This window comes from Sporosarcina sp. SAFN-015 (assembly GCF_059415085.1).
The window spans coordinates 255,805-313,475 of the sequence record NZ_JBPFDR010000003.1 but is presented as its reverse complement, the minus strand read 5'-3'; the positions used below and the strand labels follow the sequence as shown (position 1 = coordinate 313,475).

53 protein-coding genes (1 of these 53 running past the window's edge) are annotated in these 57,671 nt (G+C 43.3%); all 53 read left to right on the top strand.

The genetic code is table 11. The annotated features are described in order from the left end of the window. Window positions 1-885: the end of a flagellar biosynthesis protein FlhA gene (gene flhA / locus ACR65H_RS07350; RefSeq protein ID WP_440499508.1), read on the top strand. The gene continues 1,146 nt to the left of window position 1, outside the view; 885 of the gene's 2,031 nt are visible here — the last part of the coding sequence; the start codon falls outside the window, past its left edge; the stop codon is at window positions 883-885. Between the two features lie 76 nt (window positions 886-961). Continuing rightward, entirely contained in the window at window positions 962-1,993 is a 1,032-nt protein-coding gene (locus ACR65H_RS07345; RefSeq protein ID WP_440499655.1) for a flagellar biosynthesis protein FlhF, read from the top strand. After that, complete coding sequence (locus ACR65H_RS07340; protein WP_440499507.1) at window positions 1,986-2,849, top strand: MinD/ParA family protein; 864 nt, start codon at window positions 1,986-1,988, stop codon at window positions 2,847-2,849. The genes ACR65H_RS07345 and ACR65H_RS07340 overlap by 8 nt, the downstream gene beginning before the upstream one ends. A 52-nt stretch (window positions 2,850-2,901) precedes the next feature. Continuing rightward, entirely contained in the window at window positions 2,902-3,972 is a 1,071-nt protein-coding gene (locus ACR65H_RS07335) for a protein-glutamate methylesterase/protein-glutamine glutaminase (RefSeq protein WP_440499654.1), read from the top strand. 12 nt (window positions 3,973-3,984) lie between these two features. Further along, window positions 3,985-6,033 (top strand): chemotaxis protein CheW, encoded by a 2,049-nt coding sequence (locus ACR65H_RS07330; protein ID WP_440499506.1) that lies wholly within the window; start codon window positions 3,985-3,987, stop codon window positions 6,031-6,033. A gap of 16 nt (window positions 6,034-6,049) precedes the next feature. Beyond that, complete coding sequence (locus ACR65H_RS07325; RefSeq protein WP_440499505.1) at window positions 6,050-6,520, top strand: chemotaxis protein CheW; 471 nt, start codon at window positions 6,050-6,052, stop codon at window positions 6,518-6,520. After that, a complete protein-coding gene (locus tag ACR65H_RS07320; protein ID WP_440499504.1) occupies window positions 6,510-7,142 on the top strand; it encodes a chemotaxis protein CheC in 633 nt (210 codons plus the stop codon). Before ACR65H_RS07325 ends, ACR65H_RS07320 begins: the two co-directional genes overlap by 11 nt. Window positions 7,143-7,144: 2 nt before the next feature. Further along, window positions 7,145-7,633 carry a chemotaxis protein CheD gene (locus tag ACR65H_RS07315; RefSeq protein WP_440499503.1) on the top strand — a complete coding sequence of 163 codons (489 nt, stop codon included), beginning with the start codon at window positions 7,145-7,147 and terminating at the stop codon, window positions 7,631-7,633. A 132-nt stretch (window positions 7,634-7,765) separates the two neighbouring features. Beyond that, window positions 7,766-8,548, top strand: a complete 783-nt coding sequence (locus tag ACR65H_RS07310) for a FliA/WhiG family RNA polymerase sigma factor (RefSeq protein WP_440499502.1) — start codon at window positions 7,766-7,768, stop codon at window positions 8,546-8,548. Beyond that, window positions 8,545-8,847, top strand: a complete 303-nt coding sequence (locus ACR65H_RS07305) for an RNA polymerase subunit sigma (RefSeq protein ID WP_440499501.1) — start codon at window positions 8,545-8,547, stop codon at window positions 8,845-8,847. The genes ACR65H_RS07310 and ACR65H_RS07305 overlap by 4 nt, the downstream gene beginning before the upstream one ends. Window positions 8,848-8,852: 5 nt before the next feature. Then, on the top strand, window positions 8,853-9,365 hold the full coding sequence (locus tag ACR65H_RS07300) for a hypothetical protein (protein WP_440499500.1): 513 nt from the start codon (window positions 8,853-8,855) through the stop codon (window positions 9,363-9,365). 144 nt (window positions 9,366-9,509) lie between these two features. Next, a complete protein-coding gene (rpsB, locus tag ACR65H_RS07295) occupies window positions 9,510-10,241 on the top strand; it encodes a 30S ribosomal protein S2 (protein ID WP_440499499.1) in 732 nt (243 codons plus the stop codon). A gap of 93 nt (window positions 10,242-10,334) precedes the next feature. Further along, window positions 10,335-11,219, top strand: a complete 885-nt coding sequence (tsf, locus tag ACR65H_RS07290) for a translation elongation factor Ts (RefSeq protein ID WP_440499498.1) — start codon at window positions 10,335-10,337, stop codon at window positions 11,217-11,219. Between the two features lie 78 nt (window positions 11,220-11,297). Next, complete coding sequence (pyrH, locus tag ACR65H_RS07285) at window positions 11,298-12,023, top strand: UMP kinase (protein WP_440499497.1); 726 nt, start codon at window positions 11,298-11,300, stop codon at window positions 12,021-12,023. Then, window positions 12,024-12,581, top strand: coding sequence for a ribosome recycling factor (frr, locus tag ACR65H_RS07280; RefSeq protein ID WP_440499496.1), 558 nt, complete (start codon window positions 12,024-12,026; stop codon window positions 12,579-12,581). Between the two features lie 233 nt (window positions 12,582-12,814). Further along, on the top strand, window positions 12,815-13,609 hold the full coding sequence (uppS, locus tag ACR65H_RS07275; protein WP_440499495.1) for an undecaprenyl pyrophosphate synthase: 795 nt from the start codon (window positions 12,815-12,817) through the stop codon (window positions 13,607-13,609). Next, complete coding sequence (locus ACR65H_RS07270) at window positions 13,606-14,400, top strand: phosphatidate cytidylyltransferase (RefSeq protein ID WP_440499494.1); 795 nt, start codon at window positions 13,606-13,608, stop codon at window positions 14,398-14,400. The genes uppS and ACR65H_RS07270 overlap by 4 nt, the downstream gene beginning before the upstream one ends. A 22-nt stretch (window positions 14,401-14,422) precedes the next feature. Then, entirely contained in the window at window positions 14,423-15,571 is a 1,149-nt protein-coding gene (gene dxr, locus ACR65H_RS07265; protein WP_440499493.1) for a 1-deoxy-D-xylulose-5-phosphate reductoisomerase, read from the top strand. Between the two features lie 44 nt (window positions 15,572-15,615). Then, window positions 15,616-16,875 carry an RIP metalloprotease RseP gene (rseP, locus tag ACR65H_RS07260; RefSeq protein ID WP_440499492.1) on the top strand — a complete coding sequence of 420 codons (1,260 nt, stop codon included), beginning with the start codon at window positions 15,616-15,618 and terminating at the stop codon, window positions 16,873-16,875. Window positions 16,876-16,961: 86 nt separating this feature from the next. Then, window positions 16,962-18,662 (top strand): proline--tRNA ligase, encoded by a 1,701-nt coding sequence (locus tag ACR65H_RS07255; protein WP_440499491.1) that lies wholly within the window; start codon window positions 16,962-16,964, stop codon window positions 18,660-18,662. A gap of 75 nt (window positions 18,663-18,737) precedes the next feature. Then, window positions 18,738-23,057, top strand: coding sequence for a PolC-type DNA polymerase III (locus ACR65H_RS07250; protein WP_440499490.1), 4,320 nt, complete (start codon window positions 18,738-18,740; stop codon window positions 23,055-23,057). Between the two features lie 181 nt (window positions 23,058-23,238). Continuing rightward, on the top strand, window positions 23,239-23,715 hold the full coding sequence (rimP, locus tag ACR65H_RS07245) for a ribosome maturation factor RimP (RefSeq protein WP_440499489.1): 477 nt from the start codon (window positions 23,239-23,241) through the stop codon (window positions 23,713-23,715). A gap of 22 nt (window positions 23,716-23,737) precedes the next feature. Continuing rightward, window positions 23,738-24,958, top strand: coding sequence for a transcription termination factor NusA (gene nusA / locus ACR65H_RS07240; RefSeq protein ID WP_440499488.1), 1,221 nt, complete (start codon window positions 23,738-23,740; stop codon window positions 24,956-24,958). A 19-nt stretch (window positions 24,959-24,977) separates the two neighbouring features. Beyond that, window positions 24,978-25,256 carry an RNase P modulator RnpM gene (gene rnpM / locus ACR65H_RS07235; protein ID WP_440499487.1) on the top strand — a complete coding sequence of 93 codons (279 nt, stop codon included), beginning with the start codon at window positions 24,978-24,980 and terminating at the stop codon, window positions 25,254-25,256. Continuing rightward, window positions 25,253-25,630, top strand: a complete 378-nt coding sequence (locus ACR65H_RS07230; RefSeq protein WP_440499486.1) for a YlxQ family RNA-binding protein — start codon at window positions 25,253-25,255, stop codon at window positions 25,628-25,630. The genes rnpM and ACR65H_RS07230 overlap by 4 nt, the downstream gene beginning before the upstream one ends. Then, the gene (gene infB / locus ACR65H_RS07225) at window positions 25,578-28,103 is read left to right on the top strand and encodes a translation initiation factor IF-2 (RefSeq protein WP_440499485.1); all 2,526 of its coding nucleotides are present in this window, start codon (window positions 25,578-25,580) and stop codon (window positions 28,101-28,103) included. Before ACR65H_RS07230 ends, infB begins: the two co-directional genes overlap by 53 nt. Further along, window positions 28,100-28,378 (top strand): DUF503 domain-containing protein, encoded by a 279-nt coding sequence (locus ACR65H_RS07220; protein WP_440499484.1) that lies wholly within the window; start codon window positions 28,100-28,102, stop codon window positions 28,376-28,378. The genes infB and ACR65H_RS07220 overlap by 4 nt, the downstream gene beginning before the upstream one ends. A 22-nt stretch (window positions 28,379-28,400) precedes the next feature. Beyond that, window positions 28,401-28,748, top strand: coding sequence for a 30S ribosome-binding factor RbfA (rbfA, locus tag ACR65H_RS07215; RefSeq protein ID WP_440499483.1), 348 nt, complete (start codon window positions 28,401-28,403; stop codon window positions 28,746-28,748). Between the two features lie 82 nt (window positions 28,749-28,830). Next, a complete protein-coding gene (truB, locus tag ACR65H_RS07210) occupies window positions 28,831-29,742 on the top strand; it encodes a tRNA pseudouridine(55) synthase TruB (protein WP_440499482.1) in 912 nt (303 codons plus the stop codon). Window positions 29,743-29,753: 11 nt separating this feature from the next. After that, window positions 29,754-30,710, top strand: a complete 957-nt coding sequence (locus ACR65H_RS07205) for a bifunctional riboflavin kinase/FAD synthetase (RefSeq protein WP_440499481.1) — start codon at window positions 29,754-29,756, stop codon at window positions 30,708-30,710. 287 nt (window positions 30,711-30,997) lie between these two features. Beyond that, the gene (gene rpsO, locus ACR65H_RS07200) at window positions 30,998-31,267 is read left to right on the top strand and encodes a 30S ribosomal protein S15 (RefSeq protein WP_440499480.1); all 270 of its coding nucleotides are present in this window, start codon (window positions 30,998-31,000) and stop codon (window positions 31,265-31,267) included. 155 nt (window positions 31,268-31,422) lie between these two features. Next, window positions 31,423-33,546 (top strand): polyribonucleotide nucleotidyltransferase, encoded by a 2,124-nt coding sequence (pnp, locus tag ACR65H_RS07195; protein ID WP_440499479.1) that lies wholly within the window; start codon window positions 31,423-31,425, stop codon window positions 33,544-33,546. Between the two features lie 89 nt (window positions 33,547-33,635). Continuing rightward, complete coding sequence (locus ACR65H_RS07190; protein WP_440499478.1) at window positions 33,636-34,880, top strand: M16 family metallopeptidase; 1,245 nt, start codon at window positions 33,636-33,638, stop codon at window positions 34,878-34,880. Between the two features lie 65 nt (window positions 34,881-34,945). Then, window positions 34,946-35,221: a YlmC/YmxH family sporulation protein gene (locus ACR65H_RS07185; RefSeq protein ID WP_440499477.1), complete on the top strand. Its 276-nt coding sequence runs from the start codon at window positions 34,946-34,948 to the stop codon at window positions 35,219-35,221. Further along, window positions 35,208-35,987 carry a hypothetical protein gene (locus ACR65H_RS07180; RefSeq protein WP_440499476.1) on the top strand — a complete coding sequence of 260 codons (780 nt, stop codon included), beginning with the start codon at window positions 35,208-35,210 and terminating at the stop codon, window positions 35,985-35,987. The genes ACR65H_RS07185 and ACR65H_RS07180 overlap by 14 nt, the downstream gene beginning before the upstream one ends. A 12-nt stretch (window positions 35,988-35,999) precedes the next feature. Beyond that, entirely contained in the window at window positions 36,000-36,584 is a 585-nt protein-coding gene (locus ACR65H_RS07175) for a dipicolinate synthase subunit B (protein WP_440499475.1), read from the top strand. A 174-nt stretch (window positions 36,585-36,758) separates the two neighbouring features. After that, a complete protein-coding gene (locus ACR65H_RS07170) occupies window positions 36,759-37,790 on the top strand; it encodes an aspartate-semialdehyde dehydrogenase (RefSeq protein WP_440499474.1) in 1,032 nt (343 codons plus the stop codon). A gap of 93 nt (window positions 37,791-37,883) precedes the next feature. Continuing rightward, the gene (gene dapA, locus ACR65H_RS07165) at window positions 37,884-38,777 is read left to right on the top strand and encodes a 4-hydroxy-tetrahydrodipicolinate synthase (protein WP_440499473.1); all 894 of its coding nucleotides are present in this window, start codon (window positions 37,884-37,886) and stop codon (window positions 38,775-38,777) included. A 244-nt stretch (window positions 38,778-39,021) separates the two neighbouring features. Next, complete coding sequence (locus ACR65H_RS07160; protein WP_440499472.1) at window positions 39,022-40,689, top strand: ribonuclease J; 1,668 nt, start codon at window positions 39,022-39,024, stop codon at window positions 40,687-40,689. A gap of 107 nt (window positions 40,690-40,796) precedes the next feature. Further along, window positions 40,797-43,130 carry a DNA translocase FtsK gene (locus ACR65H_RS07155; RefSeq protein WP_440499471.1) on the top strand — a complete coding sequence of 778 codons (2,334 nt, stop codon included), beginning with the start codon at window positions 40,797-40,799 and terminating at the stop codon, window positions 43,128-43,130. 170 nt (window positions 43,131-43,300) lie between these two features. After that, entirely contained in the window at window positions 43,301-44,029 is a 729-nt protein-coding gene (locus tag ACR65H_RS07150; protein ID WP_440499470.1) for a GntR family transcriptional regulator, read from the top strand. Between the two features lie 168 nt (window positions 44,030-44,197). Continuing rightward, window positions 44,198-45,262, top strand: coding sequence for a BMP family lipoprotein (locus tag ACR65H_RS07145; RefSeq protein WP_440499469.1), 1,065 nt, complete (start codon window positions 44,198-44,200; stop codon window positions 45,260-45,262). 158 nt (window positions 45,263-45,420) lie between these two features. Beyond that, the gene (locus ACR65H_RS07140; protein WP_440499468.1) at window positions 45,421-46,977 is read left to right on the top strand and encodes an ABC transporter ATP-binding protein; all 1,557 of its coding nucleotides are present in this window, start codon (window positions 45,421-45,423) and stop codon (window positions 46,975-46,977) included. Next, window positions 46,970-48,016, top strand: coding sequence for an ABC transporter permease (locus ACR65H_RS07135; RefSeq protein ID WP_440499467.1), 1,047 nt, complete (start codon window positions 46,970-46,972; stop codon window positions 48,014-48,016). The genes ACR65H_RS07140 and ACR65H_RS07135 overlap by 8 nt, the downstream gene beginning before the upstream one ends. Before the next feature lies 1 nt (window position 48,017). Continuing rightward, entirely contained in the window at window positions 48,018-48,977 is a 960-nt protein-coding gene (locus ACR65H_RS07130) for an ABC transporter permease (RefSeq protein ID WP_440499466.1), read from the top strand. 164 nt (window positions 48,978-49,141) lie between these two features. Beyond that, window positions 49,142-50,407, top strand: coding sequence for an EF-P 5-aminopentanol modification-associated protein YfmF (gene yfmF / locus ACR65H_RS07125; RefSeq protein WP_440499465.1), 1,266 nt, complete (start codon window positions 49,142-49,144; stop codon window positions 50,405-50,407). Between the two features lie 2 nt (window positions 50,408-50,409). Continuing rightward, on the top strand, window positions 50,410-51,708 hold the full coding sequence (gene yfmH, locus ACR65H_RS07120; protein WP_440499464.1) for an EF-P 5-aminopentanol modification-associated protein YfmH: 1,299 nt from the start codon (window positions 50,410-50,412) through the stop codon (window positions 51,706-51,708). A 2-nt stretch (window positions 51,709-51,710) separates the two neighbouring features. Beyond that, entirely contained in the window at window positions 51,711-52,439 is a 729-nt protein-coding gene (ymfI, locus tag ACR65H_RS07115; RefSeq protein ID WP_440499463.1) for an elongation factor P 5-aminopentanone reductase, read from the top strand. Between the two features lie 193 nt (window positions 52,440-52,632). Beyond that, window positions 52,633-53,430: a YmfK family protein gene (locus ACR65H_RS07110; protein WP_440499462.1), complete on the top strand. Its 798-nt coding sequence runs from the start codon at window positions 52,633-52,635 to the stop codon at window positions 53,428-53,430. Window positions 53,431-53,447: 17 nt separating this feature from the next. After that, window positions 53,448-54,314: a helix-turn-helix domain-containing protein gene (locus ACR65H_RS07105; protein WP_440499461.1), complete on the top strand. Its 867-nt coding sequence runs from the start codon at window positions 53,448-53,450 to the stop codon at window positions 54,312-54,314. Between the two features lie 54 nt (window positions 54,315-54,368). Beyond that, a complete protein-coding gene (gene pgsA / locus ACR65H_RS07100) occupies window positions 54,369-54,947 on the top strand; it encodes a CDP-diacylglycerol--glycerol-3-phosphate 3-phosphatidyltransferase (protein ID WP_440499460.1) in 579 nt (192 codons plus the stop codon). 12 nt (window positions 54,948-54,959) lie between these two features. Beyond that, the gene (locus ACR65H_RS07095) at window positions 54,960-56,213 is read left to right on the top strand and encodes a competence/damage-inducible protein A (RefSeq protein WP_440499459.1); all 1,254 of its coding nucleotides are present in this window, start codon (window positions 54,960-54,962) and stop codon (window positions 56,211-56,213) included. Window positions 56,214-56,387: 174 nt separating this feature from the next. After that, window positions 56,388-57,449: a recombinase RecA gene (recA, locus tag ACR65H_RS07090; protein ID WP_440499458.1), complete on the top strand. Its 1,062-nt coding sequence runs from the start codon at window positions 56,388-56,390 to the stop codon at window positions 57,447-57,449. Window positions 57,450-57,671: the final 222 nt, after the last annotated feature.

Sequence of the window (57,671 nt, the reverse complement as noted above, 5' to 3'; positions counted from 1 at the left end):
ATACCAGTTGTACGGATCCGGGACAATATTCAATTGCAACCAAATGAGTATCGTATCAAGATTAAGGGAAATGAGATGGCAAGAGGCGAACTTCTACTGGATCATTATCTTGCCATGAGTCCGGGCGGCGATGATTCGATTGTCGGAATCGATACAATCGAGCCTTCGTTCGGTCTTCCTGCAAAATGGATTACGGAAGATGTGAAGGAAGATGCGGAAATTATGGGATATACTGTCGTTGATCCACCAAGCGTTGTTTCGACCCATCTTACGGAAGTCATTAGGGCGAATGCTGCAGATTTGATTGGACGTCAAGAAACGAAACAGCTAGTCGATCATGTCCGAGAGACATACCCTATATTAGTGGATGAACTTACACCGACACCTCTTTCTATCGGTGAAATCCAAAAAGTGTTAGCAAAATTACTGAATGAAAGTGTCTCTATCCGGAACTTGCCAATCATTTTTGAAACGTTGGCCGACTATTCGAAGTACACGTCGGATATTGATTTGCTGACGGAGTATGTACGCCAATCGCTTGCGAGACAAATTACGGCGCAATATTCGTCCGGAGTCGATGCATTAAAAGTATTGACCGTCTCAGGAAAGGTCGAGAAATTGATAGCGGATCATATTCAACAGACCGAGCAAGGGAATTATTTGTCGATTGACCCTTCACATTCACAAGAAATATTAGAGTCAATCGCTAGAGAAGTAGAAAGAGTTGCTTTGATGGACCAATCGCCTGTCATTCTTTGCTCGCCAGCTATCCGAATGTATTTAAGGCAAATAACAGAGCGTTACTTCCCGCAGATTCCTGTTTTATCTTACAATGAGCTCGAAGCTTCAATTGAAGTCCAAAGTGTCGGGGTGGTGGATATCTGATGAAAATGAAAAAATATACAGCCGACACGATGGTGGAGGCAATGAAGAAAGTGAGAGCTGATTTTGGGGTGATGCAATCATTCTAAGCTCGAATGTTATCACTTCCAAAGGATTTCTCGGTTTTTTTCAAAAAAAATCGGTTGAAGTCGTCGCCGGTTTCGATGAGCCGGCCATTATACCAGAACCTGCTTTCATTTCGAAACAAGCATCCTTATCTGTGGAGTCAAAGAATGATGAGGAAATTAAGAACGAAATGAATGAAATGAAAAGACTGCTTCAAGAAATGAGGCAGTCCGTTTCATTCTCCAATTTCCCAGACGAATTGAAGCCGTTGCTTACCTATTTAGAGAATCAGGGCTTGTCAAAAGAACTCATTCTCCAGGTCGGCAATGAAATCTTTGGACAAATGAAAGAGAATAAAAAGGATTTCTCAAAAGAAGAGCAGTTGCAAATTGCAATGACCGTATTGTCGAAAGAATTCTCGGAATTGCCTTTCGGCGGAATTACATTTTCTAGAAAATTCATTAACGTGCTTGGTCCGACCGGGGTCGGGAAGACGACAACAATCGCTAAAATCGCAGCGCGAGCACTTTTGGAACATAAAAAGAAAATCGGCTTCATTACGACTGATACATATCGGATAGCTGCAATTGAACAATTGCGTACATATGCAAACCTTTTGCAAGCTCCCGTTGAAATTGCTTATAACAGTAATGATTTTGAAGATGCCATCATGAAAATGAAAGATTTAGATTTGATTTTCATTGATACGGCCGGCCGAAATTATAAAGAAATGAAGTTTGTAGACGATTTAAAGCGACTGATCGACTTCTCACTTGATATGGAATCTTTCCTAGTTTTATCTGTCACTTCGAAAGAAGAAGATATGAAGACAATCATTAACAGATTTACTTCTTTCCCGGTCGAAAAATTCATTTTTACTAAAGTAGATGAAACGGGATCAATCGGTCCTATGTTCAATTTGATGAGACAATACAAGATTGGAACCGCCTATTACACAGATGGACAGGAAGTTCCAGAAGATATTGTTGAAGCAGATGTTGACAAAATGCTCAAATTGTTATTGGCAGGTGCTAAACATGCGTGACCAAGCGGAAGCACTTCGGATGAAAATGCTGCAGGCTCAAGGCAACTTGGCCAAATCCATTGCAATTGTCAGTGGGAAAGGGGGAGTGGGCAAGTCGAATTTTACGACGAATTTCGCCCACTCTTTACGTTTAAAAGGAAAAAAAGTTATCGTTGTCGATATGGACATCGGAATGGGAAACATCCATATTTTATTAGGGGTCGCACCGAAATATAGTTTGAAAGATTACTTGACCGGTCAACAAACTCTTGAAAATATTATTAATACAGACGAGCTTGGTCTTACATTCATTTCAGGAGGTTCAGGGTTGGACTCTGTACTCGATTGGTCGGAGAGTATGTTCGAAAGACTGCTTGCTGCATTCGAGCAATTGCAGAAGGAGTACGACTTCATCCTTTTTGATATGGGGGCAGGTGCCACGCAACGTTCCATTGAACTGATCATTGCAGTAGATGAAGTTATCGTCATTTCAACGACTGAGCCTACATCTATTACTGATGCTTATTCCATGATGAAGTTCATCTGTCTAAAGGATCCTGAAAAGAAATTCAACATCGTCAGCAATCGGGTGACTAAACACGATGACGGCAATGACGCAGTAACCCGTTTACAATATGCAATGCGAAAATTCCTTGATAAAGAAACGTCGATATTAGGATTTTTACCGGAAGACGCAGCTGTCCATAAAGCGGTAGTCGCACAAAAACCGTTTTTACTACTATTTCCAAACGCTCCTATTTCCAAAAGAATGACTGCAATCGCAGATGAATTCGTTATTGTAGATCGGAACAAGGAAAAGGACGAGACGGGATTCCTTAAAAAGTTGAAAGGAATTTTCTTGAAAGGGCGTGAATGATTTGGGATTAAGCACTGTGAAAAAAGTGCTTGTAGTTGATGATTCCGCGTTTATGCGAAAACTAGTTTCAGAAATGCTCTCGAAACATCCGCTGCTTGAAGTCGTTGGTATAGCGCGCAATGGGAAAGACGCTGTTGAGAAAGTTGTTGAGCTTCGGCCAGACGCCGTTACGATGGATATCGAGATGCCGCTCATGAATGGGCTTGAAGCTTTGAAACAAATCATGGAACAACAACCGACGCCGGTCGTCATGCTTTCAAGCACAACCGAAATTGGAGCGGAAAACACAATGAATGCAATGGAGTATGGAGCAGTCGATTTTGTAGCTAAACCAGGAGGAGCCATTTCACTCAATTTACATGAGGTTGAACAGGAAATTGTTGCGAAAGTTGTAGCAGCGACGAAAGTCAAAATCTCAACTCTTGTCAAACAACCGATAGTAGAGCGAGTACAAGCGATACAAAGAGATTTTCCTGACAAAGAGACAACCATTCGATCCATGTCTTCATTAACTACCTCGCAAGATAAAAAGATTTCCAAAGTGCTAGAGACTTTTGTTATAATAGGTACATCGACAGGGGGACCTCGGGCATTGCAAGAAGTGCTTACACGGTTGCCATCTGATCTAAATGCACCAATTCTGATCGTCCAACATATGCCGCCAGGGTTTACGAAGTCATTAGCCCAAAGATTGGATGGCCTAAGTGATATACAGGTGAAGGAAGCCGAGGATGGAGAACCACTCTTGAAAGGCGTCGCCTATATCGCTCCTGGCGGAAAGCATTTGAAATTCGAAAAATGCAAGACAGGCTATTGTGTCCGTCTTGATATTATGGAACCGCCGAGAATGGGCCATCGCCCGTCCGTCGACGTCCTGCTTGAGTCAGCTGCTGCCATCCAAGAATTGCAGTATGTTACTGCTATAATGACGGGAATGGGGCATGACGGCAGGGAAGGCATGTTGCAACTAAAAACCGCTTGTAAAACGATTACGATAGCGGAATCTGAAAAGACGTCCGTTGTATATGGCATGCCTAAAGCGATCAAAGAAGCCGGGTTGGCCGACCAGGTCGTTGATGTACAATATATTGCTGAAGCAATTACGGAAATCTTACATTCTTGAGGGGGCGTCATTATGGATACGAATCAATACCTTGAAATGTTTCTCGAGGAAAGCAAAGAGCATCTTCAAGCGTGCAATGAGCATTTATTAGAATTGGAAAAAAACCCGGAGGATTTGGCGATTGTCAATGAAGTATTCCGATCTGCCCATACATTGAAAGGGATGTCTGCCACTATGGGTTATGAGGATATTGCCGACTTGACACATAAGATGGAAAATGTGTTAGACGCCATCCGAAACTCAAAAATTAGTGTTACGACAGAAATACTAGATATCGTCTTCCAAGCTGTTGATTACTTGGAAGAAATGGTGATGGATATCGAAGCTGGCGGGACAGGTAAAAAGGATGTACAGGAACTCGTTTCCGCGTTAAATAAAATCGAAGCAGGACAACCGGCCATCGTTTCTCCAGAAATGGAGACAGCTGCTACTGTAGCGACGGTGGAACCGCAAACGGTACAAGAAACACCGATGCTTCAATATGATGATTATGAATTGACGGTAATTGGTCAATCGCAAGAACAAGGCTTTCATGCGTTTGAAATTTCTGTCACACTTCGGGAAGATTGTTTGCTAAAAGCTGCGAGAGTTTTCATGGTTTTCGGGATTCTTGAGAAATCAGGAGAAATCGTTAAAACTAAACCATCTGTTGAACAGTTGGAAAATGAGGATTTCGATGAAACGTTTACAGTTGTCCTCATTACAAATGAAGATGCGAGCTCACTGGAAGCAAAAGTATTGAAAGTGTCTGAAGTGGATAATGTTGAAATCCGTCCTATTACTAACACATCTTATCCAAAGAGCGATTTGCCTGCAGTGATTGAATCCGCACCTGAAGTGGCAGTCACGAAAGACAGCGGGAAGAGTGATGCATCTCCTAAAAAAAGTCGCCGTACAACGAATGCACATAGTGCGAATAAGACCATCCGCGTCAATATCGACCGGTTGGACATACTTATGAACCTTTTTGAAGAATTGGTGATCGATAGGGGCCGATTGCAATCAATCGCAAGTGAATTACATAATCCCGATTTGAATGAAACCGTCGAGCGGATGACACGGGTATCTGGCGATCTTCAAAACATCATCCTGAACATGCGTATGATTCCTGTAGAAACAGTATTCAACCGCTTCCCGAAAATGGTTCGTCAACTAGCACGTGATCTCAATAAAAAGATAAACCTTGAAATTATCGGTGCTGAAACTGAATTGGATCGGACGGTTATTGATGAAATAGGAGATCCTCTTGTACATTTGATAAGAAATGCATTGGATCATGGTATCGAGAGTCCGGAAGAGCGTCTAGCAAAAGGAAAGCCGGAAGAAGGCACAGTCACTTTAAGAGCATATCATTCCGGCAATCACGTATTCATTGAGCTTGAAGACGATGGTGCAGGCATCAATAAGGAAAGGGTTTTGCAGAAGGCGCTTGAAAGAGGCGTCGTTACGGAAGAGACTGCCGCCACTTTGACTGAACGACAGCTTGCAGAGCTCATTTTAGCATCCGGTTTTTCTACAGCTGAAAAAATTACGGATGTATCCGGTCGCGGAGTTGGTTTGGATGTCGTGAAAAGCACGATAGAATCACTCGGCGGCTACATTACAATCGATTCGAAGGAAGGGCAAGGCTCTCTATTCCAAGTTCAATTGCCGTTGACGTTATCGATTATTTCGGTAATGCTCGTTAATTTGGACAAAGATATTTATGCAATCCCGCTATCATCGATCATTGAAACAGCAATCATTCAAACTTCCGATATTTTGAATGCTCATAACCAAAAAGTGATTGATTTCAGAGGAAGCATCGTTCCACTCGTCAATTTGAAAGATATTTTCGAGATGAGGGAAGGGTCAGAACTGGAAGAATTCCAATCAGTAGTCATCGTACGTAAAGGCGATAAAATGGCTGGTCTCGTTGTAGACTCCTTCATAGGACAACAAGAAATCGTTTTGAAATCGCTCGGCAATTATCTTCAAAGCGTCTTCGCCATATCTGGCGCTACAATTTTAGGAAACGGCCAAGTTGCGCTTATCGTGGATTGCAACGCATTGATCAAATAGGCGGGAGGGGAAAAGCATGGCTGAAACAATTAAGAGCAGTAATGAAATGAAAGTGATCGTGTTCCAGTTGATGGATAAAGAATATGCCGTTGTTGTGGATGTTGTCGAGTCCATTGAAAAACTCATCTCCATTACGAAAGTTCCGAAAACACCATCATATATAAAGGGCGTTATCAACTTAAGAGGAGTTGTCACTCCGATTGTCGATTTGCGAGAACGTTTCGGCATGGAAGTGAAAACTCTAGACGACAGCAGCAGAATCATCATCGTTTCATTGGAGGAATTTGAGGTGGGACTCATCGTAGATTCGGCGAATGATGTAATCGATATTTCGGTTGATTCCATCGAACCGCAGCCCGAAGTCGTTGGTTCCATCGAATCCGAATTCATTTCGGGAGTTGCCAAAGTAGGGAAACGACTATTAGTCATGCTAAATTTAGAAAAAGTGCTACAGCCTGTGAAACGGGTGACGACAGATGAAATCTGATCACCAAATTACCGATATGCACCTTGACGTGCTAAAGGAAATTGGGAATATCGGGGCAGCTCATGCGGCAACTTCATTATCACAATTGCTTGGTAGGAAAATTGATATGCTCGTTCCGAAAGTTTCACTCGTTTCCTTCGACGAAATGTTTGATCTGGCAGGGGGCCCTGAGCGGATTGTGGCAGGCATTTATTTAAGAATTCAAGGCGACTTATCAGGAAGCATGTTCTTTGTCTTGCCGATCGATTCTGCAAACGAGTTCATCCGCAGATTAATCGGTGATGAGACGTTCGATTTCCATGCAGTGCCGATTCCCGAAATGGGTATTTCGGCTATGCAGGAGCTCGGCAATATTTTATCTGGATCCTATTTGTCTGCCTTATCGGATTTTACAGGATTAAAAGTCCATCCAACAGTTCCATCATTGAGTGTTGATATGGTCGGGGCTATTGTCAGTTTTGGACTTATAGAAGTATCACATTTTAGCGATGAGGTCATCGTTATCGATACGCGCATCGAAGAGGAAGGCGATAACGGACATTCGAGTGTGGACGGGCATTTCTTTTTGCTTCCTGATCCGGAATCTTATATAACGATTTTCCGTTCGTTAGGTGTACTCTAATCATGTTAAAAACAGTAGTTAGAGTCGGAATCGCCGATATGAATATCGTTCATGCACCGGACACAATCCGGACATCCGGATTAGGGTCATGCGTCGGTGTTGTACTTTATGACGAATCTAAGAAGATTGCCGGGCTCCTGCATGTTATGCTTCCCGAATCGAGTCTTGGAAGATCGGATAGTATAAATGTAGCTAAATTTGCTGATACCGGTATTTATTCATTAATGGAAATGCTGAAGTCGGAAGGGGTTCGCCCTTTATCCCTAAAAGCAAAAATCGCTGGAGGCGCCCAAATGTTTCAATTTGGCTCCAGTGATTCCATCCGCATCGGTCCGCGTAATGTTGAAGCTGTCAAAAAAGAGCTCGCCCGACTATCTATTCCAATAATAGCGGAAGACACCGGTGGTTCGAGCGGACGGACAATCGAATTCGATCCGTTAACGAGCGCATTAAGCATCCGGACAGTCAATTTCGGAACGAAGGAAATTTGAAGCAGTATCAATAGGCATAAACGTAGCAGAGCGACTGAACGGTTCAGTCGCTATTTTTTGTCGAAATTTGCTATAATAGAAATTATATAATTTCTCGTTTTGACGGAAACATCATGGAAGGTGAGGGATTCGATGTCCAAAGAGGATCTGACGGGAGAAGATGCATGTTGGAAACTATGGTTAAATGATCGGGATCCCGATGCCGGCGATAGACTAGTCCGGAAGTATACTCCTCTCGTCAATTACCATGTGCAACGAATCAGCTCGGGCTTGCCTCGGAATGTATCGAGGGATGAGATTATGAGCTTGGGCCTGCAAGGTCTATTCGACGCACTAACAAAATTCGATCCAAGCAGGGATTTGAAATTTGATACGTACGCTTCCTTCAGGATCCGAGGATCAATCATAGATGGTTTGCGTAAGGAAGACTGGCTTCCCCGATCCTCCCGAGAAAGGTCAAAAAAGCTTGAGGAAGAAATCGGCAAGTTGGAGCAGAAACTACTGCGTCACGCAACGCCCGAAGAGATTGCTGAACATCTTGGCGTTACCGTAGAAGAAGTATATCAGACAGTTCATGAACATTATTTTTCCAATGTGCTTTCCATGGACGAGCGTATGAATGATGACGAAGAGGAAGGGCAAAAATCATTTGTCCTGAAGGATGATCACGAGCGCACTCCTGAACAGCAAATCGTCATGGGGGAACTCGTCGGTGATTTAGCATCGAAAATTCAAGAATTGAACCATAATGAACAATTGGTATTAAACTTGTTTTACACAGATGAGATGACGTTGACTGAGATAGGGGAAATCTTGAATTTATCGACTTCTAGAATTTCTCAAATCCATTCGAAAGCGCTCTTCAAATTGCGAAAACTACTGTTGCCGGAAATTGTTGATGGAGGGATTTTATGAGCCTGAAAGGAATCGAACTCCAAATCGCCATACCAAAAACGTTTGAAGCAGGAAGAATGCAGGAACAGAAACAACAGCAAACGCAGTTGAACCAAGATCAGGCACAGCTCCAAAACGAAAAAGAGACATTGAAAAACCGGGAAAGTGTCCGGCGCTCCGAGAAATACGCCAAAACAGATAAAGATTCAAAAGGCAAAAATGGAGACAGGAATCAGAAAGAAAAAGAACATCAACATAAGGAAGAGGAAAAGAAGACAGTACACCCTTACAAAGGGTCGTTTGTCGACTTTACAGGATGATGGACATGCAAACAGTATTTTTAGTATTTTTATTCATAGTACAAGTGATCGGTTTTTATTTCATTGCATTGCTATATATGAAAGTTTCGAAATTCAACAACTTGGAGAAGAAGCAGCAGAAGCTTATGGCAGAGATGGATGATGCGATCGGCGCCTACTTATCTGAATTGAAAGAGGAAAACGAACGGCTTATCGCTATCATTGAAAAACGGCAGGAAAATGGCAAACGAGTTGAAAATGCACTTGATAGCCGCCATCAAGAGCCTGAAAGACAAGTGGAAAGAAAGGAATTCACCATCGTCACGCCAAGTTATCCTGTGAAAGCTGCAATGAAATCGTACCAGACTGCACCGACAGTAAAAGATAGCAAATCTTCCAAACCAGTACCTAAAGTGCATGAAATGGATAGTCGAACGCTCGCCATCCAGATGTATGATGAGGGGAAGCCAATTGAAGAGATTGCAAAAAAGCTCGGGAAAGGGAAAACCGAAGTGGAATTGCTGCTGAAATTCAGATGAAGTGAGTTGCAATCAGATTATCGGTATGGTATATTATCAAATGGTGTTACTACACACGTATGTGGATGATCGGAAAAGGTGCCGAAAGGTCATTCCGTCGCATGAAACATACGGAGGAATATAACCAAATTGGAGGAAAAACAAATGTCAGTAATCTCAATGAAACAACTGCTTGAAGCAGGTGTACATTTCGGACACCAAACTCGTCGTTGGAACCCGAAAATGAAAAAGTATATTTTCGTTGAACGTAACGGAATCTACATCATCGATCTTCAAAAGACGGTGAAAAAACTAGAAGAAGCTTATGACTTCATGCGTCAAGTTGGTGCAGAAGGCGGAAAAGTACTATTTGTTGGTACTAAGAAGCAAGCACAAGATGCAATCAAAGAAGAAGCAGAGCGTGCAGGAATGTACTACATCAACCAACGTTGGCTTGGTGGTACACTTACAAACTTCGGTACGATCCAAAAACGTGTTGCACGTATGAAAAAGATCGAAACGATGGAAGAGGACGGTACATTTGCTGTACTTCCTAAAAAAGAAGTTTCTGAACTAAGAAAAGAGCACGAACGTCTTGTGAAATTCCTTGGCGGTATTCGTGATATGAAATCATTGCCTGACGTCATCTTCGTTGTTGACCCTCGTAAAGAGCGCATCGCTGTGGCAGAAGCAATTAAATTGAACATTCCACTCGTCGGTATTGTTGACACGAACTGTGATCCGGACGAAATCGACTATGTCATTCCTGCGAATGACGATGCAATCCGTGCGGTTCGTCTACTTACTAGCAAAATGGCAGATGCATTGATCGAATCAAGACAAGGCGCTGATGAAGAAGTGTCTGAAGAAGCGACTGAAACGGCAGCTGCAGAGTAATATTAGTAATAAAACAGACGATAAGCGGCCAACCCCCTTATCGTCTTTTTTACAGATTGTCGTCTCAAATCACTCATACAGGAGGAACTAACAATGGCAATTACAGCACAAATGGTAAAAGAATTGCGTGAAAAAACGGGCGCAGGTATGATGGACTGCAAAAAAGCACTTACTGAAGTAAATGGTGACATGGATGCAGCAGTAGACTTCCTTCGTGAAAAAGGTCTATCAAGCGCAGCTAAAAAAGCTGACCGCATCGCTGCAGAAGGTACAACTGACATTATCGTCAACGGTAACGACGCTGTCATCTTCGAAGTAAACGCTGAAACAGACTTCGTTGCGAAAAACGAAGCGTTCCAAGCTCTTGTAAAAGAACTTGGCGAACACCTTCTAGCAACTAAACCAGCAACAATCGAAGAAGCAACTGAATCGAAAATGGAAAACGGCCTTACAGTCGCTGACCACATCTCTAATGCAGTTTCTAAAATCGGTGAGAAAATCACTCTTCGCCGCTTTGAAATCAAAACAAAAACGGACAACGATGCATTCGGTCCTTACCTTCACATGGGCGGCCGCATTGCGGTGTTGACAATCCTAGAAGGTTCTACTGACTCCGATGCTGCTAAAGACGTAGCAATGCACATCGCTGCTATGAACCCGCAATACATTTCTCGTGATGAAGTGTCCGAGGAAGAAGTAGAGCGTGAGCGCAAAGTTCTTACAGAGCAAGCGTTGAACGAAGGCAAGCCTGAAAATATCGTTGCAAAAATGGTTGAAGGCCGTCTTGGAAAATACTTCGAAGAAATTTGTGTTCTTGACCAAGCGTTCGTTAAAAACTCCGATCAAAAAGTACGCGATTTCGTTAAATCTACTGGCGGAACTTTGAAAGAGTTCGTTCGTTTCGCAGTAGGCGAAGGTATCGAAAAACGCGAAGACAACTTTGCCGATGAAGTAATGAGTCAAGTAAAAGGTAACTGATTAGATATAAAGATCAATTAGGGGACACAACTTTGTGTTCCCTATTTTTCGAGAAAACACTGTAGACGGAGGGTACATATGGGCGTCCCAAAATATAAAAGAATTGTCTTGAAGCTTAGCGGCGAGGCGCTTGCGGGTGATAAAGGCTACGGTCTTTCACCGGCAATCATCAAAACTGTTGCTGAACAAGTGAAAGAAGTTGTCGACCTTGGAGTTGAAGTTGCGGTCGTAGTTGGTGGAGGAAACATTTGGCGAGGGAAAGTCGGAAGTGAGATGGGCATGGACAGAACAACTGCCGATTATATGGGTATGCTCGCCACAGTCATGAATTCATTAGCTCTTCAGGACGCTCTTGAAAAATTAGACGTTGAAACACGTGTATCGTCATCAATCGATATGCGGCAAGTAGCGGAGCCGTATATTCGCAGAAAAGCGATTCGTCATTTGGAGAAAAAGCGAGTCGTCATATTTGCTGCTGGAACAGGAAATCCTTATTTCTCAACTGATACGACAGCTGCGCTTAGAGCTGCGGAAATCGAAGCAGACGTCATTTTAATGGCGAAAAATAATGTGGATGGTGTCTATTCGGCAGATCCGTTAAAAGATGAGAATGCAGTGAAATATACGGAATTGACTTACTTGGAAGTGATCAGCCAAGGACTAGAAGTCATGGATTCCACTGCTTCAACCCTATGTATGGACAATGATATCCCTCTCGTAGTATTCTCAATTATGGATAATGGAAATATTAAAAAGGCCGTGCTCGGTGAACCAATCGGTACGGTTGTGAGGAGGAATGGGTAAATGCCGAAAGCGATAATGGACCAAACGAAAGACAGAATGGATAAAGCGATCGGGTCTTTCACAAGACAACTCGCTTCCATTCGTGCAGGACGAGCGAACGCTTCATTGCTTGATCGGATTACAGTACTTTATTACGGAGCTCCAACGCCGCTAAACCAAATGGCAGGTATCTCTGTACCTGAAGCGAGACTTATGGTCATCCAACCGTATGATAAAACGACTTTAGGTGATATTGAAAAAGCGATATTGAAATCGGATATCGGTATCACTCCATCCAATGATGGATCGGTCATCCGTTTGGCAGTCCCCGCATTAACGGAAGAGCGCCGTAAAGAATTGGTGAAAGAAGTTAAAAAAGAAGCAGAAGACTCCAAAGTGGCAATTCGCAACATTCGCCGTGATGCAAACGATGAGTTGAAAAAGCTTGAAAAGAATGGGGACATCACTGAGGATGAATTACGCCGTGAAAGTGATGACATCCAAAAGTTGACTGATTCCTATATCGTTAAAATCGATGAGATTGCCAAAGATAAAGAAAACGAAATTTTGGAAATCTGATTGAAGAACTTTCTATACATTGGGGCGTCCTACTTTCAGGACGTCTTTTTTTCTGACCGTATATCATCCGTTTTACCGAATGATAAATATTTCACCATACGGCATGCATAATCTAAAAGGGCTGAACTCTTAATTTCAAAGAAACAATCAGCTGTATTAAATGAAATTTATCGGCTGATTTGATACGATAGACTAGGTACTTGCTCAAAAAGCAGGCGAGTGGAGGAAACGGAATGCTAGATAAACTGTTACGGAAAAAAACTGGAGAGAATGGACCGTCAATTTCCGACAGGCTAACGAAAGTCAAAAGTAGAACAATCCCTTCACACGTCGCCATCATCATGGATGGGAACGGCAGATGGGCAAGACGACGCAGTTTACCTCGGATTGCCGGACATCATGAAGGAATGAAAACTGTACGGAAAATCACCAGGATTGCAAATGACATAGGCATCAAAGTCTTGACATTGTACGCTTTTTCAACGGAAAACTGGAAACGGCCAAAAATGGAAATTGACTTTCTCATGAAACTGCCGGGAGAGTTCCTGACAACATACTTACCTGAATTGATCGAGCAAAATGTCAGGGTAGAAATGATCGGCAACTTCGATGCGCTGCCACCGCATACGAAAGAAGCAATCGTGAAAGCGATAGAGGCCACTTCAAAAAATGATGGACTCATTCTAAACTTCGCAATGAACTACGGCAGTCGCCTCGAAATGGCAATGGCAGTAAAAGAAATTGCACAATTGGCCGTAAACAACGAAATAGCAATCGAAGAGATTGACGAATCATTAATCGAGTCACATCTTATGACATCTCACTTGCCCGAACCGGATTTACTCATCCGGACGAGCGGCGAAGTGCGATTGTCGAATTTCATGCTTTGGCAACTAGCTTATTCGGAATTTTCCTTCACAGAGGTTCTCTGGCCGGACTTCGATGAATCATGCATGTTAAGTGCAATCGAAGAATTCCAAATGCGCAACCGAAGATTTGGAAGTGTGGAAGGGGATAAAGGAAATTGAAACAGAGAATTATAACAGCGCTCGTCGCACTGGCCGTTTTTTTTCCACTAGTGATAATTGGCGGACTCCCATTTACAATCGCGATTTATGTCATCGCTTCAATCGGCTTATATGAATTGCTGCGCATGAAGGATATTCGTATTTTTTCTATCGAGGGCATTCTCGTCTGGATTGCACTTGCGATTTTACTAATACCTTCAAAGTGGACTGTAGAATTTCAACAGTGGATTGGCTATACGAAAATCGAAATAATGTTTGCACTTATTCTTATTTTATTGATCTATACAGTCATCTCAAAAAACAAGTTCACTTTTGATCATGCGGCGTTCACGGCATTCAGTGCATTATACGTCGGCATCGGATTTTATTATTTGATAGAAACCCGATTTTATGGCTTCGAGTATGTATTCTATGCACTTTTAGTAATTTGGACAACAGATTCGGGGGCATATTTTGTTGGGAGAAAGATTGGTAAACGGAAGTTATGGCCGGAAATTTCTCCGAATAAAACAGTTGAAGGATTTCTAGGCGGAATCGTTTTTGCCGTATTGTTTGCATGTGTAATTCAAATCTTTTACCCAATAGCACCTTCATATGGAATGTTGATCATAGTAACGATCATTGCCTCAATTGTTGGGCAGTTGGGGGATTTAGTTGAATCGGCACTGAAGAGGCATTTTGGAGTGAAGGATTCCGGAAATCTTTTGCCGGGACATGGAGGAATTCTAGATCGTTTCGATAGTCTCCTTTTCGTGTTGCCGCTCATTCATTTTTTACACCTAGTCGGTTAATGGAAAGGAAGTTAATCATATTATGACGAAAAAAATAAGTCTGCTCGGTGCAACAGGATCGATCGGGATACAGACTCTCGATATTATTCAATCAAACAAAGAGCAATTTAAACTCGTATCTTTTTCTGCGGGGATGAATATTGGTAAAGTGCGGGAAATTACAGCGAAATTTCGTCCGGAACTCGTATCTGTCATGCATAAAGAGGACGCAGAATTGTTGCAATCGGAATTTCCAGAAACACGCTTTGTGCATGGAAAAGAAGGTCTCATTGAAGTTGCGGCACAGACGCGAGCGGACATGCTCGTCAATGCTGTAATCGGAAGCGTTGGACTAGAGCCTACTTTGAGAGCTATCCAAGAAGGCATAACAATTGCTATTGCGAATAAAGAGACACTTGTAGCAGCCGGTGATATCGTCATGGAAGAAGCGAAAAAACGGAATGTAACACTTCTACCTGTCGATAGTGAACACTCTGCACTTTTTCAGTCATTGAATGGTGAAAATCCGAAACGTGTTTCTCGTCTGATTTTAACGGCATCAGGTGGTAGTTTCAGGAACTTGACGAGAGAACAATTACAAAGCGTGACTGTAGAGCAGGCATTGGCTCATCCGAATTGGTCAATGGGAAATAAACTAACGATCGATTCTGCAACTATGATGAATAAAGGCCTTGAAGTGATTGAGGCGCATCATTTATTCAACATGCCATACGACAAGATCGATTGCTTGTTGCACAAGGAAAGCATCATCCACTCCATGGTTGAATTTGAAGACACGAGTGTCATGGCGCAACTTGGTTCGCCTGACATGCGGGTACCAATCCAATATGCAATGACATACCCGGATCGTATCACGATGCAAAACGCAAAACCGCTCCGCCTAGAGGAAATAAGCACACTTCATTTTGAAAAGATGGATTTCGAAAGGTTCAAAGCACTTGCTCTCGCTTATGAAGCAGGTAAGGAAGGCGGCACAATGCCGACAGTAATGAACGCTGCAAATGAAGTGGCGGTCCAATTGTTCATGCAAGGAAAGATTCCTTTCCTTCAAATCGAGGAGATTGTAGAACGGATGATGGACAATCATCAATCGATTTCCTCTCCGAATTTGGAAGCGATATTAGAAACCGATTCAATTACCCGTAAAATGGTGTATGATATGGTGAAATGAGTAATTCATAATCCGGCCGGATGGGCCAGTTAAGGTGGTTTTTTATGGAAACCGTTATAGCGTTTATTATAATATTTGGCTCTCTTGTCTTTTTTCATGAATTAGGACATTTCCTCTTCGCGAAAAAGGCTGGAATTATGGTGCGCGAATTCGCAATTGGATTCGGTCCGAAAATACTTGCTATCCGGAAAAAGGAGACCCTTTATACAATCCGTATTTTACCACTAGGCGGATATGTGAGAATGGCAGGCGAGGATTTCGACACGGTCGAGTTGCAACCTGGATATCGCGTTGGAGTCATTTTGAACGAAGACGATAAAATTGAAAAAATCTATTTGAATCGTGAAGTATCAAACCCGAACGTACTGTTTTTAGAAACGGAAACTGCAGATTTAAGCAAAGAGCTTTTTATCGAAGGTTATGACGAAGATGGAAACCTAATGAAATACGAGGTTTCCCGCAATGCAGTCATTTATGAAAAAGGGCAAGAAACGCTAATTGCTCCGTATGATCGCCAATTTGATTCAAAACCATTGAGAAGTCGGGCAATGGCTATTTTTGCAGGACCCCTTTTCAATTTCATTCTTGCATTCTTCATTTTTTTGGCGATCGGTCTTTTGAATGGAATACCTACAAACGAGCCTATCATTAAGGAAGTCATCAATGATAGTCCTGCTTTTGCTGCAGGAATGCAAGCCGGCGACTATGTTAAGGAAGTGGACGGCAAACCAATCGGAAGCTGGCAAGAATTCACTGAGACAATTCAGAAAAGTCCTGGTGAAAATCTTCAATTGAAGGTCGAGAGGGCAGGAGAATTGGTGACGTTAGCAGTCGTTCCAGAAACTTTGGTTGACGCTGGACAGAAATATGGACAAATCGGTGTAATGTACGAAAGTCCTTTAGAAAAAAATGCATTAAAAGCATTTGCCTTCGGTGCGGAGCAGACGTTTAGCTGGATGAAAAGAATCTTCGAACTGCTAGGTATGCTCGTTACCGGTAAGTTTACAATTGACGCATTAAGCGGACCTGTCGGCATTTATAAAGCGACGGAGACAGTTGCACAATGGGGTGTGTTCTCTCTAATGAACTGGGCTGCCGTGTTGAGCATCAACTTGGGGATTATGAACCTTTTACCTTTACCAGCATTAGATGGTGGAAGACTGCTCTTCTTCCTTTTTGAGGGAGTACGCGGCAAACCTATCGACAAGCAAAAAGAAGGTATGGTCCACTTCGTAGGCATCATGTTATTAATGGTCCTAATGCTCGTCGTCACCTGGAATGACATCCAAAGATTCTTCTTCTAATAAACATCACTATTATCATATAAGGAGAACATTTTATTTTTTCCAAGCAACAAATTATTTAAAAGAAATTCGAGGTGAAAGCTTTCATGAAACAATCACGGACATTCATCCCGACAATGCGTGAAATACCGACGGATGCCGATATCATTTCTCACCAACTTCTGCTAAGAGCAGGATATATCCGTCAACATATGAGCGGCGTCTATTCCTTCCTTCCCTTAGCGAAAAAAGTGATTCGAAAAATCGAGAACATCATCAGAGAAGAAATGGATGCAATAGAAGCTGTTGAAATGTTCATGCCGACATTGCAGTCATCTGATCTTTGGGAAGAAACAGGAAGATGGAATTCATACGGTTCCGAACTCTTCAGGATAAAGGATCGCCACGACCGCCAAATGGCTCTAGGGCCTACTCATGAAGAAGTCGTTACATCGCTCGTCAGAGATGAAGTAAAATCCTATAAGAAACTGCCACTGACGGTCTATCAAATCCAAACGAAGTTCAGAGATGAGAAACGACCAAGATTCGGACTGCTCCGCGGCAGGGAATTTATCATGAAAGACGCTTATTCATTTCATTCATCGAACGATAGTCTGGAAGAAAAATACAATGAAATGATGTCAGCATACTCGAATATCTTCTCGAGGCTCGGCTTGGATTACCGTGCTGTCATTGCTGATGGCGGAACAATCGGGGGCAAGGGTACTCACGAATTCATGGCTTTATCCGAAATAGGGGAAGATACGATTGCTTATAGTGATTCGTCTCCCTATGCAGCCAATATTGAAATGGCTGAAGTCAATGTAGAATATGAAATGCCAAAAGAAACTTTGAAAGAGATTATGAAAGTCGATACGCCAGGACAGAAAACGATAGCGGAAGTTGCTAATTTCTTAAACGTTGAACCTTCAAAAGTGATCAAGACGCTTATTTTCAAAGCGGATGATAAACTAATTGTCGTTTTATCACGAGGCGATCATGATATTAACGAGATTAAATTGAAAAATGCTATACAGGCAAATGATATTAGTCTTGCCACAGAAAAAGAGATTGAAGAAATGCTTGCATGTAAAGCAGGTTCAATTGGTCCTGTCAAATTGCCTCTTGATCTGAAAGTCTACGCAGACTATGCTGTTGAAAAGGTCGTAAACGGAGTTTGCGGAGCAAATGAAGACGGATGTCATTTAGTAAACGTGAATCCGGAACGTGATTTTGCAATCGACCGTTATTTGGACTTGCGATTCATCAAAGAAGGCGATCCGTCGCCTGACGGAAATGGAACGATCCGATTTGCCAAAGGGATTGAACTTGGCCATATCTTTAAATTGGGAACCGTTTATAGCGAGCCTATGAAAGCGACATACCTCGATGAAAACGGCAAGGCTCAACCATATATTATGGGTTGCTATGGTATCGGGGTTTCTCGGATTTTGTCTGCTCTTGCAGAGCAATATAATGATACGAACGGGTTGAAATTGCCGAAGCAGCTGTCTCCGTATGACATACATCTTGTGACAATCAACATGAAGGATGAAGCGCAAGTAAAATTGTCGGAGGAGCTCTATCATTTATTGAAATCGTACCGGTATGACATTTTACATGATGACCGTGACGAAAGAGCAGGTGTGAAATTCACGGATGCCGATCTTATTGGATTGCCAGTTCGACTTACAATTGGTAAGAAAGCGCAGGAAGGTATCGTTGAAGTGAAATTTAGAGAGACTGGCGAAACGGTTGAATGGCAAAAAGAAGAAGTGACCGAAAAGCTGCAAGCCTTTTTTAGTTAAAAAATAGATGGTTAGGAGGGGAAGGCCGAAAACGGCACTTCCCTTCTTTTCACTGTACGAAACGGGGGTATACATATGGATGCGAAAGTTAATTTGCTCACGTTGTTGCAACAGATTGGATTGACGGATGATCAAACGGTCTCCTATTTTGAGCAAGGAACATTGGAACGAGTAGATATTCATCGCAAATCGAGAATATGGCAATTCAATGTGGAGCTTGAAAAGACGTTGCCAGTTGCTGTCTATCAGTTATTTCAACAAAGAATGCGGGAAGCCTTTACTTCCATAGCGACGGTACGCCTTCAAATTAAAGTACGGACGACAGAAGGTAATCCCGAGTTGATCGTTGGCTATTGGCCACATGTAATTGAAGAAATGAGGGATATGTCACCTCCAATCCGCGAAAGGCTCATTAGTCAACAGCCTGTACTCGTTGGCGAGAAGATGACATTGACTTGTGCGAATGACTTTGAACGGCAGACGATGAAAAATAAGTATGGACCTCTCATCGCCGGAGTGTATGAAACTTTCGGCTTTCCTTCGATAGCTGTGGAATTCACGATTAAAGAAGGTGCTGAAGACAATAATGAGGCGGAAAGAATTGCATTTATGGCGCAGAAAAAAGCTGAAGAAGAAGAGTATGCGAAAAACGCCTTAGCCAACCTTCAAAAAATGGAAGCAATGAAGAAGGAGAATGGAGATGTCGGCAACAGACCATTTGTCTTAGGTGTTCCAATTAAACCTGATGAACCGATTGTCGGTATCCAAACGATTCAAGATGAGGAAAGACGCATTACGATTGAAGGCTATGTATTCGATACAGAAGTAAGAGAATTAAGAAGCGGTCGTTCATTACTGACAATGAAAGTTACCGATTATACTGATTCCATTTTAGTGAAAATGTTCTCTCGGGATAACGAAGATTCGGAGCTTATGAAAACATTGAAAAAAGGCGCATGGGTCCGTGCTAGAGGCAGCATACAGAATGATACATTCGTGCGTGATTTAATTATGATGGCTCAAGACGTTATGGAAATCACTCCAGTTATCAGAAAAGATAATGCTCCAGAAGATCGCAAACGGATTGAATTGCATGCCCATACAATGATGAGCCAAATGGATGCAGTGACTTCAGCATCGGCATTAGTTGCACAGGCGGCAAAATGGGGGCATCCAGCGATTGCGATTACCGATCATGCAAACGTTCAATCATTTCCTGAAGCATATTCGGCAGGCAAAAAGAATGGCATAAAAGTATTATTCGGCTTAGAGGCGAACTTGGTGGACGATGGTGTACCCATTGTCTATGACGAGCAGCATCGACAGCTCGAAAACGATACATTTGTTGTATTTGACGTGGAGACGACCGGCTTGTCTGCTGTCTACGACACCATTATAGAGTTGGCGGCGGTCAAAGTAGTGAATGGTGAGATTAAAGAGAGGTTTGAAAGGTTTGCGAACCCACATCACCCTCTATCTTCGACAACGACCGAACTGACTGGGATCACTGACGATATGGTGAAAGATGCACCTGAAGTATCGGAAGTCATAAAAGATTTCAAGGAATTTATTGGCGATGCGATCCTTGTCGCGCATAACGCATCATTTGATATGGGCTTCTTTTACGAAGCGAGCAAGAAGGCAGGATTGCACGATAAAAGCTATCCGGTCATCGATACGCTCGAGTTGGCTCGTTTCTTATATCCGGAGATGCGGAATCACCGCTTAAATACGTTGGCCAAAAAGTTCGATATTGAACTGACACAGCATCACCGCGCGATTTACGATACAGAAGCAACGGCATATTTATTCATTCGTCTTATGAAAGATGCGGCAACGGAAAAAGGAATTGAATACTTGGACGATTTCAATAAAAATATCGGTGAAGGGGATGCTTATAAACGATCAAGGCCATCCCACTGCACATTGCTTGCAACCGATGATGAAGGTTTGAAAAACCTTTTCAAACTCGTTTCCATTTCCCATATGGATTACTTTTACAGAGTGCCGCGTATTCCGCGCTCTTTATTGATGAAATACCGAAAAGGTCTTCTCGTCGGTTCGGGCTGCGACAAAGGGGAAGTCTTTGAAGGTTTAATGCAGAAGTCGATGGAAGAAGTCGAGGAAATTGCAGGATTTTACGATTACCTTGAACTTCATCCGAAACCTGCCTACTCTCATCTAATTGAACTGGAATTGGTCAGGGATGAATGGAATTTGGAAGATATTATGCGGAAGATGATTAAGCTCGGGAAAAAAGTCGGTCTGCCCGTCTGTGCAACGGGGAATGTCCACTATATCGACGAGACAGACGCTATGTATCGTCAAGTGCTTGTCCGTTCTCAAGGCGGCGCTAACCCGATGAATCGTCATTCCTTGCCTGAAGTCCATTTCCGGACGACTGACGAAATGCTCGAGCACTTCTCGTTTTTAGGCGAGGAAGTTGCCGAACAAATTGTCATCGATAATCCGCAGGCGATTGCTGACCGTGTCGGAGATGTGAAAGTAATTAAAGATGATCTGTATACGCCTACGATTGTCGGGGCGGATGATGAAGTTAGGGATCTCACTTATTCAATGGCTCGCAGCATTTATGGTGAACAGCTTCCTGAAATAATTGAAGCACGAATCGAGAAGGAGTTAAAATCGATCATCGACAATGGCTTTGCCGTCATTTATCTCATTTCGCACAAGCTCGTGAAGAAATCATTGGATGACGGATATCTTGTCGGTTCCCGTGGATCCGTCGGCTCTTCCCTCGTCGCGACGATGATGGAAATTACGGAAGTAAACCCGATGCCTCCACATTATGTTTGTCCATCATGCAAGACGTCCGAGTTCTTTGACGACGGGTCAGTCGGCTCCGGTTTTGACTTGCCGGACAAGGCGTGTCCGTCTTGCGGGACGATGTTTAAAAAAGATGGACAGGATATACCATTTGAAACCTTCCTCGGATTCAATGGAGATAAAGTTCCGGATATCGATTTGAACTTCAGTGGAGAGTACCAAGCACATGCACATAACTACACGAAAGAGCTTTTCGGAGAGGACTTTGTGTATCGTGCGGGAACGATTGGCACAGTTGCCGAAAAGACTGCGTACGGCTATGTCCGCGGATATATGAATGATAATAACCTTCATTTGCGCGGTGCGGAAATTGACAGACTCGTCCAAGGTTGTACGGGCGTCAAAAGGAATACCGGGCAGCATCCGGGTGGAATCATCGTTGTCCCAGACAATATGGAGATATTTGATTTTACACCGATTCAATTCCCGGCAGATGATACGGCTTCAAGCTGGCGGACGACGCATTTTGACTTCCATTCAATTGATAATAACCTTTTGAAGCTGGACATACTGGGGCACGATGATCCGACGATGATCAAAATGCTTGAAGACCTTTCAGGGATCGACCCGAAAACGATTCCGCCCGATGACGATGGAGTTATGGCGCTGTTTAGCGGGACTTCGTCATTAGGTGTCACGGAAGAGCAGATAGATTGCAAGACGGGAACTTTAGGTGTGCCTGAATTCGGTACTCGTTTCGTACGGCAAATGCTTGAGGAAACGAAGCCATCGACATTTTCAGAGCTCATCCAAATTTCCGGCCTTTCCCATGGGACGGACGTGTGGCTTGGAAATGCTCAAGAGCTAATCCAAAATAAAATCTGTCAATTGTCCGATGTAATCGGATGCCGTGATGATATTATGGTTTACTTAATATACCAAGGGCTTGAGCCGTCTGTAGCATTTAAGATAATGGAATCGGTCCGGAAAGGGAAAGGTCTGACGCCTGAATTCGAAGAAGAGATGAAGGCGAATGATGTGCCAGGCTGGTATATTGATTCATGCAAAAAGATCAAATATATGTTCCCGAAGGCACATGCCGCCGCTTATGTTCTAATGGCACTCCGAATCGCTTATTTTAAGGTACATCATCCAATTATGTATTATGCAGCCTATTTCACTGTCCGTGCGACTGATTATGATCTTGCGACAATGACGAAAGGCAATGCTTCCATCCGTGCGAAAATCAAAGAGATTAACGATAAAGGTTTAGAAGCATCACCTAAAGAGAAAAACTTGCTTACAGTACTTGAGATATCATTGGAAATGGTTGAGCGGGGCTTTTCATTCGCGAAGCCAGATTTATATAAATCCTCGGCATCCGAATTCATTATTGATGGCAACCAATTGATACCACCGTTTGATGCCATTCCTTCCTTAGGGACAAACGTCGCTAAAGCGATCGTAGAAGCCCGTAAAGATGGTATCTTCTTATCGAAAGAGGATTTGCAACAACGGGGAAGAGTCTCGAAAACGGTTATTGAGTATATGGATTCGTTAGGCTGCTTGGAAGGCATGCCAGATTCAAACCAACTTTCTCTTTTCTAATCCATTGGTCAATTGGCATCGTCTAGACTCCGGGTGGCACATTGTTTGCAATGATGCCCAGTAGATGGTATAATTGGAGCAACTTTTGCTATATGTCTTGCGAAAAGAGTGGGATTTCCCGCTCTTTTCTGTTGTTCAATTCGTATAAGACAAGTTTGAATCAAATTTCGGGAGGGTTATGATGAGTAAAATTACGGAAGAAGTTGAAAAGCTCGTCAATCCGATAGTGAATGACCTTGAGTTGGAATTGGTTGATATTGAGTTTGTGAAAGAAGGAAGAGACTGGTTTTTACGGGTTTATGTCGATACACCGGAAGGGAATATCGATATCGAACAGTGTGCACTCGTGAGTGAGAGGCTTAGCGAAGAACTGGATCGTACAGATCCAATTTCTCAGAACTATTTCCTAGAAGTATCCTCGCCCGGTGCAGAACGTCCACTGAAGAAAGAAGAGGATTTCCAAAAAGCGATCGGTCAATATGTTTTCATTAAAACGTATGAACCGATCAATGGCATGAAAGAGTTCGAAGGATACTTGCTATCTTACGGTCCGGATGCAGCAGAAGTTGAAATTCGCATAAAGACTCGGAAATTGCAAGTCGTCATCGACAAGGAAAAAATTGCATTTGCACGATTGGCGATCAATTTTTCCGCATAATTGAATATAGGAGTGATTAATTATGAGTAGTGATCTACTCGATGCATTAACAGCCCTTGAAAAGCAGAAAGGAATTTCTAGGGATGTAATTGTGGAAGCGATTGAAGCGGCACTTGTTACCGCATATAAAAGAAACTTTAACCAAGCACAAAACGTGCGTGTCGATTTGAATTTGGAAAAAGGGACGATGAAAGTATATTCCCGTAAAGATGTCGTTGAAGAAGTGGAAGATGAAAGACTTCAAATCGCTCTTGAAGATGCGGAAGCTATCAACCCCGCTTATGAGATCGGAGATATCGTCGAAGAAGAAGTGACTCCACGTGATTTCGGCAGGATCGCAGCGCAAACTGCGAAGCAAGTCGTTACGCAACGTGTGCGTGAAGCTGAACGCGGTCTTATTTATGACGAATATGTTGATAGGGAAGATGACATCGTCAATGGGATTGTAGAGCGCTTGGACGCAAGAAATCTTTATGTCGGTCTTGGAAAAGTGGAGGCAGTGCTGCCTGCAAGCGAACAGATCACTACAGAGTCGTACCAGCCTCATGACCGCATCAAAGTGTATATTACTAAAGTAGAGCGTACTTCAAGAGGTCCTCAAGTGTTTGTCTCCCGTACGCATCCTGGCCTTTTACGCCGTTTGTTTGAAATGGAAGTGCCGGAAATATACGACGGCACAGTTGAAATCAAATCAATCGCCCGTGAGGCAGGAGATCGTTCGAAAATTTCAGTCCATACGAATAATGAAGAAGTGGATCCTGTCGGTTCCTGTGTAGGGTCCCGCGGAGCGCGTGTTCAATCGATTTCAAATGAATTGAACGGTGAAAAAGTTGATATCGTGGAATGGTCCGAAGATCCAGTCATCTTTGTGGCGAATGCATTGAGCCCTTCCAAAGTATTGGACGTTAAAGTGAACGAAGAGGACAGATCTACAACTGTCGTAGTGCCGGATTACCAATTATCATTGGCAATCGGGAAACGGGGACAGAACGCTCGGTTAGCAGCTAAATTGACAGGGTGGAAAATTGATATCAAAAGTGAAACAGATGCGCGTGAGTTAGGCATCTATCCTCCAACTGCCGATCATTCGGTTGAAGAACGACTATTTGATAATGATGTATATGCCGTTACCGAAAATGGAAACGATGAATATAATGAAGATCCATATTTCGATGACGAACCAGAAGAAGAATCCGATTTGAAAACGATCGATCTATATTCTGAAACAAACGAAGACAATTGAGTTGAAAGGATGACTGCCCATGACAAGCAAAAAGAAAATCCCTTTGCGTAAATGTGCGGCGACGGGCGAGATGTTACCAAAGAAAGAAATGATTCGCATTGTCCGCACAAAGGAAGGTGAAGTTTCAGTCGATTTGACAGGCAAAAAATCAGGGCGTGGTACATATGTATCGAAAACTGAGGAAGCTGTTGAAGCAGCAAAGCGCAATCGATCGATTGAAAGCCAGCTTGGAACATCGGTGCCTGCAGAAGTCTATGAGGATCTACTGCATGCAATCCGTCGTGAGGCATTGAAATGAATCATCCTACGGAAATCTTCCAATTGTTAGGGATGGCTGCAAGAGCCCGGAAGCTTATCACTGGCGAGGAACTAGTCGTCAAAGAAGTACGTTCGGGTAATGCACGCTTAGTCATCGTTTCTGAAGATGCTTCAAAGAACACGCAAAAAAAAGTGAGTGACAAATGTAATTTTTACAACGTTGAGAAGCATGTATTCGGGAGCCGGGAAGCTCTCGGCCATGCAATCGGAAAAGAGTCGCGGGTCGTACTCGCGTTAACGGATGCCGGCTTTGCCAAAAAAGCGTCCGGGCTCCTCAACGAATATAACCGGGGGTGGGCTAATGACGAAGATACGTGTACACGAATACGCGAAACGAGTGAATCGGACGAGTAAAGAAGTCATCGAAGAGCTTGGAAAAATGAATGTGAATGTAACGAACCATATGTCAATGCTTGATAATGATGCAACAACAAAATTGGATCAACGTTTTGGAAAAGGTGGTTCAAACCAATCCGACAAGTCCAGAAACGGACACAGTGATCGGAAGCCAGCTTCAAATTCTGCACGTCCTTCAGGCAATGCACAAGACAATAAACAACAGGGCAATCGTCCAGCACAAGGCGGCCAACGTCAAGGACAAGGAGCGCAAGGCGGCAATCGTCCAGCACAAGGCGGCCAACGTCAAGGACAAGGAACACAGGGCGGTAACCGTCCAGCACAAGGCGGCAATCGTCCAGCGCAAGGCGGACAACGCCAAGGGCAAGGAAGCGCACAAGGCGGCAATCGTCCAGCGCAAGGCGGACAACGCCAAGGGCAAGGAAGCGCACAAGGCGGCAACCGTCCGGCACAAGGCGGACAACGTCAAGGGCAAGGAAGCGCACAAGGCGGCAACCGTCCGGCACAAGGCGGACAACGCCAAGGGCAAGGAAGCGCACAAGGCGGCAACCGTCCAGCTCAAGGTGGTCAACGCCAAGGGCAAGGACAAGGACAAGGAGCTCAAGGCGGTAATCGTCCAGCTGGACGTGGTGGAAGGCCACCTGCACGTGGTATTAACCAAGGACGTAGAAGACATCGTCCGGCACCGATGCCGAAGGTGGAAAAGCCATTGCCGGAAAAAATCACTTTCTATGAATCGTTGACTGTCGGTGAACTTGCGAACAAGTTAGGCAGAGAACCGTCTGAAATCATTAAAAAACTATTCATGCTTGGCGTTATGGCAACAATCAACCAAGAGCTCGATAAAGATGCGATTGAGTTGATCTGTGCGGAATATGAAGTCGAAGTGGAAGAGGAAATCCGCATCGATGTAACGGATCTAGAAATTTATTTCGAAGAATCTGAAGAAGCGGAAGGCGAACTTACTGAACGTCCGCCTGTCGTAACAATCATGGGGCACGTTGACCACGGTAAAACAACTTTGCTCGATTCGATCCGAGATACGAAAGTGACGCAAGGAGAAGCGGGTGGAATCACGCAGCATATTGGGGCTTATCAGATTGAAGCGGAAGGCAAGAAAATCACATTCCTGGACACTCCTGGACACGCAGCATTTACAACAATGCGGGCGCGAGGAGCGAAAGTTACTGATATTACAATTCTAGTTGTCGCAGCGGATGATGGTGTCATGCCACAAACGATTGAAGCGATCAACCATGCGAAAGCCGCTGAAGTTCCGATCATCGTTGCTGTGAATAAAATGGATAAACCTACCGCAAATCCAGATCGTGTCATGCAGGAATTAACAGAGCATGGTCTTTTATCAGAAGCTTGGGGCGGAGATACGATTTTCGTACCGATTTCTGCATTAAAAGGCGAAGGAATCGATCAGTTGTTGGAAATGGTACTGCTCGTAGCGGAAGTTGCTGAGTTGAAAGCTAGCAAAAATATCCGCGCTAGAGGTACTGTCATTGAAGCGCAATTGGACCGTGGCCGCGGTTCGGTTGCAACTCTTCTTGTACAGGATGGAACTTTACGTGTAGGTGACCCGATCGTCGTCGGAAACACATTCGGTAAAGTGCGCGCGATGATCAACGACCTTGGACGCCGAGTGAAGGATGCAGGTCCATCCACACCAGTTGAAATTACAGGTTTGAGCGATGTCCCGCAGGCTGGAGACCGCTTTGTCGTCTTCGAAGATGAGAAGACAGCCCGTCAAATCGGTGAATCGAGAGCAGGCGATGCATTACAGGAACAACGTGGTGAGAAAACACGTGTGACGCTAGACAACTTATTCGATCAAATGAAACAAGGGGAAATGAAGGAATTGAACCTTATCGTTAAAGCTGACGTTCAAGGTACAGTTGAAGCGATGGCAGCTTCCCTTATGAAAATCGAAGTGGAAGGCGTTAACGTTCGAATCATCCATACAGGAGCAGGTGCGATTAACGAATCGGATATCTCCTTAGCTGCAGCATCAAATGCAATTGTCATCGGATTTAATGTGCGTCCAGATGTCAATGCTAAACGTGCGGCCGAAGAAGAAGGCGTTGATATTCGATTGCACCGTGTCATCTATAAGGTGATCGAGGAAATCGAATCGGCGATGAAAGGATTGCTGGATCCTGAATACGAGGAAAAAGTGATTGGTCAAGCCGAAGTCCGTGAAACGTTCAAAGTATCGAAAATCGGTACTATTGCGGGAAGCTATGTAACGGAAGGCAAGATTACCCGTGATGCAGGTGTACGTGTACTGCGTGATAATATCGTCATCTTTGAAGGTGAACTTGATACATTGAAGAGGTTCAAGGACGACGTTAAGGAAGTTGCAAGAGGATATGAATGTGGAATTACAGTTAAAAACTTCAATGATATTAAAGAAGGCGACATTTTTGAAGCCTTCGTCATGGAGGAAGTTAAACGGACATGATTGTCTATGCTGAATGTACATTCTTCATACCTGACGTCCATTCGTTAAAAGGTAAACGATCCGTTCTGAAAAGAATGATGGATCGTGTGAAAAATGAATTCAACGTTTCCATTTCTGAAATCGATCATCAAGACTTATGGCAAAGAACTACAATTGCTATCGTTTCGGTTGCATCGTCAAAAGATGCTGCCGAAGGGGAGACAAGAAGGGCCATCCGTTTCTTGGAATCGAATCCGGAATGGGAAATGACAGAAATGATACTTGACTACTATTGAAACGGAATCGGGGTGACCATCCATGTCTATGCGTGCGAATCGTGTCGCTGAACAGATGAAAAAGGAACTTGGCGGAATCATTGGCCAAAAATTGAAAGACCCTCGCATCGGCTTTGTCACAGTGACGGACGTCGAAGTAACGGGCGATCTTCAACAGGCAACAATATTCATTTCAGTGTTAGGAAAAGATTCGGAAAAAGAGGCAACTCTTGCCGGCTTGACAAAGGCGAAAGGGTTTATCCGCACGGAAATCGGTCAGCGGATCAGACTTAGGAAGACACCGGAAATTGAATTTGCGTTTGATGATTCTGTCGAATACGGAAATCGTATTGAATCGCTGCTTCGTGAAGTGAAGAGCGAAGAAGAATGAACTATTGGAGGAAGTCGGCGTCCGAATGGACTTTCCGACTTCCTCCGTTTTGTATAAGTACGTTAAAATAAGGAGGATATACATGGATGGGATTCTTCCTTTGTGGAAACAAAAAGGGATGACTTCGCATGACTGCGTATTCAAGCTTCGGAAAATATTGGGGATGAAAAAAGTGGGGCATACAGGGACGCTCGACCCGAATGTGGAAGGCGTTCTCCCAATTTGCCTTGGACAAGCGACTAAGGTCGCCGAATACGTAACGGATGCCGGCAAAGAGTATATAGCAACAGTTTCGATTGGTGCATCAACGGAAACGGAAGATGCCGAAGGGGCTATCGTAGCAGCGGATGGGTCATATAAATCAATTAAACGAGAAAAGCTTCTAGAGGCGCTTGAGCAGCTCACCGGTGAGATTGTTCAAATTCCACCGATGTATTCGGCCGTAAAAGTGAATGGTAAAAGGCTGTATGAATACGCTAGAAAAGGGATAGAGGTTGAAAGGCCGAAAAGGGTCGTACATATATATAAAATCGAATTGCTTGATGACAGAGAGTTGTTCGAAGGGGAAGAAATTCGATTCATGATACGAATTGCGTGCGGAAAAGGTACATATATCCGAACGTTATCCGTGCAAATCGGAGAAAAACTTGGATTCCCTGCCCATATGGCAACCTTGGTCCGTACGGCTTCCGGAAATTTCCGTCAAAATGATTGCTTGACGCTTGATGAAGTGGAAGAACAGAAAAAGCAAAATACTATTCAACAATATATTCGACCTCTGGAAGATGCGCTTGCCGAGTTTGAATTTGTAGAAATTGATGATAATTTGTATGGTAAGATAATGAACGGGCAAGTGCTGCCTCAACACCCTTCACTCGTAGGAAGGGAGAAAATCGTTTTTACGAGAGCAGAAAAAGCGATTGCAATTTATTGCAACCATCCGACAAAAGAAGGATTGATGAAACCTGAAAAGATGTTTCCATTCAATCAGTAGGGGAGAATTATATGGAAATTTACCATTTGCAATATCCATCTCATACAACGATCGATGATAAAGGTCCTTTTTCACTTGCTATCGGTTTTTTCGACGGACTTCATAAAGGTCATCAAACAGTTATCAACGAAGCAAAAGCAAAAGCTGCTGAACTCGGAATCCGTTCCGCTGTCATGACATTCGACCCGCATCCATCGCACTTGTTTGGAAAAGGGAAGGATAAGGTCGGCTATATTACAAAATATCCGGAAAAATCACGTCTACTAGAAGAATTGGGAATCGATGCCCTTTTCATTGTTGAGTTCGATTGGGACCTTGCCTCTCTTTCGCCTGAGAAATTTATTAATATCTTTATTAAACAATTAGGAATCAGGCATGTGACCGCCGGATTCGATTTCACGTTCGGTTCAAAAGGTGCTGGCACGATGGAGCAGATGGCTGCGCTATCCAATGGAGAATACGGTACGACTGTCATCGAAAAAGTAATAGATTCTGACGAGAAAATATCATCGACCCGAATCCGGAAGCTTCTTTCCGACGGTGATGTTGAGAAGACGGCTACATTGCTCGGCCGACCGTTCAGAACGATCGGCACTGTCGTAGACGGCGAGAAAAGAGGCAGGCTGCTCGGATTTCCAACTGCTAATATCTCAATCGACGAAGAAACAATCTTACCTGCAAATGGTGTTTACGCTGTCAATTTTTCCTTCGACGGACAATCGTATAAAGGCGTCTGCAATGTCGGCGTGAAGCCAACCTTCCACGATCCTAATACAATGAAGCCAAGCGTAGAAGTCCATGTACTCGATTTCAATTCTGATCTATACGGAAAAAAAGCCGCTGTCGACTGGATCGCACGCATCCGGTCTGAGCAGAAATTCAATTCGGTTGACGAATTGGTTGAGCAAATTAGCAAGGACAAGGAGACGGCACGGCAGTTGTTAAATAAGGGAATTAATATGTCGTAGGTGATTCTAGCTATTTGGAGTGCAAGGCGGCGACTCCTGGGGGATAAAGCGGGACAGGTGAGACCCCGCAACGAAGCGAAGTGAAGTGAGGAGGCTCACCGCCCGCCCCCCGGAAAGCGCCCGCCTGAAACGTAAAGTAGCCATGCGGATTGTGACTTCTTAGTTGCATCCACAATCCGCACATGTTATGATAAATCAGTGCTAGCGCACAAACCTTTCCTTGGCAGAACGAATCACCAACGTTTGCTCGGGATTTGGGGATATTCAATTATTAGGAGGTGAAAAGGATGGCTATTACACAAGAGCGTAAACATGAATTGATCAACGAATACAAAACTCATGAAAACGATACTGGATCTGCTGAAGTACAGATCGCTATCCTTACTGAAGAGATCAACAACTTGAACAACCATTTACGTACACACAAGAAAGATCACCATTCTCGTCGTGGTCTTTATAAAATGGTCGGTACTCGCCGTAGACTTCTTAAATATCTACGTGAAACTGATGTTCAACGTTACCGTGATCTTATTGCCAAACTCGGCCTTCGCCGTTAATAAGATGTATACGAAAAAGCGGGCCATGCCCGCTTTTTTTTATTGAATGATTAATCTTATGTTATTTTTCGCATATGTCCTTCTTTTTTGATACACTACTATTTAATACATACTACGTATGATGTCCATGCTTGATATTAGAGAGGGGTACCGTAATGACAGAACAAAAAAAAGTTTATTCATTTGAGTGGGCTGGGAGACCGTTAACGATTGAAACGGGTCAGCTCGCGAAACAAGCGAATGGTGCTGTGCTCGTACGCTACGGAGATACAAGCGTGCTATCTACAGCGACAGCTTCGAAAAATCCGAAAGCGCTTGATTTCTTCCCATTGACCGTCAATTATGAAGAAAGATTATACGCAGTAGGAAAGATTCCCGGCGGATTCATTAAACGTGAAGGACGTCCATCGGAAAAGGCCGTTCTAACAAGCCGTCTCATCGACCGTCCGATCCGTCCATTGTTCGCGGATGGATTCCGAAATGATGTGCAAGTCATTTCACTCGTCATGTCAGTCGATCAGAACTGCTCATCTGAAATGGCAGCAATGCTCGGTTCTTCCCTAGCATTGTCGATTTCTGATATCCCATTTGAAGGTCCGATCGCAGGCGTGCAAATCGGACGCATCAATGGTGAGTTCATCGTCAATCCGACACCTGAACAATTAGAAAATAGTGAACTTGACCTAGTCGTCGCTGGAACAAAAGATGCCATTAATATGGTTGAAGCCGGCGCGAAGGAAGTTGCAGAGGATGTCATCCTTGAAGCGATCATGTTCGGTCATGAGCAGATCATCCAACTGATTGAATTCCAAGAGAAAATCATTGCTGAAGTCGGTAAAGAGAAAATGGAAATTACATTATTCGAACTTGACGAAGCATTGCTTGCAGAAGTGAAAGCAAAATGTGAATCCGATTTAATCAATGCAATTCAAACAGAAGAGAAGCATGCACGCGAAGAAGCGATCACAGCTGTGAAAAATGAAGTTATGGAACAATATGCAGCCGATGAAGCGGATGAAGAAACAATGAAGCAAGTGAAAAGCATTTTGGACCAACTTGTGAAAGAGGAAGTCCGCCGTCTAATCACTGACGAAAAAGTCCGTCCGGATGGCCGTGGTTTGGATGAAATCCGTCCACTTTCTTCTGAAGTCGGCATTTTGCAGCGCACGCATGGTTCTGGCTTGTTCACACGTGGACAAACTCAGGCGTTAAGCGTTTGTACGCTGGGAGCTCTCGGTGAAGTGCAAATTATTGACGGACTTGGACTGGAAGAGTCGAAGCGATTCATGCATCATTATAACTTCCCGAACTTCAGTGTAGGGGAAACAGGTCCAATACGTGGACCAGGCCGTCGTGAAATCGGTCACGGTGCTCTCGGTGAGCGTGCACTTGAAGCAATCATTCCAGATGAAAAAGAGTTTCCATACACAATCCGTCTCGTAGCGGAAGTATTGGAGTCGAATGGATCGTCTTCCCAAGCGTCAATCTGTGCCTCTACAATGGCTATGATGGATGCAGGTATTCCGATCAAAGCGCCAGTTGCGGGAATCGCTATGGGTCTTGTGAAGAAAGGGGACAACTATTCCGTTCTATCCGATATCCAAGGGATGGAAGACCATCTTGGTGATATGGACTTCAAAGTGGCTGGAACTGAAAAAGGGATTACAGCTCTTCAAATGGACATTAAGATTGAAGGACTATCCCGTCAAATTTTAGAAGAATCTTTAGCCCAAGCGAAAATCGGTCGGATGCATATTCTTGGTCATATGATGGCGACTATTTCCGCGCCTCGTGAAGAGCTTTCACAATATGCGCCTAAGATCATTATGATCCGTATTAATCCAGACAAGATTCGCGACGTCATCGGACCTGGCGGAAAAGTAATCAATAAAATCATCGAAGAAACAAATGTTAAAATCGATACAGAACAAGATGGCACAATCTACATTTCTTCACCAAATTCGGAAATGAACGAAAAAGCGAAAATGATGATTGAAAACATCGTTCGTGAAGCGAAAGTCGGAGAATATTATTTAGGTAAAGTGAAACGAATTGAAAAATTCGGCGCATTCCTTGAAATCTTCCCTGGCAAAGACGGACTTCTTCATATTTCCGAAATTCAAGAAGAACGTACGAAAGCGGTTGAGGATGTATTGAAAATGGGCGATGAACTTCTTGTGAAAGTTATCGAAATTGACAATCAAGGCCGTGTAAATCTATCCCGTAAAGTTGTTTTGAAAGAAGAAAAAGAAGCAGCAGAAAAAGGGAAAAACGAATAATCAATTAGCATATAATAATGGAAAGCCCCTCTTTACGATGGTGTGAAGACGGAGGCTTTTTGTTATTTTTATTAGCGGGGGGAAAAGAATTGCTACAAAAACAGAGATATCAAAACGGCGTTAGAATCATTCACGAAAAGATGCCATTTGTACGGTCTCTGGCAATCGGCCTATTTGTAAAGGCTGGTTCCAACGATGAGACAGAAGAGGAGTGGGGACTCGCTCATTTTATTGAACATATGCTTTTTAAAGGGACAACGACGCGCAGCGCAAGAATGATTGCAGAGCAATTTGACCGGATGGGTGGAGATATTAACGCATATACATCCAAAGAAATGACTTGCTTCTACACAACCGTGCTTGACCATCATGCGGAAGAAGCATTGACGATCATGGCCGACATGTTGTTCAATTCCCTCTTTGATGAAAACGACATTCAAAAAGAAAAGTCCGTTATATTGGATGAAATTGCGTCAGTCGAAGATACGCCGGATGATGATGTAGATGAACGACTTTGGTCTGTCATGTATCCTGGGCATCCGATCGGAAGATCTATAGGCGGTGTGAAAGATACAATTCATTCATTCAATAAGGAAATGATCGAACGGTATATGTCAAGACATTATTCAGCTGAAAACATCGTCATATCGATAGCAGGAAATTTTGATGATCAATTGATTTCATTTATTGAGACTCTTTTCAATTCGTTCATCAAGAATAGGTCAACAAAAACGAATGATGGCTTACTTCCAGTATTCCATAACGGCAGGACAACGAAATACAAAGATATTGAACAGGCGCATATTTGTTTAGGTTATCCGGGTCTTTCCATAACTGACGACCGGCTTCATGATTTAATTCTGTTAGACAGTATTATCGGCGGGACGATGTCTTCCCGAATGTTCCAAAAGATACGGGAGGAGAAGGGGCTTGCGTACTCAGTGTTTTCGTATTATTCATCATATATGACGACAGGTTCATTCGTTATTTACGGTGGGACCGGCCCCGAACATTTGGAAGAGATGGTCTCGACGATGGATCAGCTAATCGCTGAAATTGTAGCGGACGGCGTTACGGAGAAGGAGCTGCTCAATGCGAAGCAGCAATTGAAAGGCAGTTTCTTGCTAGGTCTTGAAAGTTCGGAATCCAGAATGCATCGTAACGGTAAGAATGAACTGATCCTTTCCGAGCATAAGACGATAGACGAAGTAGTCGGACTGATTGACAAAGTTCAACTTGAAAATGTGAATAACATTGCACGTGAGACGTTTACGAAAGAACGAGCAATTTCCATTATTGCTCCAAAGAAAGCGATGAAAAGGATCCGAATATAGAAATGTGCAGCTTTGCCCTCTTTGAATCATATGATAGACGAGGACATTTAAAAGGGGGCAATACTATGCTGCTATCCGAAATGGCTCAAAAAGAGCTAATCCAAGTGGAAGAAGGAATTCGTTATGGATTTCTTGCAGATACCGATTTGATTTTCAACCGAAAAACCGGAGCAATCATCGGCTTTGAAGTGAAAAAGAAATTTGGAAGGTTTCCATTCCGTAACAAAGAACAGGAAACGACAGAATTCATACCTTGGAGTGAAATCGTGTTAATTGGTGAGCATCGAATCCTATTTGGGAAAACGCATAGCTTGGGGGAATTTGACCTTGACGACAATTGACGAAAATTGGCTGTTCATCGGAACTGATCGTAGATTATCGGAATGTAGTCGAATTATGAAGCAACAAGGCTTCGACGTTTTCCATTATGATAGAAATGTTTATTCAAAACAGCTATCCGACATTCTTGACGAATTCTCTCCAAAACATATCGTCTTTCCGATATTGCAAATGGAAGGCACTATCCCAGTGGATAAGATTAATAAAGATACGATACTTTACCCAGGCGTCGCCTCTCAGGATTGGTTGGCGTCTTTCCATGATGCTAGCATTACAATCCGACCATATTTGAAAGAAGTGCAATTCGTCTGGGAGAATGCCGTGTTAACCGCGGAAGGATTTCTGATCGAATACTATTCTTCGGCAAAACGACGAATTTCAGGGGAGCATTTTTATATTGCAGGCTTTGGCAAAGTCGGCAAAGCGACAGCTGCTGTTTTATCGTCACTGGGAGCCTCTGTAACCATTTTAGCACGTTCTAAGGAACAGTTAGGGGAAGCAGCCGCAAACGGTTATAAAACAATGCTGCTGCCCGCTGATACGGTAAATGTAACAGGAATCCTCGTGAACACAATACCTGCGAAATGGCTTCAAGTTGGAACCGATTCCACATTGCGCATTTATGATTTGGCATCCGCGCCTGGTTGCCTAAGGGACAATGCCCCTGATGAATACTATACAATACACCTCGGATTGCCGGGAAAACACTTTCCGGCAGATGCGGCAATGGCTTTGTCAGAAGCGTTGCTGAGGATGAATAGTAAATGAAAGGGGAAAAAGATGCTACAAGGAAAAAGAATTGGCCTTGGTATTACGGCATCCCATTGTACGTATGACCAAATATTACCGGTCATTAGCGATTTACAGGACAACGGGGCGACCGTTGTTCCTATCATTACACATTCCGTGCTGACTGCTGCCACACGATTCGGCACAGGCGAGGAATGGATAGCAAGAATCGAAGAAGCGACAGGAGAAAAGGTCGTTTCGACAATTGTAGGGGCCGAGCCGTTCGGACCAAGCAATCCGCTAGATTGCATGATCATCGCACCGATGACAGGCAATTCCATAAGCAAATTTGCCAACGCGGCCACTGACTCTCCAGTTTTAATGGCTGCTAAGGCAACTTTGCGGAACGGCAGCCCAGTTTTGCTCGGTATTTCGACAAATGACGCTTTAGGCTTGAATGGTCCAAACATCATGAAGCTGCTAAACATGAAAAATGTGTTTTTCATCCCGTTCGGCCAAGATGATCCTTTTAAGAAACCGAACTCTTTAATCTCCGATTTCACTTTGATGGTTCCTGCAGCTGCAGCTGCTCTTGAACACCGACAACTTCAACCACTTTTAATTATTCATAAATAATATTAAAAATACAAAGCAGAAGATTTCTAGATATGTTATAATTTCTCCAATGAACTCTTATAGGACATAGGGTGAGGTTTTTATTCTTGCATAAATGAGCTAATGTTCTTTTGCATTAATAAACGAATAAATGTATATATATCCGAAGGTCCGTAAAACGAAAGGGAGATTGAAATGAAAAATGATAATTTGAATGTTGCAATTGTAGGTGCTACTGGAGCAGTAGGAACGAAAATTCTTGAAAAGCTTTTGGAACGAAAATTCCCCGCAACATCGATAAAATTGCTAGCTTCAAAACGTTCTGCAGGTATTGAAATTTCTGCAGGCGGTGAAACGTTTATCGTGGAAGAAACGGTGCCTGAGTCTTTTGAAGGTGTCGACATTGCATTTTTCAGTGCAGGAGGTTCTATTTCCCAAAAGTTTGCACACGAAGCGGTAGAACGAGGTGCAGTCGTAATTGATAATACGAGTGCGTTCAGAATGGATGAAGGGACGCCGCTAGTCGTTCCTGAAGTGAATCCGCAAACTTTGCAAAATCACTCGGGAATTATCGCGAATCCGAACTGTTCTACAATCCAAATGGTTGCTGCACTACAACCAATCAAAGAAAAATTCGGCATCAACCGTATTATCGTTTCAACGTACCAAGCGGTATCGGGAGCGGGTGCTGAAGCGATAGATGAACTTGCTCAGCAAAGTACGCAATTCGCAGAACGTGCAACTATTAAAGCGGAATTGCTGCCGAGCGCTTCTGCTGAACGCCATTATCCGATTGCTTTCAATGCTATTCCGCAAATCGATGTTTTCGATGAATCGGGGTACACTTTAGAGGAATTGAAAATGATGAATGAAACGAAAAAAATATTCGGCGATCAGCAAATGGCGGTCACTGCCACTTGTGTACGCCTCCCTGTAGTAACAGGGCACTCTGAATCGGTATATATCGAGTTAAACGATGAAAACGTTACTGTTGCCGATATCCGTTCTACTATGGAAGGTGCACCGGGCGTTGTCGTCCAAGATGACCCGTCTACACAATTGTATCCAATGCCGTTATTTGCGGAAGGGAAAGATGAAGTGTTTGTCGGACGTATTAGGAAGGATCCAAAACATCCTGCTGGATTCCATATGTGGATTGTTTCAGATAACTTATTGAAAGGTGCAGCATTGAATTCGGTTCAAATTGCTGAGGAATTAATTAAATAAATTTTTTTGAAGCGATTGTTCCGTCCTGTTACGTAGTAAATGAAACACGGAGCAATCGTTTCAACATCATAGCGATGAAAAGGAATGGTCAGAATGGAACTTGGGCAAATTGGCACAGCGATGGTCACTCCTTTTTCACATACTGGAGACATCGATTTTGACTTGACGGAAAAGTTGATCGAGCATTTGATCGCAACTGGGACGGATTCCTTAATTGTTTGTGGGACTACGGGGGAATCCCCCACGTTAAATCATCAAGAAAAATCGGATATTTTCAGATACGCAATTGAAATCGTCAATAAGAGGATTCCTGTCATTGCAGGGACAGGAACCTTCAATACAGCAGAAACAGTCAAATTGACAAAGCAAGCGGATGAGCTAGGTGCCGACGGAATCATGTTAGTGACTCCTTATTACAACAAACCCGACCAAAAAGGGATTGTTGCACACTTTACCCATATTGCAAGCATTACGGACCTGCCAATACTACTCTATAATATCCCCGGCAGATCCGCGGTCAATATGGAAGCTGAAACCGTAATCGAATTATCGAAAATAAAAAATATCCGGGCAGTCAAAGAAGCGAGCGGAAGTCTCGATCAAATGTCCGATATTATTTCAGGAACTGATAATGGATTTAAAGTATATAGCGGAGATGACTCGTTGACATTGCCGTTATTATCTATCGGCGGAGATGGTGTCATTTCAGTAGCATCCCATATCGTCGGGGCTGAAATGCAGCAAATGATCAATGCATTCAAATTAGGCGATACGACAAAGTCGGCAAAAATGCACAGGATATTACTACCGTTATTCCAAGCGGTCTTTTCCGCCCCGAACCCTGTCCCGGTCAAGTATGCACTTGCCAAGATGGGAATCGATACCGGAGGAGTGAGACTTCCGTTAATAGCAGGCTTCAAAGAAGGTGCTGCTGCATTCGACGAAGTATGGAATAATTTCAAAAAAAACGAGCATGTATTTCAATAAAAGAAAGCCGGGAGCATTCGCCGGCTTTTTTTGTTTGTGTAGTAAGGGCATTCTCACGTATAATGAAACTTAGTCGTTGTGGACGGGTATTCAACAAATAAGCAACAACATATATCATTTGAAAATTGACAGTTGGGTTTCAATTAAATAACGATAGGCGATTTAGTAAATGCCAGAAAACAATACATAGACGGTTCATGATCCAACACCAGTCTTTTTCAAACATAGTATAGGAGGAAACAATGTGGCAAAAACGAAAAATGAAGTAATAAAAGTAATCCCGCTAGGAGGAGTCGGGGAAATCGGAAAGGCGATGTATGTCGTTGAAATTGATGAGGAACTTTTCATCGTCGATGCGGGACTCATGTTCCCGGAAGGTGAAATGCTCGGCATTGATATCGTCATTCCAGATTTGACATACATCGAAGAAAATAAAGAGCGGGTAAAAGGGATTTTCCTAACGCATGGACACGAAGACGCAATCGGGTCCATCGCCTATCTTCTACAGAAGGTGCAAGCCCCTGTGTACGGTTCCAAACTGACACTTGCCCTTGCGAAAGAGCATTTAAAAGATATGCCTGCACCAGCAGGCGTAAAGTTTTTTGAGGTGACAAATAAAAGCCGGATGAATTTCAAGCAGACGTATGTGACGTTTTTCCATACAACGCATAGCATTCCCGATTCTTTAGGAATCGTTTTTCATACGAGCGAAGGTGCGATTGTCCATACAGGTGAATTCAAATTCGACCAATCCGCAAAAGGGAAATATCGTCCGGACATCGCAAAAATGGCGGCCTTGGGAGAAGAAGGCGTCTTCATCCTTATGTCAGATTCAAATGAAGCCGAACGTCCGGGCTATACGACTTCCGAATCCGTCATAGAAGATCGTTTGTCCAATACATTCCATAGCGTGGAAGGGCGTATTCTCGTTGCTTTGTATGCATCCAATTTTATCCGCATTCAACAAGTTTTCGATAAAGCGCTCGAAACGGGTAAAAAAGTTGCGGTCGTCGGAAAGAGCCTCGAAAGTTATTTTGAAGTAGGCATGCGGTTAGGGTATTTGCAAATTGACGAAGATACGGTCATATCCGTAAAAGACATCGGAAAGTATCCTGATGACCAAATCGTGATCATCGTCACGGGCAATCAAGGCGAGCCGCTTGAAGCTCTCGAGAAAATAGTCCGCAAATTCCATAAGGATATCAAAATTAAAAAGACGGATACAGTCCTTATTACATTCACGCCATCCCCAAGCATGGAAGTGTCTATGTATCAAATGGCGAATGAATTATCAAAAGCCGGTGCTCACGTCATTACAGCTTCGAAAAATGTCCATGTATCCGGTCATGGCAGCCAAGAAGACTTAAAACTGATGCTCAACTTGATGCAGCCTAAGTATTTCATCCCTATTCAAGGGGAATATAAAATGCTTATTGCCCATTCAAAGCTAGCGCAACAGGTCGGCTTGCAAAAATCGCAGATTTTTATAGCTGATAAAGGGGATATCGTCGAATATAAAAACGACAAGATGAGAATGAGCGGCCGTGTACAAGCAGGAAATATTCTCATTGATGGAATTGGGGTCGGTGATGTAGGCAATATCGTACTGCGCGACAGAAAGCTCTTGTCGCAAGACGGTATTTTCACTGTCGTCATTACATTAAGTCGTAGACAGAAAAGGATAGCTGCAGGTCTTGAAATCGTCTCACGCGGATTCGTCTATGTGAGGGAGTCTGAAGAGCTTCTTGATGAATCGAAGAACCTTGTACGGAAGATAGTGGAAAAGTATGTGAATAAAGATACGTTTGAATGGACAAACATAAAGCAAGAGATCCGTGATACATTAAGCTCTTATTTATTCCAACAAACTAAAAGAAGACCGATGATTATTCCGATCATTATGGAGTATTGAGCAAGGTCTCGAAAACGGAATCTGAACAAAACAACGATAGAACTTGAGAAAAGGATTTCCATGCCGTCCGCACGGCGGGAAATCCTTTTTGTAAAAGGAGGAGTTTCATGTCAAAAAAATCGAAGAAAAAGAAAAAGACCGCGTCCAAAAAGAATAATGACGGCCTCCATCCATTAGTATACGAAGTTGCCGGTTTAACGATGATCGGCTTCGCTATCATCATTATTTTTGAGTTTGGCATCGTCGGAAGAGGGCTCTCTTCTTTCGCAAGACTCCTATTTGGGAATTGGCATGGTGCTGTTCCACTTCTATTGATCGTTCAAGCGCTTCTATTCATGGTAAAACGGAAGACGGTAGGTTGGAAAAACCGAATTGTCGGCGGCAGCTTATTCATTCTCGCAAGCTTGCTATTATTTAGCCATATCTATTTATTCAAAGAGCTATATGAAAGCAAAGTACTTATGTCCAATTCGGCTTTTCAAGAGACGTGGAAAGTCCTTATTACGAATGAAGGAATCGCATCAAGAAGCGGAGCTCTAGGGGGGGGATTGGCTGGTGCAATGCTATTTGCGCTCTTCCATTCTTTATTTGATTCAGCAGGAGCAACAGTAGCCGGTGTTCTTCTATTATTAATCGGTATCGTGCTGCTCACCGGAAAGGCGCTTGTCCCTTATATAGCGGAGCATTATCCGAAGGTGCTTTCTTCTTTAAAAACGAAAACGGAACGAAAAGAAAAAAGGATTCCTAAAAAAGGGAACCAGCAAGCCTCTTCAAGAACTGAACGTCGCAAAAAGCAGACGCTTCAGGAGGTTAAGCAAGATGATCCAACAGTTGCCACACTTGAAGAACAAGAAGAAATCGTATCAAAACCGATCATTTCCGCTTTCAATGAACGAATTGAACCAATACCATCCAATGATGACACTGTCATTGAGAAACAAGTGGAAACATCGCCTGCAAATGAATCGGATGACGGAGATGTTCCGACCTATTCGGGTGTATCTGGCGAAGAGGAAAATGTATCATATATTTTACCGCCTCCATCATTGCTTCGGCAAACGCCATCCAATGATCAATCGGCAGAATATGATTCTATCCATGCAAATGCACAGAAACTTGAAAAGACATTCTTAAGCTTTGGTGTCAAAGCAAAAGTTACGCAAGTCCATTTAGGTCCTGCTGTAACGAAATATGAAGTGCTTCCCGATACAGGCGTGAAAGTGAGCAGAATTGTCAGTTTGGCCGATGATATTGCCCTTGCTCTAGCAGCAAGCGATATTAGAATTGAAGCACCAATACCAGGAAAGTCGGCAGTCGGTATTGAAGTGCCGAACAAAGCAGTTGCAATCGTCAGCTTGCGAGAAGTTATTGATTCCAAGGAAAATAATCGTCCGGACTCGAAATTGAGCATTGTACTCGGCAGAGATGTCACAGGACAAGCAATGATGGCTGAGTTGAATAAAATGCCGCATGTCCTTGTTGCAGGATCGACGGGAAGCGGGAAAAGTGTTTGCATCAACGGAATTATTATTAGTATTCTAATGCGCGCTAAGCCGCATGAAGTGAAAATGATGATGATTGACCCGAAAATGGTTGAATTGAACGTTTATAATGGTGTTCCGCATCTATTGGCGCCGGTCGTCACCGATCCGCGGAAAGCTTCCCAAGCATTAAAAAAAGTAGTATCTGAAATGGAAAGAAGATACGAGCTGTTTTCACATACGGGAACTCGGAATATTGAAGGGTATAATGAGCATATTGAACAATGGAATGATGAAAATGACGAAAAACATCCGCGTATGCCTTATATCGTCGTCATCGTAGATGAGCTTGCAGATTTGATGATGGTTGCTTCAAGTGATGTAGAAGACTCCATCACACGTCTTGCTCAAATGGCACGTGCTGCCGGCATTCATTTGATCATTGCAACGCAACGTCCAAGTGTAGACGTTATTACAGGTATTATTAAAGCGAATATTCCTTCGCGAATCGCGTTTGCAGTTTCTTCCGCGGTTGATTCGAGGACAATTTTGGACGGTGGAGGAGCAGAGAAACTACTTGGTCGCGGAGATATGCTATTTCTTCCGGCCGGAGCATCCAAACCGGTCAGGGTCCAAGGTGCATTCGTTTCTGATCAAGAAGTCGAGGCTGTCGTTGATTTCGTAATTGAACAGCAAAAAGCACAATATCAGGAAGAGATGATACCGACAGAAGTAGAGGAAGTACAGCCGCACGAAGAGACGGATGAATTGTATGATGAGGCCGTCCAACTTGTCATCGAAATGCAGACTGCATCTGTGTCAATGCTTCAACGGCGTTTTCGAATCGGATATTCAAGAGCTGCAAGAATTGTTGATCAAATGGAAATGCGAGGTGTCGTAGGACCTCCGGAGGGCAGCAAGCCAAGACAAGTCCTGATATCCGCCGTTAATTACGAGTAACAAGCTAGAAAAACATGACAAAAGCAGGACATTTCAAAAGAATTTATGCTAGTTTCAAGTTTTTTTGAAAAACAGATGTTTATTTTGGAGTATGGAAATGATATAGTATGGATGATTAGGAAATGAGGTAACACATCTGAGGTCTAACCTCATCAGGAGGGGGGATTTAAATGGTGGTGAAAACAGATCAAAGGCACTTATACGTGCAAGTGATCGAGCGATTGAAGGAAGATATCGATTCCGGCGTTTTCAAAGAGAACGAGAAGTTTCCATCCGAATTTGAGCTTGCCAGAAAGCTTGGCGTCAGCAGGGCTACGCTTCGTGAAGCATTGCGGGTCCTTGAAGAGGAAAAAGTAATCGTCCGTAAACACGGTGTTGGCACTTTCGTAAATCCGCGGCCATTATTTTCATCCGGAATTGAACAGCTTTCAAGCGTATCCTCCATGATTTGTGATGCAGGAATGGTTCCTGGCACAATCTTTATGGAAGTACAGGAAAGTCTTCCGAATGATGAAATGATTGGGAAGTTTGATTGTGAAGAAAATGACAGTCTAGTAACGATTAAAAGAGTTAGAACTGCAGACGGAGAGCCTGTAGTCTATTGCGTCGATCATGTGCTTGCCAAAGATCTTGAAGGTGGATCGGATGTCTTGTTGAACGAATCCATTTTTGAGTTGATAGAGAAATCTGGCCGCATCCGAATCGTCCAAGCTGTGGCAAATATTGAACCTGTCGGGTATGACGATGAAGCGTCTTCTATACTCAGATGTGGTGTTGACATTCCTCTTCTCGTATTGCTCCAACATCATTATAGCGAGGAAGGCGAAATGGTCCTTTACTCCAAAAATTATTTTAGGGCTGATAAGTTCAGCTTCCATGTAGTCCGAAAAAGGGTATAAGGCACAAATTCTTGAAGCTGTCGGCAAGCAATCTGGAATGATGGGCAAATTGCAAATGCAATAACTGCCTGTCATTTTGACTGTCTGCTGTTTGCTTCTTGAGTGTGCATTTAAGACGTTCATACGTCATATTTAATACCAAAATAAAAAAACAGGGAGGTCCAATCAGTGAGCAAACGTAAATACGGTCTTGCATTATCATTGGTTCTAGCAGCAGGTACATTACTTGGTGCTTGTGGTACGGACAAAGACAAAAAAGATTCTTCATCTTCTACTGGTGGAAACGAATCAGATTTTTCACTTGCGATGGTTACGGATGTCGGCGGTGTTGACGACAAATCATTCAACCAATCCGCTTGGGAAGGGATTCAAAAATTTGGTAAAGACAACAACATGAGCGAAGGGGACGGCGGTTACGCGTACCTTCAATCAAAAGGTGAAGCGGATTATACGTCAAACTTGAACGCGCTTACCCGTCGTGACTTTGACTTAGTTTTCGGTGTAGGTTTCTTAATGGAAGAAGCGATCAATACAATCGCGGAACAAAAGCCAGAAACGAATTATGCGATTATCGATGGCGTTGTTGATCAACCAAACGTAGCTAGCATCCTGTTTAAGGAGCAAGAAGGTGCGTACCTTGCTGGGGTTGCAGCTGCATTGATGACAAAATCCGATAAAATCGGTTTTATCGGTGGTATGGAAATTCCGGTTATCGAACGCTTTGAAGCTGGATTTGTTGCAGGTGTTGCGGCTGTAAATCCTGATATCAAAGTTGACGTTAAATACACTGGTGCATTTGACAAAGCCGAACTTGGAAAAGCTGAAGCGGGCCGTATGTACTCTTCAGGTGTAGACATTATCTTCCACGCAGCAGGTGGTACAGGAAACGGTGTCTTCACGGAAGCGAAAGAACGTAAAGCTGCTGACAAAGACGCATACGTATGGGTAATCGGTGTTGACTCCGACCAATACGATGAAGGTCAAGTCGGCGATGACAACATCACAATGACTTCAATGCTAAAACGTGTAGACGTAGCAGTACAAGACATTGCTGCACTTGCTAAGGAAGGCAAATTCCCAGGTGGCGAAACAAAAGTTTACGGTCTTCATGATGACGGCGTAAAACTTGCAGATTCCCGTGGAGCAATCCCTGAGGATGTCCTGAAGCAAATCGATGAATATGCTAAAAAGATTGCTGATGGTGAAATCGAAGTACCTGAGTTTGCAGAATAATAATTACAATGACAATGGCCGGTTCATTCCGGCCTTTGTTGTGAGAAAAGCACCATAAAATGATAGAGTAAAAGGTTTTTTGTACAAAAGAACCTTTTATTGTGTTCATTTTATTTTCCAATTACAAAGATAAACTATTATACAAGGAAGTGAATCCATTGGAGCATGTCATTGAGATGTTGAACATTACGAAGCAATTCGGTAATTTCCGGGCGAATGACAACATCACCTTGCAGTTGAGGAAAGGGGAAATCCATGCGCTTTTAGGCGAGAATGGAGCAGGCAAAACCACATTGATGAATGTGTTGTTTGGACTCTATCAACCCGAAGAGGGCGAAATACGTGTCAACGGAAAGAAAGTCAACGTAACGAATCCAAATGTCGCAAACGATCTTGGTATCGGGATGGTTCATCAACATTTCATGTTGGTTGAGAACTTAACCGTCACTGAAAATATCATTTTAGGTAATGAACCTAAAAAGATGGGCGTCGTAAATATTAAAGATGCAGCAAAAAAAGTTGCCGAGATTTCAAACACGTATGGATTGAATGTTGATCCCTATGCGAAAATCGAAGATATTTCGGTTGGGATGCAACAGCGTGTGGAAATATTGAAAACGCTTTATCGCGGTGCTAATATTCTAATCTTTGACGAGCCGACAGCTTCCTTGACACCTCAGGAAATACAAGAGTTAATCGGAATTATGAAAAAGCTCATTACAGAAGGTAAATCAATCATCCTCATTACTCATAAATTGCAAGAAATAATGGACGTATCCGATCGCGTAACAGTCATCCGGAAAGGCCAAGGGATCGGGACGGTCGTCACTTCCGAAACAAACCCTGAAGAACTTGCCACTTTGATGGTTGGTAGACAAGTCACATTCAAGACTGAAAAAGGCCCTTCTATTCCGAAGGAAGAAGTTTTGAACATCGAAAACCTAGTCGTCGTCGATTATAGGGGAGTCGAAAAAGTGAAAGGCTTGAATCTCTCAATCCGAAAAGGAGAGATTGTCGGTCTGGCTGGAATTGATGGAAATGGACAGTCCGAATTAATTGAAGCGATTGCAGGCTTGCGAAAAGTGAAAAGCGGAAAAATCACGATAAATTCAAAAGATATAACAGGATTGAAACCGAGAAAAATTACGGAAGCTGGATTGGGGCATATTCCGCAAGACCGACACAAACATGGCCTCGTCCTAGACTTCTCAGTCGGCTACAATGTCGCATTGCAAGAGTATTATCATGAGCCGTATTCGAAGAATGGTATTATGCAATATGATGCCATTTCAAATAAGGCAAAGAAAATCATTGAAGAATATGACGTTAGAACTCAAGGCGAACACGAGCTTTCCCGCGCTTTATCCGGAGGGAATCAGCAAAAGCTCATTATCGGACGTGAAGTTTCACGTGATCCCGATTTGCTCATTGCTGCTTTGCCAACCAGAGGTCTAGATGTTGGGGCGATTGAATTCATCCACAAAAGACTTATTGAACAGCGTGATAAAGGAAAAGCGGTTTTCCTCATTTCCTTTGAATTAGATGAAGTTATGAATGTGTCTGATCGCATTGCGGTCATTCACGATGGTCAGATCGTCGATACGGTCATTCCATCTGAGACGAACGAACAGGAACTCGGACTTTTAATGGCAGGACATTCAAAGGACGAGAAAGAGCAGCATGTTATGAAAGAAGGTGTGGATCGAGATGTCTAATAGAGTAATCAAAATTTTAGTGCCAGCCATTTCGATCATCCTTGGTTTACTCGTCGGAGCTATCGTCATGCTTTTCAGCGGCTATGATCCTATAGCAGGTTATATAGCATTATGGAATGGTATTTTCGGAGATAGTTACGCAATCGGTGAAACAATCCGGCAAATTAGCCCATATATTCTTGCGGGTCTAGCAGTCGCATTCGCCTTCCGTACGGGACTTTTCAACATCGGTGTTGAAGGTCAGCTCATGGTCGGATGGTTTGCAGCTGCATACGTCGGCTCGGCGTTCACATTGCCGATGTATATCCATTTGCCATTCGCACTATTAGCGGCAGCAGCTGCCGGTGCGTTATGGGGATTGATTCCTGGGATTTTGAAAGCGACGTTACGTGTTCATGAAGTTATTGTTACGATCATGATGAACTATGTTGCCCTTCATGTCGTTAATGCATTGATCAAAACAGTATCTGGCGGTAGCTATAAGACGGAAAGGATACAGCCGACCGCTTCCTTGCGTTCGGAATTCCTTTCGAATTTGACTGACTATTCCACTCTTCACTACGGAATATTCGTAGCTCTTGCTATGGTCGTCGTGATGTGGTTCATCCTCGAAAAGACGAAAACCGGATTCGAATTGAAATCAGTAGGTTTCAACGAGAACGCTTCCCAATACGCAGGGATGAATGTTAAGAAAAACATTATTTTATCTATGGTGATCTCAGGTGCATTTGCAGGTCTAGGAGGAGCCATGGAAGGGCTTGGAACATTCGGAAGTATGACAAACCAAGGTGGATTCACTGGTATCGGGTTTGACGGGATCGCCGTCGCATTGCTCGGTGCAAACGCTCCACTTGGAATCATCTTCGGAGCATCATTGTTCGGGTCGTTGAAATATGGTGCGAATAATATGCCGAATGCGGCAGGAATTCCACTTGAAATCGTATCAATCGTCATTGCACTCATCATATTCTTTGTTGCTTGCGGATATATCATCCGGGTGGGACTGCAACGGTTGAATAAGAAAAAGGAGGCGAAATGACATGGGCTTTTTAGAAGCACTTTATTTTATCGTGCCGACTTCGATCGCTTATGCAGCCCCCCTTATCCTAACTGCAATCGGTGGCGTTTTCTCTGAACGTTCCGGTGTCGTCAATATTGGACTGGAAGGCCTCATGGTCATGGGTGCATTCGTAGGAATTGTTTTCAACTTGGCTTATGCCGATGTCTTCGGCGGTTGGACGCCGTGGATTGCTTTATTAGTTGCCATGCTTGTTTCCGCACTATTTTCGGTTATGCATGCCGTTGCTTCGGTTTCATTCCGAGCAGACCAAGTCGTATCCGGGGTCGCAATTAATATGCTAGGTATTGCAATTGCTTTGTTTTCCGTTAAAATGATGTTCGGAAAAGGACAGACGGATTTTATTCAAAAGAAAATTCCGCGTGTCAACATTCCAATTTTGCAAGACATCCCAGTAATTGGACCAATGTTTTTCAAATCGGTATATGGAACTTCTGTTTTGGCGATACTCATTGCGATAATTGCATGGTTCGTTATTTATAAGACGCCATTCGGCCTTCGTCTCCGTTCAGTAGGGGAGCATCCTATGGCCGCGGATACGATGGGGATCAATGTGGCAAAAGTCCGTTACACAGCAGTTATTTTGTCCGGCGGTTTAGCTGGTATCGGCGGTGCTATCTATTCACAAACAATGACCGGAGATTTCGGTCATGCGACGATCAACGGCCAAGGATTCATGGCTTTGGCGGCAATGATTTTCGGTAAATGGCATCCAATCGGTGCAATGGGAGCGGCCCTTTTCTTCGGGTTTGCCCAAGCGCTTGCAATCAGCGCCGGTTCTATAAGCTTCATCGAAAATGTGCCGACAGTTTATTTCTATATCTTGCCTTATGTTTTGACGATCCTTGCGTTGGCAGGGTTTATCGGGAAGGCGAATGCTCCGAAAGCGAACGGTGTACCATACATCAAAGGGAGCAGATAATCGATTTTGTCGCCTGGATTCCTATCGAATGGAGTCCAGGCGTTTTGTTTTGTCTTTAATTAAAGAGGGAAATTGGTAAAAAGCGTTTATTTTGCCTTGTTGATATGATGAAATGTATATTGTAGAAGGGTATTCGTATAATAAAGAAAAAACGAGGTGTTCGTATGTTTACAAAGGTCGAGCTTCAAAAAGGAGTTAATTTATATATCCGTAAGACAGAACAATTTAAAACGATCACAATGTCTATCAAATGGTTGGCTGAACTGGATGAAAAACAAGCAGCATACCGGGCAGTTTTATCAAATGTACTCCAAGATTCGAACGCTGATTATCCAAAACAAAGTGATTTGCGAAAAGCGTTAGATGAATTGTATGGAACCGTTTTCTATATGGATGCAGGCAAGCGCGGCAGCTCACACATCTTATCGTTGAATATGGAATGTGTAAACGATGAATACCTCTCGACGACTGGCGTTTTTGATGAAGCGTTGAATATGGTCAACACGATCATCTTCAAACCGAACTTTAAAGATGGAACTTTTGATGAGTCGATTGTCAGCCGGGAAAAACGGACGGTGATTGAAAGAATCCGATCTATTTATGATGACAAAACTAGATATGCCCATAAGCGCATGCTAGAGCTGATGCGTCCAAATGATCCTGCTTCTATGTCATCAAGCGGAACGGAAGAGGATGTTGAAAGCATAACGAGTGCAACGCTCCTTGATACATACAAGAGAATGTTGAATGAAGATGAAATCGACATTTATGTCGTTGGAGATGTCCAAGAAGATGAGCTCGTTGAGAAAATAAAATCAATGTTCGATTTTCCTGCTAGAGAAGTGACGAAAAAACAATATGAACAAAAAGAGACTGAGAACAAAGAAGCCCGCCAAGTTTTTGAAAGGCAGGACATGAAGCAAGGGAAGCTGCAAGTCGGGTATAGAACGCCGATTTCTTTCTTCCATCCAGATTATCCTAAGATGCAAGTGGCAAACGGTGTACTAGGTGGATTTGCACATAGTAAATTATTCATGAATGTACGGGAAAAAGAAAGTATGGCTTACACGGTCAACAGTGCATATGCAGCTTATTACGGTATTGTGTATGTAATGGCAGGGATTGATGCGGAACTTGAGGAGAAGGCTGTCAAATTGATCGGCGAACAGATTGACGAAATGCAAAAAGGAAACGTATCGGACTTGGAACTTGACCAGACAGTCGCCTTGTTGTCGAACAGTATTCGGAGTGCATTCGACTCTGCAAGGGGCCAAATCGAGGTGTATGATCAGTACAAGCAGTTGGATGAGGATTTCACAGCCGATAAATGGATTGCCAAATGGGATGCGGTCTCCATCGAAGACGTAAAACAGATGGCATCACAAATCCAACTTGAACTCATCTATTTATTGTCGGGAAGAGAGGCGTAATGATGGAAAAGATCACTTTTGATAATTTACAGGAGACATTATTCCACGAAAGGCTCGACAATGGCTTGAATGTCTATATTTTGCCTAAACGCGGATTTTCAAAGACATATGTGACATTTACGACGAAATATGGCTCAATTGATAGGACATTCATTCCGCGGGGCAAGAAGGATTTTGTAACAGTGCCAGACGGAATAGCGCATTTCCTTGAGCATAAAATGTTTGATAAGAAGGAAGGGGATGTGTTCCAGAAATTTGGCGTCCTTGGTGCCTCCGCGAATGCTTTCACGTCATTCACACGTACATCGTACTTATTCTCTACGACAAATAACTTATATGATAACACAAAAGTTCTGCTCGATTTTGTGCAGGAGCCTTATTTCACTGAAGAAAAAGTGGAGAAGGAAAAAGGCATCATCGCACAAGAAATTACGATGTATGATGATAATCCGGATTGGCGAAATTATTTCGGGACGATTCAAAGCTTATATAAAGAATATCCAATCAACATCGATATCGCGGGAACGGTTGATACGATACAAGAAATTACAGCCGAGCACTTATATGAATGTTATGAAACGTTTTACCATCCTTCTAACATGACGGTTTTTGTCATTGGGGCAGTGGACCCGAAAGAAATGATGGATTTCATCCGCAAAGATCAAAGCAGCAAGGAATTTTCGGAACCGGAAGAAATTACGAGGAAGTATCCTGAAGAACCGAATGAAGCGAACAGGAAGAAAACAGTGCTTGAAATGGATGTCCTTCGTCCTAAATTCAATTACGGCATGAAGTGCCTTCATACAATGATGGAAGGCGAAGAAATGCTGCGCCAAGATTTGGCGATCAATCTTCTTCTAGATATTTTGTTCGGCCGAACGTCCGAATTTTACACGAAAGCATATAACGATCATTTAATCGATGAAACGTATCATTATGATTTCATATTTGAGAAGGGATTTGGATTCGCTATGGTTGAATCGGATACCGATAATCCATCAGAGTTAGAAGAAGCCGTCAGAGGTACATTGAAATCGCTTGCGGAAAATTGGACGATTACCGAAGAGGATTTGAATCGTGCGAGAAAACGGAGAATCGGTCAATTCATGCGCTCATTGAACTCCATCGAATTTATTTCGAATCAGTTTACTCAATACAATTTCAATGGCATGAATTTATTTGATGTCGTGCCGACCCTTGAACAAGTTAAGTTAGAGCATTTGCAGGATGCATTTAAGACGATTTCCAACGAAGAAAGCCACACTGTCATGACGATTGTTCCAGGCTCAAAAGAAGGCTGAAAATGAAGAGGTATGCTGTCGTTCTAGGCTCATCCGGAGGCATAGGGGAAGCGGTCAGCCGCCAACTCGCTGCAGATGGATGGTCCTTGTATCTTCATTATAATAGAAACGAAAGTCGCGCATTAGAATTGAAAAGGGCACTGCTTGAAAAACATCCAGATGGGGATTTCCAGATTATCCATTCGGATTTTACGAAACTTGACGGCGCACAAAAGTTGGCAGAGCAAGTCGGACATGTACAAGCGGTTGTCGTCGCCCTTGGTCAGTCGATGTTAAAATTATTGACAGACACGAATAGCAGCGATATGGATGCATTATGGCGTGTACACATGCAAAACCCTGCATTGTTCATCAGTCTTGTTTCGCCGCAGTTGCGCAGTCATCCAGTTTCCTACATCCTATTTATCGGCTCAATATGGGGCAATACCGGCGCTGCAGGGGAAGTGATGTATTCTGCCGTCAAAGGAGCACAGCATGCATTTGTCAAAGCATATGCAAAAGAGGCGGCATATACCGGGACAAGAGTAAATGCGATTGCTCCTGGTTGGATTGAGACGGAAATGAATGAAGAGTTGTCGATAGATGATAAACAGCTTGTCATTGATCAAATTCCTTTGCAGTCAACCGGACACCCCGAGCAAGTCGCGGATCTTGCAAGCTTCCTCGTAAGCGGAAAGGCAGATTATATGACTGGCGAAATTTTAAAGCTGAATGGCGGTTGGTATATATAGTGGTTGGTATATATAATAGGGGAAGGTAATTATCCCCTTTTCTTTTTTCCTTTTCTTCGCATCTCGAATCCGCTATTATAGAACTAAGTTGCGTCTTTTGCGTCCTACAAATAGAAGCGTTCCAAAAAACAGCCGGACAGTCACTTCCAGCTTTATGCGTTCATTATGAAAAAGGATCGAAAGGGTGTGTCGAATGGGTGAATGGTATGTCGAATATGAGATACAAGTGAATCGGCCAGGTTTGCTCGGAGATATTGCTTCCTTATTGGGGATGCTGCGCGTCAATATTGTAACGATTAACGGTGTTGACGGAGGACATCGCGGCATGCTTGTCAGGACGGAAAATGACGATCAAATCAAACGTTTCGAATTAATTGCATCCACGATGGAAACCATTCAGGTAAAGAAGATTCGTGAACCGAAACTGCGGGATATTTTAGCAGTGAGACATGGACGATACATCCAACGGGATATCGATGATCGGAAGACATTCAGATTTATTCGAAGTGAATTGGGAGTCCTCGTAGATTTCATGGCAGAGCTGTTCAAACAGGAAGGCCATAAATTGATCGGAATAAGAGGGATGCCTAGGGTCGGCAAAACGGAATCAGTCGTCGCTGCAAGTGTGTGTGCGAATAAGAAATGGATTTTCCTTTCTTCAACAATGATTAAACAGACCGTGCGGAATACTTTGGCGGGGGATGAATTCTCAAAGGATAATATTTTTATCCTCGACGGAATCGTCACGCGTAAATCCGGAGATGAAAGACATATGCAACTTGTCCGTGAAATGATGAGTATGCCTTCCATCAAAGTGGTCGAGCATCCGGACATGTTCGTTCAGCATTCTGAATATGACATGGAGGATTTTGATTATATTATCGAATTACGGACAGATCCTGACCAAGAAATTACATATGAAATGATGGAGAAAAACCATATGATGTCCGATGTCGGACCGATGGGCGGATTTGGTACGTTCAACTTTTAAACAGGCAGGTGATAAAATTGACCGGATTAGGTGATCGTCTTAAAGAGGCGAGAACAGCTAAGGGATATTCACTGGATGATTTGCAATCAATAACTAAAATTCAAAAACGGTACCTTTCCGGTATTGAAAATGAAGATTACAGCATGATGCCCGGCGCTTTTTATGTGCGTGCGTTCATTAAACAGTATTCGGAAGCTGTCGGTTTGGATTCCGATGAAATGTTATCTTTGTATAAAGAATCTGCAATGCATGAAAAACTCGAAGAAGAGAATGCTCAAATTACCCCTCCTATGACGAGGAGCCGAGGTATAAAAGGCAACAGCCGTCTGAATGAAGCAATCCCTAAAATTATCGTAGCATTATTTATTGTTGTAATTATTGTCGTTATATGGACATTCTTCCAAAAAGGCGCATCCAAAGATACCGGACTCGATGTGGAATCGGAACAACCAATTACAATGGATAGTAATCAGCCGCCGGCAGGTAATGTGGACGATGGTGCGTCGGAAGATAAGCCTGACGAGGAAGCAACTGAGCCGGATCCTGAGCCTGAAGAAGAGGTGAAGGAGCAAACTCTTACGTATGTAAATACGAGCGGAGAAGATTCCACATACACTTTGACGGATTCTGAAGAATTCAAGCTGAAGATCGATACGTTCGGAGATACGTGGATTGGCGTGCAGAATGAAAACAAAGAAGAACTTACGCCAGGTGCGAGAGTTATGAAAGATGGCGAAACGATTGAATTGGATGTTTCGGATGTTCAATTTGTCCGGATACGTGTTGCTGTAACTCCGTTTACGGATATTTATGTAAATGGGGAGAAACTTGAGTATGTATCAGATAAATCTACACAAAATATTTTTATAGAATATGAGAAATGAAAAAATAGTCATCTACAAAGATGACTTTTTTCATTCGGAAGGATAGTGAGACTAATGAATTTACCTAATAAGATTACAGTATCCCGCATTTTACTCATTCCTATATTTATCATTTTCATGGTTGTTGATTTTGGCATGGGATCATTTGCAGTGGGGGGCACAACTCTCTCTATGGAGCATCTGATTGGTGCTTTGCTGTTCATTATCGCTGCAGCGACAGATTGGTTCGACGGCCATTTGGCGAGAAAACATAATCTAGTTACGAACATGGGGAAGTTTTTGGATCCGCTTGCTGATAAACTTCTCGTTTCGGCTGCATTGATCATTCTAGTTGAACTTGGTTCGGCAGCTTCGTGGATTGTCATCATCATTATTAGCAGGGAATTTGCTGTCACTGGATTGAGACTTATTCTTGCAGGCGGCGGCGAAGTAGTTGCCGCAAATCAATTAGGGAAAATCAAGACTGCGACACAACTCGTTGCAATCTCCTTCTTATTGCTGAATAACATTTTCTTCGAAGCAATTAATTTCCCATTCGGTACAATCATGCTTTATATTGCTTTATTCTTTACGATTTGGTCCGGAGCGGATTATTTTTACAAAAACCGACGGGTCTTACTCGACTCCATGTAAGGGGATGGCACAATGAAAGCGGAAATCATCGCAGTAGGATCTGAGCTTCTATTAGGTCAAATTACAAATACGAATGCAGCCTTCATTTCAGCGCGTCTTGCTGAAGCTGGCGTCGATGTGTATTACCATACGGTCGTAGGGGATAATCCTAACAGGTTGGATGAAGCGATAACAATTGCACAAAATCGTGCCGATCTCATCATTTTTTCTGGAGGATTGGGACCTACAAAAGACGATTTAACGAAAGAAACGATTGCCAAGAAACTTGGCGTTGCACTTGAAAGCGATAATGATGCATTAATATCTATCGAAGCATATTTTAAACGGACAGGAAGGACGATGACCGACAATAATAAGAAGCAAGCGTTAGTGCTAAGCGGTTCGACGGTTTTAGCAAACAATCATGGGATGGCGCCCGGCATGGCGATTAAAAAGAATGGGAAATGCTATATTTTATTGCCTGGCCCTCCGCATGAAATGCAACCGATGTTTGAAAAGGAAGCGATACCTTATTTATTGGGAACTTCCGGCAATAAGGAAGTCATCGTATCACGAGTATTGAAGTTTTACGGTATCGGCGAAGCCGAGCTTGAATATCGTGTCCAATCGATTTTGGATAGTCAGACAAATCCGACCGTAGCACCTCTAGCATCCCCAGATTCAGTCATTTTACGATTGACTTCCAAAGCGGAATCGGTTGAGGCTGCTCATAAGTTGATTACGCCGGTGGAATCTGAAATCCGTTCATTAGTCGGCCAATTCATCTATGGTATCGATGAGGATTCGTTGTCCTCGAAGGCGGCTGAGCTTCTGTTAAGGAACGGGCTTACCATTGCCGCTGCAGAAAGCTTGACGGCTGGCCTATTCATGGCTGAATTGGCAGATGAACCAGGAATCAGCTCATCCTTAAAAGGCGGAGTTGTCGTTTATGATGAGAATGCGAAGAAAGAGCAACTGGATATTCCGGGGTCATTGCTTGATGAGTATGGCGTTGTCAGTTCGGAATGTGCTGCTGCGCTAGCCCGGAGTGTGAAACGAAAATTCAGTTCTGATATAGGCATTGGATTGACTGGTGCTGCCGGACCCGATCCGCATGACGGGAAGCCAGTCGGGACTGTATGGATCGGAATTGCTTACAAAGATGACGAAGTGAAAACGTATAAACTAGATCTTTCAGGTTCCAGAAATGCTAATAGGAAACGTGCAGCTCGATTCGCACTCTATTACGTAATAAAAGAATTGAAAAGTCGTTTACCCGAAAATTAATTTTTGACTCCTATTCTCATTTAAAATTGATTTATCCCCCTCATTCTCATTTAAAAATAGATTTTGATAAAATAAATCGAATAAGCGTTCGTTTTTTGTTTGAGTATTTCTCATAAAAGGAGTATAGTAGAGATAGGAAGAAAAGAATAACGCCTTTTAAGGGAGGAATCGTTTTTGAGCGATCGTAAAGCAGCTTTGGACCAAGCTTTGAAACAAATTGAGAAACAATTCGGGAAAGGGTCCGTCATGAAATTGGGGGAAAAAACCGACCGGGAGATTGCAACGTCTTCTACCGGGTCGCTTGCTCTAGATGCAGCATTAGGGGTTGGCGGTTATCCAAGAGGACGGGTCATTGAGATTTACGGCCCTGAAAGCTCTGGTAAAACAACAGTAGCATTGCATGCAATTGCAGAAGTGCAAGCATCAGGCGGACAAGCCGCGTTTATCGATGCCGAGCATGCGCTAGATCCAGTTTATGCACAGAAACTGGGCGTCAATATTGACGAATTGCTATTATCACAGCCGGATACGGGCGAACAAGCCCTTGAAATCGCTGAAGCACTTGTTCGAAGTGGAGCGATCGATATCGTTGTCATCGACTCCGTTGCAGCTTTAGTGCCGAAAGCGGAAATCGAAGGGGAAATGGGAGACTCGCACGTTGGTTTGCAGGCGCGCCTTATGTCGCAAGCACTTCGTAAACTATCCGGTGCTATTAATAAATCGAAGACGATCGCAGTCTTCATCAACCAAATCCGTGAAAAAGTCGGCGTCATGTTCGGGAACCCTGAAGTGACACCAGGTGGACGTGCATTGAAATTCTATTCATCCGTCCGCTTGGAAGTTCGCCGTGGTGAAGCGATTAAACAAGGAAACGACATTATGGGTAACAAAACTCGTATCCGTGTCGTGAAAAACAAAGTTGCTCCTCCGTTCCGTACTGCTGAGGTAGATATCATGTATGGAGAAGGGATTTCCAGAGAAGGTGAAATTGTCGATCTTGGCGCTGAACTGGAAGTTGTCCAAAAGAGCGGTGCATGGTACTCCTATGAAGGGGAACGACTTGGTCAAGGACGAGAAAACGCCAAGCAATTTCTTAAAGAAAATCCAGATATTCGTGCGGAAATCGCAAACAAAATTCGCGACTCCTACGGAATGGCTGCAGCCAACTACGTCATCGCAGGCCATGACGAAGACGACGAAGATGAACTAGATCTATTTGTTGAAGAGGAAAAATAATTGATCAACAAACGGGCTGCCTTTAAGGGCAGTCCGTTTTTGTCATCCGGTTCAGGTAACCAAAGGCGCCCTCCGCTTTTGTTTACGTCTAGACTCCAGGCGGCAGCTTCTCGGGTCATAAGGCAGATCTGCTGTACGGCAAAGATCGCCGTTTCGCAGATCTGCCTTATGCCTGTCGAAGCTAAACGCCGCCCTCCGCTTTTGTTTACGTCTAGACTCCGG

Bases quoted from the DNA above. Each gene is read 5' to 3' on its own strand.
- ACR65H_RS07340 (WP_440499507.1), top strand. From the start codon at position 1,986: ATGCGTGACCAAGCGGAAGCACTTCGGATGAAAATGCTGCAGGCTCAA.
- ACR65H_RS07335 (WP_440499654.1), top strand. From the start codon at position 2,902: ATGCGAAAACTAGTTTCAGAAATGCTCTCGAAACATCCGCTGCTTGAA.
- ACR65H_RS07330 (WP_440499506.1), top strand. From the start codon at position 3,985: ATGGATACGAATCAATACCTTGAAATGTTTCTCGAGGAAAGCAAAGAG.
- ACR65H_RS07325 (WP_440499505.1), top strand. From the start codon at position 6,050: ATGGCTGAAACAATTAAGAGCAGTAATGAAATGAAAGTGATCGTGTTC.
- ACR65H_RS07320 (WP_440499504.1), top strand. From the start codon at position 6,510: ATGAAATCTGATCACCAAATTACCGATATGCACCTTGACGTGCTAAAG.
- ACR65H_RS07315 (WP_440499503.1), top strand. From the start codon at position 7,145: ATGTTAAAAACAGTAGTTAGAGTCGGAATCGCCGATATGAATATCGTT.
- ACR65H_RS07310 (WP_440499502.1), top strand. From the start codon at position 7,766: ATGTCCAAAGAGGATCTGACGGGAGAAGATGCATGTTGGAAACTATGG.
- ACR65H_RS07305 (WP_440499501.1), top strand. From the start codon at position 8,545: ATGAGCCTGAAAGGAATCGAACTCCAAATCGCCATACCAAAAACGTTT.
- ACR65H_RS07300 (WP_440499500.1), top strand. From the start codon at position 8,853: ATGCAAACAGTATTTTTAGTATTTTTATTCATAGTACAAGTGATCGGT.
- rpsB (WP_440499499.1), top strand. From the start codon at position 9,510: ATGTCAGTAATCTCAATGAAACAACTGCTTGAAGCAGGTGTACATTTC.
- tsf (WP_440499498.1), top strand. From the start codon at position 10,335: ATGGCAATTACAGCACAAATGGTAAAAGAATTGCGTGAAAAAACGGGC.
- pyrH (WP_440499497.1), top strand. From the start codon at position 11,298: ATGGGCGTCCCAAAATATAAAAGAATTGTCTTGAAGCTTAGCGGCGAG.
- frr (WP_440499496.1), top strand. From the start codon at position 12,024: ATGCCGAAAGCGATAATGGACCAAACGAAAGACAGAATGGATAAAGCG.
- uppS (WP_440499495.1), top strand. From the start codon at position 12,815: ATGCTAGATAAACTGTTACGGAAAAAAACTGGAGAGAATGGACCGTCA.
- dxr (WP_440499493.1), top strand. From the start codon at position 14,423: ATGACGAAAAAAATAAGTCTGCTCGGTGCAACAGGATCGATCGGGATA.
- rseP (WP_440499492.1), top strand. From the start codon at position 15,616: ATGGAAACCGTTATAGCGTTTATTATAATATTTGGCTCTCTTGTCTTT.
- ACR65H_RS07255 (WP_440499491.1), top strand. From the start codon at position 16,962: ATGAAACAATCACGGACATTCATCCCGACAATGCGTGAAATACCGACG.
- ACR65H_RS07250 (WP_440499490.1), top strand. From the start codon at position 18,738: ATGGATGCGAAAGTTAATTTGCTCACGTTGTTGCAACAGATTGGATTG.
- rimP (WP_440499489.1), top strand. From the start codon at position 23,239: ATGAGTAAAATTACGGAAGAAGTTGAAAAGCTCGTCAATCCGATAGTG.
- nusA (WP_440499488.1), top strand. From the start codon at position 23,738: ATGAGTAGTGATCTACTCGATGCATTAACAGCCCTTGAAAAGCAGAAA.
- rnpM (WP_440499487.1), top strand. From the start codon at position 24,978: ATGACAAGCAAAAAGAAAATCCCTTTGCGTAAATGTGCGGCGACGGGC.
- ACR65H_RS07230 (WP_440499486.1), top strand. From the start codon at position 25,253: ATGAATCATCCTACGGAAATCTTCCAATTGTTAGGGATGGCTGCAAGA.
- infB (WP_440499485.1), top strand. From the start codon at position 25,578: ATGACGAAGATACGTGTACACGAATACGCGAAACGAGTGAATCGGACG.
- ACR65H_RS07220 (WP_440499484.1), top strand. From the start codon at position 28,100: ATGATTGTCTATGCTGAATGTACATTCTTCATACCTGACGTCCATTCG.
- rbfA (WP_440499483.1), top strand. From the start codon at position 28,401: ATGTCTATGCGTGCGAATCGTGTCGCTGAACAGATGAAAAAGGAACTT.
- truB (WP_440499482.1), top strand. From the start codon at position 28,831: ATGGATGGGATTCTTCCTTTGTGGAAACAAAAAGGGATGACTTCGCAT.
- ACR65H_RS07205 (WP_440499481.1), top strand. From the start codon at position 29,754: ATGGAAATTTACCATTTGCAATATCCATCTCATACAACGATCGATGAT.
- rpsO (WP_440499480.1), top strand. From the start codon at position 30,998: ATGGCTATTACACAAGAGCGTAAACATGAATTGATCAACGAATACAAA.
- pnp (WP_440499479.1), top strand. From the start codon at position 31,423: ATGACAGAACAAAAAAAAGTTTATTCATTTGAGTGGGCTGGGAGACCG.
- ACR65H_RS07185 (WP_440499477.1), top strand. From the start codon at position 34,946: ATGCTGCTATCCGAAATGGCTCAAAAAGAGCTAATCCAAGTGGAAGAA.
- ACR65H_RS07175 (WP_440499475.1), top strand. From the start codon at position 36,000: ATGCTACAAGGAAAAAGAATTGGCCTTGGTATTACGGCATCCCATTGT.
- ACR65H_RS07170 (WP_440499474.1), top strand. From the start codon at position 36,759: ATGAAAAATGATAATTTGAATGTTGCAATTGTAGGTGCTACTGGAGCA.
- dapA (WP_440499473.1), top strand. From the start codon at position 37,884: ATGGAACTTGGGCAAATTGGCACAGCGATGGTCACTCCTTTTTCACAT.
- ACR65H_RS07155 (WP_440499471.1), top strand. From the start codon at position 40,797: ATGTCAAAAAAATCGAAGAAAAAGAAAAAGACCGCGTCCAAAAAGAAT.
- ACR65H_RS07150 (WP_440499470.1), top strand. From the start codon at position 43,301: ATGGTGGTGAAAACAGATCAAAGGCACTTATACGTGCAAGTGATCGAG.
- ACR65H_RS07135 (WP_440499467.1), top strand. From the start codon at position 46,970: ATGTCTAATAGAGTAATCAAAATTTTAGTGCCAGCCATTTCGATCATC.
- ACR65H_RS07130 (WP_440499466.1), top strand. From the start codon at position 48,018: ATGGGCTTTTTAGAAGCACTTTATTTTATCGTGCCGACTTCGATCGCT.
- yfmF (WP_440499465.1), top strand. From the start codon at position 49,142: ATGTTTACAAAGGTCGAGCTTCAAAAAGGAGTTAATTTATATATCCGT.
- yfmH (WP_440499464.1), top strand. From the start codon at position 50,410: ATGGAAAAGATCACTTTTGATAATTTACAGGAGACATTATTCCACGAA.
- ymfI (WP_440499463.1), top strand. From the start codon at position 51,711: ATGAAGAGGTATGCTGTCGTTCTAGGCTCATCCGGAGGCATAGGGGAA.
- ACR65H_RS07110 (WP_440499462.1), top strand. From the start codon at position 52,633: ATGGGTGAATGGTATGTCGAATATGAGATACAAGTGAATCGGCCAGGT.
- pgsA (WP_440499460.1), top strand. From the start codon at position 54,369: ATGAATTTACCTAATAAGATTACAGTATCCCGCATTTTACTCATTCCT.
- ACR65H_RS07095 (WP_440499459.1), top strand. From the start codon at position 54,960: ATGAAAGCGGAAATCATCGCAGTAGGATCTGAGCTTCTATTAGGTCAA.